Consider the following 56785-nt stretch of genomic DNA (forward strand, 5'->3'; position numbering starts at 1 on the left):
GGCGCGGCCGTGGCCGCGGGTGCTGCCACGGCGGCGGGCACGGTGGAACCCGACTACGACGACGGACCGCCCACCCAGGCCTTCACCCCGCCGCAGGTGCAGCGGCAGTCGGTGCGTGCCACGTTCGCCGAGCAGGCGACGCCCGGCGCGAGCCCGCCCGGCACGCCGCCCCCGGCCACACCGACGAGGGCCAGCGCGTTCGGCCCGGTGGGTGGTACGCGCCCCCCGGTGGTCCCCGCCGCGCAGCCCCCGGCACCGGTCATCCAGGAGCCCGTCTTCCAGGCACCGGCCGCGCCGCCGATGCCGCCCGTCGCCGTGCCGCCGCCGGTCTCTGCGTCCGCGCAGCCCGCCCCGCCCACGTTCGCGCCCGCGTCCTTCGCTCCCATGGGCGCCGGGCCCACGGACGACGACCTGCACTGGGAGGACTTCGGCGCCGGCGAGCCCGCCGCCCCCGCCCGCCGGTCCGACCCGACGCCACTCGTGCTGGGCGCCGTGGTCGTCGTCGTGCTCATCGGGCTCTTCCTGGCCTTCCGCGCACTGTTCGCCGGGAGCGAGGCCGAAGACGTCCCTGCCGCGCAGACCACCTCGCAGGCACCGTCATCGACCCCGGAGGAGACGACCTCCACACCGGGCACGACCCCCACCGCACCGGCTCCCACGGCGGGCGGCACCCCCGTCATCGCCTCCATCCAGTCCATCGACCCGGCCGACAACGACGGCGAGCACCCGGAGGCCGTGGACCTCGCCCGTGATGGTGACCCGTCCAGCGTCTGGTACACGATGACGTACAAGCGGGCCGACTTCGGAGGGCTCAAGCCGGGCGTCGCACTGGTGCTCTCCCTGCAGGAGCAGGCCACCGTGTCGTCCGTGAAGCTGCAGATCAACGGCGCGGGCGGGCACGTTCAGGTGCGGCAGACCGACGCCGCCAACCCCTCGGGCGGCACCCTGCTGGCCGAGGGCGCCCTGGGCCCGGAGACCGTGCTGACGTTCGACCAGCCTGTCGACACCGACACGATCGTGCTGTGGTTCGACGGCCTGGCCACCGCACCCGACGGGGCGTACCGCATCGAGCTGGCGGAGATCACCCTGTCCTGACGCCGACCGACCGCGGCGCCCCGTGCGCGGCCGCCGGTCGGCGCGGCAGAGCGGACCGGAAGTACGGAACAGATCCGGCCTAGGATCCGTTGTGCCGTCCGCACCACCCACCGACCCGAGGGAACCCCTGTGAGCGAGCAGTCCACCACCGTGCACGAGCTGGTGATCGTCGGGTCGGGTCCGGCCGGGTACACCGCGGCGATCTACGCGGGGCGTGCGGGTCTGGCGCCGGTGGTGGTGGCCGGGTCGGTGACCGCCGGTGGGGCGTTGATGAACACCACCGAGGTGGAGAACTTCCCGGGGTTCCCTGACGGGATCCAGGGGCCGGAGCTGATGGAGAACCTGCAGAAGCAGGCCGAGCGGTTCGGTGCGCAGATCCTGTGGGACGACGTGACCTCGCTCGAGCTGACCGGTGAGGTCAAGACGATCGTCACCGGTGGTGGCGAGCGGTTCTTGGCACGGGCGGTGATCCTGGCGACGGGGTCGGCGTACCGCGAGCTGGGTCTGCCCGACGAGCACCGCCTGTCGGGGCGGGGGGTGTCGTGGTGCGCGACGTGTGACGGGTTCTTCTTCCGTGACCAGCACATCGTGGTCGTCGGCGGAGGCGACTCGGCGGTCGAGGAGGCCACGTTCCTGACCCGGTTCGGCTCGAAGGTGACCATGGTGCACCGTCGTGACCAGCTGCGGGCCTCGAAGATCATGGCCGACCGGGCCGCCGCGGACCCGAAGATCGAGTTCGCGTGGAACAGCGAGGTCGTGGGCATCTCCGGCACCGAGAAGGTCACCGGTGTGACGCTGCGCGACACCCTGACGGGTGAGACGCGTGAGGTGGAGGCCGGTGCGGTGTTCGTCGCGATCGGTCACGTGCCGCGCTCGGAGCTGCTGGTCGGGCAGGTCGACCTGGACGAGAACGGGTACGTGAAGGTTCTCGGGCGCACCACGGCCACGAACCTGCCCGGGGTGTTCGCCTGCGGTGACCTGGTCGACCACTCCTACCGGCAGGCCATCACCGCCGCCGGCACCGGCTGCTCCGCCGCCCTGGACGCCCAGCACCACCTCGCCGGACTCACCCCCCTCGACTGACGCACCGCTCACCCCGCACCGCTCACGTCCCGAGGAGGACTCCATGCTCGACGTCACCGACAGCACGTTCCGCACCGAGGTGCTCGAGTCGGACGTGCCCGTGCTCGTCGACTTCTGGGCCGAGTGGTGCGGCCCGTGCCGGCTGGTGGCGCCGGTGCTCGAGGAGCTCGCCGGGCAGTACGCGGGTCGCGTGAAGATCGTGAAGCTCGACACCGAGAGCAACCCGCAGGTCACCGCGGACTACGGGGTCGTCTCGATCCCCACGCTGAACATCTACGCCGGTGGCGAGCTCGTCCGCTCGGTCATCGGCGCGCGACCCAAGTCGGTCATCGCGGAGGAGATCGAGGGCGCGCTCGCCGAGCTCTGACCGGACGCTCGGACCTGCGCCTGCCGGGGAACACTCCGTGGAAGCGCGACCGGGCAGCCCGCGCACCGTGCCAGACTGAAGGGCATGTCAGAGCAGCAGCCGCCCGTGCGCACGACGTCGGGCCACCACCCCACGTCCTCCGCCGCGGCCGGCACGCGGCTCGACCCCTGGCTCGGCGCCTACGCCGACCGCACCCATGCGATGCGGTCCTCCGAGATCCGGGCCCTGTTCGCCGTCGCGAACCGCCCGGAGGTCGTCTCCCTCGCCGGCGGCATGCCGTTCCTCGAGGGGCTGCCCCTCGACGACCTGGCCGACCTGGCCGCCCGGACCGTGGCGTCCCGCGGGCTCACCGCCCTGCAGTACGGCTCCGGCCAGGGCGACGAGGGTCTGCGCGAGCAGATCCTCGACCTCATGCGGCTCGAGGGCATCGAGGCGCACCCGGACGATGTCGTCGTCACGACCGGCTCCCAACAGGCGCTCGACCTCGTGACCAGGATCTTCGTCGACCCGGGCGACGTCGTGGTGGCCGAGGCACCGTCCTACGTCGGTGCCCTGGGTGTGTTCCGGGCGTACGAGGCCGAGGTCGTGCATGTCCCGATCGACGCCGACGGGCTCGTACCCGAGCTGCTCGACGAGACCCTCACCGCGCTGGCGCGTGCGGGCCGGCGGGTCAAGCTCCTCTACACCGTGCCGAACTTCCACAACCCGGCCGGCGTGTCGATCTCCCTCGAACGGCGCCCCCGCATCCTGGAGATCGCCGCCCGGCACGGTGTGCTCGTGCTCGAGGACAACCCGTACGGGCTCCTCGGGTTCGACGGCGAACCGCTCCCGGCCATGCGGTCGATGAGCGAGGACGGTGTGGTCTACCTCGGTTCGTTCTCCAAGACCTTCGCCCCCGGCTACCGGGTCGGTTGGGCTGTCGCCCCGCACGCCGTCCGCGAGAAGCTGGTCCTGGCCAGCGAGTCCGCCATCCTGTGCCCGTCGAACGCCTCACAGCTGGCCATCAGCGCCTACCTGCAGAACTTCGACTGGCGTGGGCAGATCAAGGCCTACCGGGAGCAGTACCGCGAGCGGCGCGACGCCATGGTCGGCGCCCTGGCCGAGCACATGCCCGATGCCACGTGGACCGTGCCCGACGGCGGCTTCTACACCTGGGTCCGGCTCCCCGACGGGCTCGACGCGAAGGACATGCTGCCGCGCGCCGTGACCGCGCGGGTCGCGTACGTGCCGGGTACGGCCTTCTACTTCGACGGGTCGGGCGCCGATCACATGCGTCTGTCGTTCTGCTTCCCCACACCTGAGCGGATCCGGGAAGGGGTGCGGCGTCTGGCCGGTGTGGTGCGCGGCGAGCGCGAGCTCGTCGAGCTGTTCGGCACGAGTGCTGGCGTGGCACGGGAGTCGGTGCAGGCACCCGGTCCGGACCTCGCGTGACCCTCTCCCCTCGGGTCGCCGTGCTGGCCGGTGGCCTCTCCCACGAGCGGGACGTGTCGTTGCGTTCGGGTCGTCGCGTCGCCGAGGCGCTGCGGTCCGCGGGTGTCGAGGTCACCGTGCACGACGTCGACTCCGACCTCGTCCCCGCGCTGACCCAGCTGCGACCCGATCTGGTGTGGCCGCTGCTGCACGGGGCGAGCGGTGAGGACGGGTCGGTCCGTGACGTGGTGCGGTTGCTGGGCCTGCCGGTGCTGGGCACGGACCCGCGGGCCAGTCGGGTGGCTTGGAGCAAGCCGATCTCCAAGACGGTGGTGGCGCGGGCCGGCGTCCGGACGCCGGACTTCGTGACCCTCCCCCAGTCCCTGTTCCACGAGCTGGGCGCCGACCAGGTGCTCGAGCTGCTCGATGCGCGGCTCGGGCTGCCGCTGATGGTCAAGCCGTCGCGCGGAGGCTCGGCACTCGGCGTGAGCCTCGTGACGGCGCACGACGAGCTGCCGCGGGCGATGGTCGACTGCTTCTCGTACTCGGACACGGCACTGGTCGAACGAGCAGTCGTCGGGACCGAGGTCGGTGTCAGCGTCATCGACATCGGTGGCGGTCCGGTCGCCCTGCCGGCGGTGGAGATCGTGACCGACGGCCCGTACGACTACGACGCCCGCTACAACCCGGGTCGCACCGAGTACTTCGCGCCCCCGCGGCTCCCGGAGGACCTGGGGCGTCGCGTCGGCGAGGTCGCCGTCGCCGCGCACCGGGCCCTGGGTCTGGCGCGTGTCTCGCGCACCGATCTGATCGTGGACGAGTCCGGCGAGGTGTGGTTCCTGGAGGTCAACACGGCCCCCGGGATGACCGAGACGTCGCTGTTTCCCCAGGCAGCAGAGGCCGCTGGGCACAACCTTGGCGAGTTGTACCGATCGCTGGTGCTGGCTTCTCTGAACGCTTGATCAGCGACTGGCCGACCGATCAGAACCGCCTGAAAACGCCTCAAGTCGGGCAGGCGGGCACGACGAGCGGCAGACCGCCCGGCCATGTCACCGGCGCAGCAGACCCGGGTCCTCGGGCGCCAGGCTCTCGAGGATGCGGTTGAGGTCCTGGACCGACGCGAACTCCACCGTCAGCCGGCCGCGGGACTTGCCGAGCGTCACCTTGACCCGCGTCTCGAACCGGTCCGACAGTCGAGAGGCCAGGTCGTCCAGCGCCTCGTTGCGCACACCCGCGCGCGGCGGGGTACGACGGGCCGGGGACTCCGCATCGCCACCGAGCGAGACGATCTCCTCGACGGCACGAACCGACAGGCCTTCCGCGACGATCCGCTGCGCGAGCCGCTCGATCGCCGCACCGTCACCCAGACCCAGCAGGGCCCGCGCGTGACCGGCCGAGAGCACACCGGCCGCGACCCGGCGCTGCACCAGCGGCGGCAGCTTGAGCAGACGCAGCGTGTTCGAGATCTGCGGGCGCGAACGGCTGATCCGGGATGCCAGCTCCTCGTGCGTGCACCCGAAGTCGTCCAGCAGCTGCTGGTAGGCAGCCGCCTCCTCGAGCGGGTTCAGCTGCGCACGGTGCAGGTTCTCCAGCAGCGCATCGCGCAGCAGGTCGCCGTCCTCCGTCTCGCGCACGATCGCCGGGATCGTGTCGAGCCCGGCGGCCTGCGTCGCGCGCCACCGCCGCTCCCCCATGATCAGCTCGAAGCCGTCACCGACGTCGCGGACCACGATGGGCTGCAGAACGCCGATCTCACGGATCGACCCCACGAGCTCCTCGAGCGCGTCCTCGTCGAAGACCGTCCGCGGCTGGCGAGGGTTGGGGCGGATCTGGTCGACCGGGAGCTCGGCGAACCGTGCACCGGGGACCGGCAGCAGGCCGCCGTCGTCAGTCGCCACGGCCCCGTCGGTGACGGCCGGCGTCGGCTGCTCCCCCGCACGCGACTCGGAGACGGTGGTCGATGCGGCACCGTCGCCGGGCGTTGTCGCACCGTCCTCGCCGGCACCGCTCGCGGCACCGACGCGCTCGATCGTCGCCGTCGCCGCGGAAGCCGACGGCTCACCGAAGAACACGTCTGCGGGTCGATCACCGGTCGGTCGCTGGCCGTCGAGCCCCTGGGGGATCAGCGCACCGAGCCCCCGGCCGAGGCCGCGTCGCTTCTCGCTCACTGCTCCTCCTGCGTCACTGTCGCGGCGACCACGGGCTGCCCGTACGCCGGTGTCTCGCCGATGTTCGTGTCTTCAGTCGTGCCGACCCCGCGCTCCGCCAGCTCACGCGCGGCTTCCAGGTACGCGAGTGCGCCGGACGATCCGGGATCGTAGGTCATGACCGTCTGCCCATAGCTCGGCGCCTCCGAGATGCGGACGGACCGCGGCACCGTGGTGCGCAACGTCCGCTCCGGGAAGTGCGTGCGGACCTCGGTGGCGACCTGCTGCGCCAGGTTGGTCCGGGCGTCGTACATGGTCAGCAGGATCGTGGAGACGTGCAGATCCGGGTTCAGGTGCGCCTGGATCAGCTGGATGGTCTTGAGCAGCTGGCTCAGACCCTCAAGGGCGTAGTACTCGCACTGAATCGGGATGAGCACCTCGCGTGCGACCACGAACGCGTTCACCGTCAGCAGCCCAAGGCTGGGCGGGCAGTCGACCAGCACGTAGTCGATGCGTTCCTGGCCCGAGTCGATCCGCTGCTGCAGGTACGCGTCCAGTGCGTTCCGCAGGCGCGTCTCGCGCGCCACCATCGAGACGAGCTCGATCTCCGCGCCGGACAGGTCGATGGTCGCCGGCAGGCACCACAGGTTCGGGATGTCGGCGCTCTGCTGCACCGCGTCGGCCATCGGTGCGCTCTCGACGAGCACCTCGTAGATGGACGGGGTGCCCGCTCGGTGGTCGATGCCCAGTGCGGTCGATGCGTTGCCCTGCGGGTCGTTGTCGAGCACGAGGACGTTCAGTCCTGCCTGTGCGAGCGCCGCCGCCATGTTCACGGTGGTCGTCGTCTTGCCGACGCCACCCTTCTGGTTGGCCACCGTGATCACGCGCGTCTGATCGGGGCGCGGGAAGCGACGGCCACGCAGCTCGATGCGGCGACGCGCGTCCTGCTGCAGCTGGGCCATCAGCGGGGTGTCGTCGTCGACGGAGGGGAGGCTCTGGACGAGCGCGGCGCGGCGCTGCTCATCCGGGTCGAGAGTGTTCACCGTGCTCTGGGCTCCGTCGTGATCGTCTGTCCGTGGTGTCGGCAGGAGGGTGCTGTCCGGTGGGTGCGCACCGGGGGCGTGATCAGCCTCGTCGTGGGTGCTGCTGTTCCCGCTGCCATGCAAGAGGTTGCTCATCTGTGTGCCGGTGCCGCCTACCGACGGTGCATCCTCCCACGCGCCGACACCGCTTCCTTGGGTCATCGGGGCGGGAGGCGCGCCTGTTTCACGTGAAACGGCGCTCTCTACGGCCGAGGTCTCGGTGTTCCCTCCGTCGATCTCAGGAGAGGGCTCGTCGTGGTTCACGCGGTGGCCACCCAGGCCTGAGGCATCTTCCGTCGGTGACACGAGCACCTCGGAGGACACAGGCGGCAACGCCATGATCGACGGCGGTGGGTCAGCGACGGGCGGCCACGGACTGGCTGTCGTCTGCACCGCTGGCCGCTGGGCCTCCTCGGCTGCGCGGCGCCGCTTCCGTCCGAACATCTCAGGCGGCCTTCCGCACGGCCCGCACCACGCGCGTCTCCTCGACACCAGGGATCGTCGGAGCCGCGAGGACCTCGACGCTCTCGACCCGCTGCTTACGCGCCGCCTTCAAGCCGGCCTCGATCTCTTCCTCGGCACGACCACCCTTGAGAGCCACCAGCACTCCCCTGGGGCGCAGGAGTGGCATCGACCAGGCGTAGAGCTTGTCCATCGCAGCCACCGCACGGGCCGTCACCGCATCCGCGACGATCTCTCCGTGCACCTCTTCCGCCCGCGCGCGACGCACGACCACGTTGTCGAGCTGCAGAGCAGTGGCGACCTCACCAAGCCAGTCGGTCCGTCGTTCCATCGGCTCGAGCAGCACGACCTCCGCCTCGGGGCGCATCGCCGCGACCACGATCCCCGGCAGGCCTGCCCCGCTACCGAGGTCGACGATCCGACCGACCACGGGGAGGAACTGCACCACCGCCGCCGAGTTCAGGAGATGGCGTGACCACAGGCGGTCCAGCTCTCGTGGCCCGATGAGCCCGCGCAGCACGCCTTCACGGACCAAGAGGTCATGGAAGCCCTGCACCGCCGGCCACGCGTCGCCGAAGTAGTCCGCGACCCGCGGATCGCCCTGCCACGGATCGTCCTGGGGATCCGGGTGGGTGTCCGCAACCACGGGCTCTCCTGCCTGTTCCACGTGAAACATGTCGTCATGGGGTCCGTAGCCGCGCCCGACCCCTGCTGTCCGTCGACACGACCCGTCATGGACGGCCGCGACGCCCCACCGTACCGCGCGACGAGTCACTCCCCGCGAGTCCCACACCGGGCGCGGGTATCGACTCCACGCTGCACGGATGGCACGGCAAGGCAGAGGCGAGGCTTCGCGCCCACGCTCCACCACATCGACCCTCTGTCCGTCGATGCCTGGTGCGAGTCCAGCGGTCCCGACCTGGTGCGTGACGTGCGGCCCACCCTTCGACCCTGTCCCCCCGGCGGCCTCACCCGAGGCTCTCGAACACACCGCACACGTCCCCGCGCGTGCCACGGACGCCCGTTTCACGTGAAACACAGCGCGCCGACGGGCGAGCCCGCCGGAGGCGAGTCGTGCACATCGACACCTGGCGCGCCGGCAACCGGTGGGGTGCACCGTTCTCTCCTCCCCGGTGCCATCTGTCATCGCTCGGACGACTGACCGGTCCGGTCGACGATGGGCGACGGCGGTGCGCGACAGCCCGGATGGGGCGCCAGACAGTCCGGCTCAGCAGACATGCGCTCAGCCCCGAGGAGCACCGAGATGTGCCGACGCGACGCCCGACCGCGACGAGTGCACCCGTGTCCGCAGGCGGTGGTCAATTCCCTCCCGAGGTGTGCGGCGTAGTTCCGCTCGTACCACCACGCCCGTCTCCCGTCGTCGGCCGCCCCATCCGCAGGCTCGTCTGCCCCTCGATCCCACAGTCGGATGCGACCCGACAAGGAACCACTCACCACCCATGGACCCCGGTCGGCGCATCTCGTCCTGACCCGTGACCGCGCGCGGGTTTCACGTGAAACACATCGCGTGACAAGCCCTCACGCGCGCCCGCTCGCGCCGACCCAGCCGATGCGCGGACGAGAGCCCCACGAGCCGACCAGCCACCGCCCCCGCGACAACGTGCGGGGGCGGTGGCTGGGGGCATCGCGTCGGGAAGCGCTGGCGCCCGCCAGGCGCCCGTACACGCCCACTGCGCACGGGCGAGTCCTCGACGTCCCGCCACCGTCGCGCATCGCCGCGGATCGCCCGTCAACACAGCGCACATGGTTCCGGCTCGACCGTCGCACTCCACCTCGTGCCCGCCGGCCCGCCGCCGACGGAGTTCCTGACGTCGTCGGTCGGCGAGAGGCGCCGTCGGCTCCCCGCACGCGATACCCACGGGGGCGTCGCCAGGTGCCGGCACCCGGGTTTCACGTGAAACACGTGCCGCTCGCACGCCCGTCGGACTCCGCTTCGCGCCAGGTTCAGAGCCATGCGACGGAGCCGCCGTGATGGTGCCGTGGACCATCGCCCTGGCTGAGCCCGGCCGACCGACCTCAAGGAGGTGCCCGAGCGGCACACACGCCCACTCCCCCAGCCGCGACCGATCGCCTCGCAACGGATCCCCAGGCGGCCACTCCCCACCCGCACCCGCACGAGGCGACCGACCACCACACCCACCGCGGCCACGCAAGGCAGCCAGGAACCCTGGAGCTTGTATGGCCACGCTGCGCTGTGGGCAGGTCACCCCGGACTGTGACCGCACCCGGAGTCGCCGTCGCTCTGCTTCGACACGCGACCGGGCATCGGTCGGTCTCGCCCGGAGGCGTCGGGTACGAGACCGCCACCGACCCGACGGATCGCCTCCGCCCGGCAGGCCACGGCACACGCCCAGGCGGACCCGGCGACGGACGATGTGAGGACTGCGGGCGGGGAATCGACTCGCCCGAGCTCGCCACCGGTCACAGCCCGCTGCCGAGCGTCCACCGGAGTCGAATCCCGGTGCCCGGGTGCGCGACCGGGCGCGGTAGGTCCCCTCCTCGTCGAGAGGCCCTGGCGGACCTTCGAGTTCCATGGTCGCGCGCCGCGTACCGAGACAGCCCCTCAGCCCGTGGTCCCCACGTGCGATCCCCTGGTCGATGGTCCAGTACTCGCCGATCCCCCACATGGAAGAGCCCCGTTTCACGTGAAACAGCCTCTACGACGAACGGCGGGCCAGCCCCGAGGGCCGCCCGCCGTTCGTCACCGCTGTTGTCATCACGACAAGCGGATCACCACATGCCGTGACGGCTCCTCGCCATCCGAGTCACTCACGAGCCCGGCGGCCGCCACGGTGTCGTGCACGACCTTCCGCTCGAAGGGATTCATCGGCGGCAGAGCCATGGGCGCGCCGGTCGACCGGACGGTAGCGATCGCCTCGTCGGCGATCACGACGAGCTCGGCGCGACGTGCAGCACGGTAGCCCGCGACGTCAAGCATCAACCGGCTCCGCTCTCCCGTCTTGGCCTGCACGGCCAGGCGGGTCAGCTCCTGCAGCGCGTCGAGGACGTCACCGTCTCGCCCCGCCAGCTTGCGCAGGGACCGGTCGGACGGGTCCTCCGAGACGATCTCCACGGCCGCGCGGCCGTGGTCGACGTCGATCTCGATGTCACCGTCGAGGTCCGCGATGTCGAGGAGCTCCTCGAGGTAGTCGGCGGCGATCTCGCCCTCCTCCTCGAGTCGCTTCGTCGACTCGGAGGGGGCGTCCGGCTGGGTCGATGTCATGGTTCTCCCTCTCAGGGCGCCGTCGGCGCTACTTCTTCGGCTTGGGCGACTTCGTCGGGCTCTTCTTCGGTCCCGAGTCGTCGCCGTCCGTGGGTGCTGTGGTGGCGTCCGGGCTCGCGCCCGTGCCGGTGGAGCCGTTCTCCGTGCTGGCGTCAGCGGTCGCGCCGGCTGCGGTGGTCGTGGTCCTGGGCTTCGCCCGGTCCTTGCGCTTGGGCTGCTCACGCTGCCCGGGGCGCGGCTTCTCCTCGATGACCGCACGGGGTGCCTCGTCGATGGTGATCCCCTTGGCCGCCGCGCGGTGCGCCTTCCGCGCCTTCATGGCCGCCTCAGCCTGTGAACCCGGAGCGGGCATCCGACGGATCGTGTAGAACTGCTGACCCATCGACCACAGGTTGGTGGTGGTCCAGTAGACGAGCACACCGATCGGGAAGTTGATGCCGGAGATCGCGAAGATCAGCGGCAGCATGTAGAGCATGACCTTCTGCTGCTGAGCCATCGGCCCTTCGAGAGCCGAGGGCGGCATGTTCTTCATGGTCAGCTGGCGCTGCGTGGTGAACGTCGTGATCGTCATCGCCAGGATCAGCACGATCGTCACGATGCGCACGTGCATGGCCGTCGTGCCGTCGAAGGTGGTCGACGCCTGCGTGAAGGTGCCCGACAGGGGCGCGCCCCACAACGTGGCGGACTCGAACTGCTGCGCCAGCTCCTGCGTCAGGGCGCCGATCTCACCGTTGCCCCGCGTGAAGGTCCCGTCGGCCACCATCGGCACCGAGTTCAGCACCCGGAACAGTGCGAAGAAGATGGGCGACTGCAGCAGGATCGGCAGGCACGAGGAGAACGGGTTGGTCCCGTGCTTCTTGTACAGCTCCATCGTCTCGCGGCTCATCGCCTCACGGGAGGCGGGGTCCGTCTTGTTCTTGTACTTCTTCTGGATCGCCTGCATCTCCGGCGCGAGCAGCTGCATCCCCCGGGACGCCTTGATCTGCTTGAAGAACAGCGGGATCAGGACGATCCGCATGACGATCACCAGGCCGATGATCGACGCCGTCCACGCCGCCCCCGAACCGGAGTCGAGCCCCAGTGCGGTGAACAGCTTGTGGAACTGGACCATGATCCAGGCCACGACGAGCATGATCGGCCAGAGCAGGCCGTCGAACCACGACATGTGGCAGAGCTCCTAAGACGCAGGGTCAGTGCGCGGACGGTGCGACGTCACGATGACGGTGCAGGTGAGGGATGGGCGTGCGTGCCGGTGGAACGTCGTCGACGCCGCCGGGGTTCCAGGGGTGGCAGCGCAGCAGGCGCCGACCGGCGAGCCAGCTGCCCCGCAGCACACCGTGCCGGGTGACGGCGATGACCGCGTACTGCGAGCAGGACGGGTAGAACCGGCAGGTCGGTGGCGTCATCGGTGAGATGAAGCGCTGGTAGAGCCGAAGCAGCAGGAGCACGCCCCGAGCCGGAAGCCGGACGACCTGGTGGAGCGCCGACGTGGCCGTCATGGGTCAGGCACCGACCGTGCGCTGCCGAGCACGGCGACGCGCACCTGCCAGAGCGGAGTCGAGGTCGTGGCCCAGTCGCGCGTACGTGCACGACGCCGAGGCCGGCAGTGCACGCACGACCACACCTGTCCCCTGGGGCAGCTCGCCGAGACGGTCACGGACGAGGTTGCGCAGGCGCCTCTTGACGAGATTCCGCGTCACCGCGTTGCCGACGGCCTTGGACACGACAAAACCGACCACGGGCCCGGGGGCGTCGTGATCGGTCTGTGTCGTCAGGTGCACCACGAGGGTGTCCCGCCCGCTGCGCACACCGCGACGGACCGCCTGCTCGAAATCGGCAGCACGGACCATCCGGTGCGCAGAGGGCAGCACCGACGGTGGCGTCAGGCGGAGAGCTCCGCGCGGCCCTTGCGGCGGCGCGCAGCGAGGATCGCGCGGCCCGCGCGGGTGCGCATCCGCAGGCGGAAGCCGTGCGTCTTGGCGCGGCGCCGGTTGTTCGGCTGGAACGTGCGCTTGGTCACGAGATACTCCACGTGCTCCGGAGGAACGATCGCGCACGTGTCGTGCACGACCAGGTCTGGCTGCCAGGCTCGACTGCTCCCAATGAGACACGCGCTAGGCGTGCGGCGTCTGGGCGCGCCAGCAGGAGCCATCAGTAAGGCTGCACCACGGTACGCGGAGCGCCTCCGAGGGTCAAATGAGGAGGCAAACGGGCACCTTCTCATCTCACCCGCCGGCCACGCGAACGACGCGCCAGCGCCGCCTGCCGCCGCTCACCCGGTCGGGCGCTCGTCGTGGATCGGTGAGCGCGGTAGCGTCGGTCGACGTCACCCCGCACCGTCGCGGAGCTCCCGTCGCTGCCCTGTTGATCACGGTGCGACGAGCCTGGTGACGACGGGTCGCGGACGGCGTGCGGATCGGGCCGCGTGGGCGGTCGGTATGCGGCAGATCCGGCACGAGACGTTCCGCACACAGGTGTGGACAAGTGTGTGGACAACCGTCGTCCGTGCGAGACTCGGCGACCTCGAACCCGATCAGGCTGAGGTAGGACGTGTCACAGGACGAAGAGCTCGCACGAGTCTGGGGCCACGTGGTCGCGACGTTCGAGGCGAGCCCGGACATCACTCCCCGTCAGCTGGCCTTCGTCCGTCTCGCCCACCCTCTCGGTCTGCTCGACGGCACCATGCTGCTGGCCGTCGGCAACGACCTGACCAAGGAGTACCTCGAGACGCGTGTGCGCGCCGAGGTCGTCGAGGCCTTGAGCGAGGCCCTCGGCCGTGAGGCACGGTTCGCGATCACCGTCGACTCCGAGGTCGCGGTCGACGCTCCCCCGCAGCTGCGTGTCGCCCCGCCCGCCGTGGACCACCGTGACGCGGACGGTGACGACACACGTGAGCCGTCCCACCGGCTGACCGACGACCGTGAGCCGCGCTCGACGGGACCCCGTCCTGTGCCCGACGCGGAGCCGAGCAGGCTTCCGGTCCCTCGTCGCCAGATGTCCGAACCTGCGCGGCTCAACCCGAAGTACCTGTTCGAGACGTTCGTCATCGGCTCCTCCAACCGGTTCGCGCACGCCGCTGCGGTGGCCGTGGCGGAGGCGCCGGCCAAGGCCTACAACCCGCTGTTCATCTACGGCGACTCGGGTCTGGGAAAGACGCACCTGCTGCACGCCATCGGTCACTACGCGCAGAACCTCTACCCGAGCGTGCGCGTGCGGTACGTGAACTCCGAGGAGTTCACCAACGACTTCATCAACTCGATCGGTGAGGGCAAGGCCGGCGCGTTCCAGCGTCGCTACCGCGAGGTCGACGTCCTGCTCATCGACGACATCCAGTTCCTGCAGGGCAAGGAACAGACGATGGAGGAGTTCTTCCACACGTTCAACACCCTGCACAACGCGAACAAGCAGGTCGTGATCACCTCCGACCTGCCGCCCAAGCAGCTGAACGGCTTCGAGGACCGGATGCGTTCGCGGTTCGAGTGGGGTCTCATCACGGACGTGCAGCCGCCGGACCTGGAGACCCGCATCGCGATCCTGCGCAAGAAGGCCGCCAGTGAGCGGTTGCAGGCCCCGGACGACGTGCTGGAGTACATCGCCTCGAAGATCTCGACGAACATCCGTGAGCTCGAGGGTGCGCTGATCCGGGTGACGGCGTTCGCGAACCTCAACCGGCAGCAGGTCGACCTGTCGCTGGCGGAGATCGTGCTCAAGGACCTGATCACCGACGACCAGACGGCCGAGATCACCGCGACGCAGGTCATCGGCCAGACGGCGGCGTACTTCGGCCTGTCGATCGATGACCTGTGCGGTTCTTCTCGATCGCGCGTGCTGGTGACCGCTCGGCAGATCGCCATGTACCTGTGCCGTGAGCTGACCGACCTGTCGCTGCCGAAGATCGGCCAGGCGTTCGGCGGACGTGACCACACGACTGTCATGCACGCCAACCGGAAGATCCGCGAGCTGATGGCCGAGCGCCGGTCCATCTACAACCAGGTGACCGAGCTGACCAACCGCATCAAGCTGCAGAACCGCAGCTGACGCGTCCCGCTCGGGGACTGGTGGGGGAGCCGTCCCCAGGGTTATCCACATCGTCCCCCACAGCCTGTGGATTGCTGTGTGGACGTTGAGTCATCCGCTGACTTCACAGTGCGTTCACCCAGGTCACACCGCATCGCAGCCACCCACAACGCTCTGACCTGGGCGAACGCCTCAGCCGACCGAAATCACCACGATTCGGACATCTCGCGGGTGTCGCGCAACGCTCATCGACACGTCATCCACGGCGCCTTGACCGGGACGTTCAGGGAACGAGTGAGACATGCATGGGACGAATGTTCACACCTGTGCACGAACCTGTGGACGACGGTGGAGGACTGCCCTCCAGATGTGGATGGAGACCCCCGTGTCGGTGGACGACGCCCACGGTCCCGCGGGGCGTCCACGCGCATCCACCGGAGGGCCGCCCTCACGCACAGCTCAGGTCCACACCGGATCTGGTCGATGACCTGCGCAGAAGCCACTTCTCCACAGTGTCCACAGCTGTGACGACGACGACGAGACTTCTACCCGGGAGAGATCCACACACCGGCGTCAGGGTGCGACTGCTGCGCCACGAAGCCCGATCGACACACCCACGACGCCGCTTCGGCATCTCGGTGTCCCGCGTCGTACCTCTCGCGTAATGTTCGGCTGATGCCTGCGACGGCACAGACGTGTCGTCCCCACCGGGCAGCACGCACGGGGCCGCACACGGGGCGCCGGTGCGCACCTGTGGGCCCGGCGACGCCGGTCCAGGTCCGTTTCGATGAGAGGTGTGGCATGAGGTTCCGGGTCGATCGTGACGTTCTGGCCGACGCCGTCACGTGGACGGCCCGCAGCCTGCCCACGCGTCCCCCGGTTCCCGTGCTCGCCGGTGTGCGGATCGAGGCCGACTCCACCGGCACGATCCAGCTCTCGAGCTTCGACTACGAGGTCTCCGCACGCTCGCAGATCCCCGCGGACGTCTCGGAGCCGGGCACGGTCCTGGTCTCCGGTCGTCTGCTCGCCGAGATCTCCCGCGCGTTGCCGGCCAAGCCGGTCGACGTCGTGCTCGAGGGGACCAAGGTCGTCGTGACCTGTGGCGCGAGCCGCTTCACGCTCCTGACGATGCCGGTCGAGGACTACCCGAGCCTGCCGGCGATGCCGGCGGTCGCAGGGACCGTCGACGGCGACGAGCTCACGCACGCGGTGGCCCAGGTGTCGGTCGCCGCGAGCCGTGACGACACGCTGCCGTTGCTGACGGGTGTCCGGGTCGAGATCGAGGGCGAGAAGATCACGCTGCTGGCCACCGACCGGTACCGGCTCGCACTGCGTGAGCTGACGTGGTCGCCGGCATCCCCGGACATCTCCACGGTCGCACTGGTCCGTGCCCGCACGCTGACGGACGCCGCGAAGTCGTTGGGCACCGCCGGCTCGGTCAGCATCGGCCTGTCCGCGGGCACCGGCGTGGACCTGATCGGCTTCGAGGCCGGCGGGCGGCAGACCACGAGCCTGCTCGTCGACGGCGACTACCCGGCCGTGCGACGGCTGTTCCCGGACGAGACGCCGATCCACGCTGTCGTCAACACCCAGCTGCTGGCCGACGCGGCCAAGCGTGTGGCCCTCGTCGCGGAGCGCAACACACCGATCCGCCTGTCGTTCAGCGACGGCCAGGTGGTGCTCGATGCCGGGCAGGGCGACGACGCGCAGGCCTCCGAGGCGCTCGAGGCGGTCCTGGTCGGCGAGGAGATCTCGGTGGCGTTCAACCCACACTTCCTGCTCGACGGCCTGAGCGCGCTGACCACGCCGTTCGTCCGTCTGTCGTTCACGCACCCCAACAAGCCGGTGGAGTTCACCGGGCAGGGGTCGCTCGAGGGCGAGGACCTCGCCGAGTACCGGTACCTGCTGGTCCCGATCCGTTTCGCGAGCTGACCTCAGGTCTCTGACGCACGTCCGCACGCCGCTCGGGGAGGGTGGTTCTCATGCACATCGGTCTGGTGGGTCTGGGCAAGATGGGCGCCAACATGCGCGCCCGGCTGCGCGCCGCAGGTGTCGAGGTGACCGGGTTCGACCGCAACCCCGATGTCACGGACGTGCCGTCGCTGGAGGCGCTCGTGGAGGCGCTGCCGGCGGGTGAGCGCCTGGTGTGGGTGATGGTCCCCTCGGGGGCGATCACGGACCAGGTGGTGCGTGAGCTGGCGGGCCTGCTGGCACCCGGTGACCTGGTCATCGACGGCGGGAACTCCTACTACCAGGACGACGCCCCGCACGCCGAGCTGCTCGCCGAGCACGGTGTCGGGTTCCTGGATGCCGGGGTGTCGGGCGGGGTCTGGGGCCTGCAGAACGGCTACGGGCTGATGGTCGGCGGCGACGCGGAGCTCGTGGAGCGCGCCATGCCGGTCTTCGACGCTCTCCGTCCTGAGGGTCCCCGCGAGGAGGGCTTCGTCCACGCCGGTGCGGTCGGCGCGGGCCACTTCGCCAAGATGGTGCACAACGGCATCGAGTACGGCCTGATGCAGGCCTACGCCGAGGGTTTCGAGCTGCTGGCCGCGAAGGACCTGGTCACGGACGTGCACGGCACGTTCAAGGCGTGGTCGCGCGGCACGGTCGTGCGGTCGTGGCTGCTGGACCTGCTCGTGCAGGCTCTCGAGGAGGACCCGCAGCTGGCGGCGATCGACGACTGGGTCGAGGACTCCGGCGAGGGCCGGTGGACTGTGGACGAGGCGATCGACCTGGCGGTGCCGGCCCCGGTGATCTCGGCCGCGCTGTTCGCCCGGTTCGCCTCGCGTCAGGGCGAGTCCCCGGCCATGAAGGCCGTGGCGGCCCTGCGTCAGCAGTTCGGCGGTCACGCCGTGCGCCCGGCACCCTGAGCCGGGCTCCGAACCCGCCGTCGCCGACCTGATGTATGTCGCGCACCTCTCGCTGACCGACTTCCGCTCCTACGCGCAAGTCGAGCTCCCGCTCGACCCCGGGATCACGGCGCTGGTCGGTCCGAACGGGCAGGGCAAGACGAACCTGGTCGAGGCGATCGGGTACGTGGCGACGTTGGGCAGCCACCGGGTGCCCTCCGACGCGGCGCTGGTGCGTCAGGGTGCGTCGCGGGCCGTGGTGCGCACCCGTGTGGTGCGTGAGCTGGACCCCGGTCAGCCGCGGACGACGACGATCGAGGTCGAGGTCACCCCGGGCAAGGCGAACCGGGCGCGTGTGAACGGTGGCTCCCCGGGGCGTGCCCGGGACGTGTTGGGGATCCTGCGGACGGTGCTGTTCGCCCCGGAGGACCTGTCGTTGGTGAAGGGCGACCCTGGGGAGCGGCGCCGGTTCCTGGACGACCTCGCGGTGCAGCTGACGCCGCGACTGGTGGGCATCGTCTCCGACTACGAGCGGGTGCTGCGTCAGCGCTCGGCCCTGCTGAAGTCCGCGGGCGCGGCGGTGCGGGGCTCGCGCGGTGGTGCGGACCTGCGCACCCTGGACGTGTGGGACACCAAGCTCGCCCAGACGGGCGCACAGCTGATCGTGGCGCGGCGGGCACTGGTCGACGCGTTGCAGCCGCACGTGGGTCACGCGTACGAGCAGGTCAGTGCTGGTCAGGGTGCGGCGTCGATCGCGTACCGGGCGTCGTTGGATGCGGTGCTGGCCGGTGAGGACCTCGAGGGTGCTCCGGCACCTGCGGGTGACCAGGCCCGTCCGTCGGCCGAGCTGGTCGAGGCGCAGCTCTTGGAGGCGATGGGTCGCCTGCGGCCGAAGGAGATCGAGCGCGGTGTGTGCCTGGTGGGTCCGCACCGCGACGAGCTGGTGCTCACCCTCGGCGGCCTGCCTGCCAAGGGGTACGCGAGCCACGGCGAGTCGTGGTCGTTCGCGCTGGCGTTGCGTCTCGCGTCGTACGCGCTGCTCTCCGGTGACGCACCGGCTGGTGGCGAGGGGCTGTGGGTGGCCGACTGGGGTCCCGACGGTGAGCCCGTGCTGATCCTCGACGACGTGTTCGCCGAGCTCGACTCGCGCCGACGGGACCGCCTGGCCGAGCTGGTGGCGCCTGCCCGCCAGGTGCTGATCACCGCGGCGGTGGCCGAGGACGTGCCTGCACCGCTCGCCGGCGCTCGTGTCGACGTCATGGGCGGTGAGGTCTCCCGTGTCCTCTGAGCCTTCCGGCGGATCTGGCGGGCCCGGCGGACCCGCGGACCCGGAGGCCTCGCTGCTGCCGGCGCCTCCGGTACCGGTCCCGGACGGCGTGCCGGTCTCGGCGCTCGTCGATCTGACCCCGCCGGAGCAGGTGGCGCGCGCGGCGCTGAACCGGGCGAAGGCCGCGGCCAGGGCCCGGGGGCTTCGCCCGGGTGAGGCTCCTCGTCGTCGGTCGGCCCTCGAGGTGCAGACGGGGACGTCCGGCGCCGGTCCGCGCGACCCGCAGCTGGTCGCCTCGACGCTGAACCATCTGCTCGACCTCAACGGGATGCGCACGCAGGTGCAGGTCGGCGGGGTGATGGGTCGCTGGGCGCAGATCGTGGACGGCCCGGTGGCCGAGCACTCGGAGCCGGTGAGCTTCGAGGCGGGCGTGCTGACGCTTCGTGCCGACTCGACCGGCTGGGCGACCCAGCTGAAGATCTTGACGCCGAGCCTGCTGCGTCTGATCGCCGAGGAGGTGGGCGAGGGTGTCGTGCTGGAGGTGACCGTGCTGGGCCCGGGGGGCAAGGGCTTCGGTCGGGGGCCGCGGTCGGCCAAAGGTGGTCGCGGGGTCCGGGACACGTTCGGCTGATCGGCTGCCTGCCAGCCCGTGGGAACGCTCCGTCGACGTCGGGCCGATGAGCCCGGTCCCGAGCCATCCAGACGGTAGACTGGACAGGTCATTCCTGGCGCATCTGTGCCGGTACAGAGACACGAACTCCAGCGTCATGGAGTGATCCGCCCCCCAAAGGGTCAGGCGGGCCTCTCCGTCGCGTGCGAGACCTTGAGGAGCACCACCGCCCGTGGCCGAACAGAGCAGCACCGACTCGACGCAGCAGACCACGGCACAGGCGAAGAGCAACGGCGGGTACGACGCCAGCGCGATCACCGTCCTCGAGGGCCTCGAGGCGGTGCGCAAGCGTCCCGGCATGTACATCGGCTCGACCGGTGCCCGTGGTCTGCACCACCTGGTGTACGAGGTCGTCGACAACTCCGTCGACGAGGCGCTGGCCGGCTACTGCGACCACATCGAGGTCGTGCTGCAGGCCGACGGCGGCGTGCGCGTGACCGACAACGGCCGTGGCATCCCCGTCGCGATCCACCCCACCGAGGGCCGTCCGACGGTCGAGGTCGTCATGACGATCCTGCACGCCGGCGGCAAGTTCGGCGGTGCCGGGTACGCGGTCTCCGGTGGCTTGCACGGTGTGGGCATCTCGGTCGTGAACGCGCTGTCCACGCGTGTGGAGACCGTCGTCCGCCGCGACGGCTACCGGTGGCAGCAGAACTTCGCCGACGGCGGCAAGCCGGCCGGCGAGCTGCAGCAGGGCGAGGCCACGCAGGAGACGGGCACGCAGCAGACGTTCTGGGCGGACCCGTCGATCTTCGAGACCGTCGACTACGACTTCGAGACGCTGCGCAGCCGGTTCCAGCAGATGGCGTTCCTGAACAAGGGTCTGCAGATCTCGCTCACCGACGAGCGCCCGGCCCACACCGGGACCGACGACGAGGTCACGGACAGCGAGTCGGGCACCGAGAACGAGTCCGCCGAGCCGGCCGCGACCGTGCGTCAGGTGACGTACCGGTACGACGGCGGCCTGGTCGACTACGTCAAGCACCTGAACTCGGCGAAGAAGGTCGAGCTGGTGCACCCCGAGGTGATCGACTTCGAGGCCGAGGACACCGAGAAGCGCATCTCCGTCGAGATCGCCATGCAGTGGACCGCGGCGTACTCCGAGTCGGTGCACACGTACGCCAACACCATCTCGACGACCGAGGGCGGCACGCACGAGGAGGGCTTCCGTGCGGCGATGACCTCGCTGATCAACCGCTACGCGCGCGAGAAGGGCATCCTCAAGGAGAAGGAGGACAACCTCACGGGTGACGACATCCGCGAGGGCCTGACCGCCGTCATCTCCGTCAAGCTCGGCGAGCCGCAGTTCGAGGGTCAGACCAAGACCAAGCTCGGCAACACCGAGGCCAAGACCTTCGTGCAGCGCGTGGTGAACGAGCAGCTGGGCGACTGGCTGGACTCGCACCCGGGCGAGGCCAAGGACGTCATCCGCAAGTCGATCCAGGCCGCGGCAGCGCGCATGGCAGCCCGCAAGGCGCGTGAGGCGACCCGACGCAAGGGTCTGCTGGAGTCGGGCGGCATGCCCGGCAAGCTCAAGGACTGCCAGTCGAACCGTCCCGCCGAGTGCGAGGTCTTCATCGTCGAGGGTGACTCGGCCGGTGGTTCCGCGGTCCGTGGGCGCAACCCGCGCACGCAGGCGATCCTGCCGATCCGCGGCAAGATCCTCAACGTCGAGCGGGCGCGGCTGGACAAGGCCCTGGGCAACCAGGAGGTGCAGGCGCTGATCACGGCGTTCGGCACGGGCATCGGCGAGGACTTCGACGTCGCCAAGCTGCGGTACCACAAGATCGTGCTGATGGCTGATGCCGACGTCGACGGCCAGCACATCCGCACGCTGCTGCTGACGCTGCTGTTCCGCTACATGCCGGACCTGATCACCGGCGGGTACGTGTACCTGGCGCAGCCGCCGCTGTACCGCATCAAGTGGTCGAACGCCGAGCACGACTACGTGTACTCCGACCGTGAGCGCGACGCGTTCGTGGCCGAGGGTCAGGCCAAGGGCAAGCGCCTGCCGAAGGACAACTCGATCCAGCGGTACAAGGGTCTGGGCGAGATGGACTACTCCGAGCTGTGGGAGACCACGATGTCGCCGGAGCACCGCACGCTGCTGCAGGTCACGTTGGACGAGGCCGCTGCGGCCGACGAGATCTTCTCGGTGCTGATGGGTGAGGACGTGGAGTCGCGTCGCTCGTTCATCCAGCGCAACGCCAAGGACGTGCGGTTCCTCGACATCTGACGTGGGGACGACCCCGACGCCCCCACGACCGAAGGACTTGAGAAGCAATGACTGAGAACGACATCGAGCACGGCCGCATCGACCAGATCGACCTGCAGCTGGAGATGCAGCGCTCGTACCTGGACTACGCGATGTCCGTCATCGTGGGGCGTGCGCTGCCCGACGTGCGTGACGGCCTCAAGCCGGTGCACCGCCGTGTGCTGTACGCGATGTACGACGGCGGCTATCGCCCCGACCGGCAGTTCTCCAAGTGCAGCCGTGTCGTCGGCGACGTCATGGGCAAGTACCACCCGCACGGTGACACGGCGATCTACGACGCCCTGGTCCGCCTGGTGCAGGACTGGTCGCTGCGGTACCCGCTGGTGGCCGGCCAGGGGAACTTCGGCTCCCCCGGTGACGACCCGGCGGCCGCCCCGCGGTACACCGAGTGCAAGATGGCCCCGCTCGCCATGGAGATGGTGCGCGACATCGACGAGGACACCGTCGACTTCCAGGACAACTACGACGGCCGCACGCAGGAGCCCGTCGTGCTGCCCAGCCGGTTCCCGAACCTGCTGGTCAACGGCTCGGCCGGTATCGCGGTCGGCATGGCGACGAACATCCCGCCGCACAACCTGCGTGAGGTCGCCGACGGCGTCCAGTGGTACCTGGAGCACCCGGAGGCCACGAAGGAGGAGCTGCTCGAGGCCCTCCTGGTCCGCATCAAGGGCCCGGACTTCCCCACGGCCGCCACGATCCTGGGTCACAAGGCCATCGAGGACGCGTACCGCACGGGCCGTGGCTCGATCACCATGCGTGCGGTCGTCGAGGTCGAGGAGATCCAGGGCCGCATCTGCCTGGTGGTCACCGAGCTGCCGTACCAGGTGAACCCGGACACCCTGGCGAAGAAGATCGCCGACCTGGTCCGCGAAAACCGCGTCACCGGCATCGCCGACATCCGCGACGAGACCTCGGGCCGCACCGGCCAGCGCCTGGTCATCGTGCTCAAGCGCGACGCCGTGGCGAAGGTCGTGCTGAACAACCTGTACAAGCACACGCAGCTGCAGGACACGTTCGGCGCGAACATGCTCGCCCTGGTCGACGGAGTGCCGCGCACGCTGAGCATCGACGCGTTCGTGCGCCACTGGACCACGCACCAGCTCGACGTGATCGTCCGCCGCACGCAGTACCGCCTGCGCAAGGCGGAGGAGGAGATCCACGTCTACCGCGGGTACCTCAAGGCGCTCGACGCGCTCGACGAGGTCATCGCCCTCATCCGTCGTTCCCCCGACGTCGACGAGGCGCGCAGCGGTCTGATGGCCCTGCTCGAGGTCGACGAGATCCAGGCGAACGCGATCCTCAACCTGCAGCTGCGCCGGCTGGCCGCGCTGCAGCGTCAGGAGATCATGGAGCGTCACGACGCGCTCCAGCAGCTGATCGTGGGTTACCGCGCGATCCTCGACTCCCCCGTGCGGCAGCGCGAGATCGTCAGCGAGGAGCTGCAGGTCGTCGTCGACAAGTACGGCGACGAGCGCCGCACGCGGATCCTGCCGTTCGACGGCGAGGTGTCGATCGAGGACCTCATCGCCGAGGAGGAGATGGTCGTCACCATCACCCGTGGCGGCTACGTGAAGCGCACCCGGTCGGACAACTACCGGGCGCAGAAGCGCGGCGGCAAGGGCGTGCGTGGTGCGCAGCTGCGCGAGGACGACATCGTCGACCACTTCTTCGTCACCACGACGCACCACTGGCTGCTGTTCTTCACGAACCTCGGCCGCGTGTACCGGGCCAAGGCCTACGAGCTGCCCGAGGGTGGCCGTGACGCCAAGGGTCAGCACGTGGCGAACCTGCTGGCGTTCCAGCCGGGCGAGCAGATCGCCCAGGTGCTCGACCTGCGCGACTACGACGCCGCAGAGCACCTGGTGCTGGCCACCAAGCGTGGTCTGGTGAAGAAGACCCGCCTGTCGGAGTACGACTCGAACCGCACGGGTGGCGTCATCGCCATCAACCTGCGCGAGGACGAGGACGGCCGCCCCGACGAGCTGGTCTCGGCGCGCCTGGCCGACTCCACCGACGACCTGATCCTGGTGTCCCGCAAGGGCCAGTCGGTGCGGTTCACCGCCTCCGACGAGACGCTGCGGCCGATGGGACGGGCCACCTCGGGCGTCACGGGCATGAAGTTCCGCGGCGAGGACGAGCTGCTGGCGATGGACCGGGTCCGGGAGGACGCGTTCCTGTTCACCGTGACGCAGGGGGGTATCGCCAAGCGCACGGCCCTCACGGTCGAGAACTACCGCCAGCAGGGGCGCGGTGGCCTGGGCATCAAGGTCGCGAACCTGCCCGAGGCCAACGGTGACCTGGTCGGCGCCCTGGTGGTCGACCCTGAGGACGAGGTGCTCGTCATCATGGAGCGCGGCAAGGTCGTCCGCTCGGCCGTGGCCGAGGTCAACGCGACCGGTCGCACCACGCAGGGCGTCATCTTCGCCAAGCCCGATGCGCAGGACCGGATCATCGCGGTCGCCCGCAACACTGAGCGACACCTGGCGGACGATGCGGGTACGGTGGGCGCCGAGAATGCCTCCGGATCCGACGATCAGGACACGTCGGACGACCCGGGGGCCACGCGTCCCGCCGCTGACGTGCCGGCTGACGCGGGCACCGCCGCCGAGACCACCCCGGAGGATGCATGACCGACGCCGTCCCGCCCTCGATCCCACCCCGCAAGCGACCGACTCCCGCCGCAGGCGGGCGCTCGGCCGCCTCCGGTGACTGGCAGACCGGGGGCACGGCGTCGTCCGCCCGTGCCGACTCCCCCGTGGTGACGGCGCAGGCACCGCGCGCGCCGAAGGTCGACCGCACCGAGGCACCCGTGGCCGAGGCCCCTGCGGAGGTCGCGCCGGCGCGCCGCATCGACGACGTCCCCGCTCCCGCACCGGGTCCCGACGGCTCACCCGCGGGTGGCGCCGACGAGCCGCCCTCGCCCCTGCTGGCCGCCGTCGACTCGGTGTCCGCCTGGGCCAAGAAGGCCGCCGGTGGCACGTCGGCCGCGATAGCCTCGCTCACCCGTCCCCGTCCGAAGGACACCCCGATGACCACGACGTCCTCTGCCGCCGGTGCTGCTGCGCCGTCCGCGACGACCCGTCCGGCCGGCTCGAGCGGCGAGAGCTCCCGCCCGGCGACGGCCGGTCAGCCCGTGGTGGGTCCGCACGGGGCACCGCGTCGCGTGCGGTTGTCGATCTCGCGCGTGGACCCGTGGTCGGTGATGAAGCTGTCGTTCCTGCTGTCCGTGGCGATCGGCATCATGATCGTCGTGGCTGCGGCGGTCGTGTGGTTCACGCTGGACGGTCTCCAGGTGTTCGCCAAGGCCGACGACCTGGTGACGCAGATCGTCGGCACCGAGAGCGAGGTCGACATCCTGCAGTACGTCGAGTTCAGCAAGATCCTCTCGGGGGCCACACTGGTCGCGGTCATCGACGTGTTCCTGCTGACCGCCCTGTCCACGATCGGGGCGTTCTTGTACAACATCGTCGCCGCGCTGGTCGGCGGTGTGCACGTCACGATGACCGACGAGTGACCGACGAGTGACGGTCGGCTGATCGGTTTGGGCGCGGCGGCGGTGCTGCGGTAGTCTCCAACGGCACGCCCGCGCGCAGCGGATGTCGCACGGGCCTATAGCTCAGACGGTTAGAGCGCTTCCCTGATAAGGAAGAGGTCACAGGTTCAAGTCCTGTTAGGCCCACTCCCTACCCGTGGGGGACTGATGAAGAAGCTCCTGCTCCTGGCGGCTGCGGCCGCCGTCGGTTACGTCGTGTACCAGCGGTACGTGCAGGACCGCGACGAGCGCGACCTGTGGTCCGAGGTCACCGACACGTTCGAGTGAGCCGGCCGGCCCTTCGTGGGTCGACAGGGATCACCACCCGTGGCACTTCTGGTGCTGCACGGGGCCATGGCGCAATTGGTAGCGCACCTGCTTTGCAAGCAGGGGGTTAGGGGTTCGAGTCCCCTTGGCTCCACCACGCGTCGAGCGTCCGTCAGGGACCTCGACCGCCTGCGTCACCCGAGCGTGAGTTCGGTGCATCCGGGGTGCGGCTCACCCGTCGCCCGCCCCTGTTGCCGGCGTGTGTGAGCGCGACCACCATGGACGGTAGAGGCGCAGGGCTGCGCCTCTACCGGGGGGCTGTCGGATGACGCAGGTGAGCACGCAACGGCTCAGCGCGGGGATCCTCAACGGACACCTGCTGAGCGACCAGGCGCTGCACCGGCTCGCGCCCCTCGTGGGTGAGATCACCCACTTCCACACCGCCATCGACGACCGAGGGTTCGCCGCGCGCTGGGCGCGTACGGCGCCCGACGCCCCCCTGCGCGACGGCGGGCGGGCGTACGACGTGCGTCATGCCGTCATCGAGTGCGCGCGCCGTCAGATCCTGGTGCTCGCGACGCCGCAGCCCGACCAGCCGGCTCGGTTCCTGGCCGGGGCAGCCCAGGGCGCGGCCATGGCGACCGACCTGGGCGTCCCCGGGATCGCGATCCAGGTCATGCGCGACCGTGACGTCCCCGGCGACGTCGCGTGGATGACGCAGTCGGGCCGCATGTCCGGCTATGGCGTGCTCTTCGCCGTCGGCTTCGCGCAGGCCCACCGGAGCTCAGCGACGCTTGTCGAGCCGACCACCGGCATCAGCGAGCTGAAGACACCGGAGGCGTTGGAGCGAGCCTTCGACCTGGCCGCGTCCGCAGGGGTCGAGCTTGGTGTGCGCAGCGAGGTCGACCCCCTCGAGCACGTCCTGCAGGGGTCGTACTCGATCGCGATCACCCCGGTGCTCGACGTGCCGGGCGGCCGGGCCCTGCTGCGTCCGGGTGAGCTGCCGCTGAGCAGCGTCGCCTCGGGGAACCCTGGCGCCGTGGTCCGGCTGCTCGAGGAGTTCCCCGGTGACGTCGTCGCGGTCCTCGACGGGGTCGAGCTGCTCGACGGGCGCGCGGAGGCGGCACGGATCGCGTCGGCGGTGATGCTCGCGGTGGTAGCGGCCGGAGGGCTCGGGCTGGCTGCCGCTCCTCGGGCCAGTGCAGCGCCGTTCGCCTCCGCGGGCGCCGCCTCGAGCGTGAGCGCGACCGTCACGGCCCCCGACGGTCTTCTCGCGCACGACGGCGCGAACCTGGAGGTCGTCAGCCCGACGGACACCGCACGACTGGCGTCCACGGGTTCAGAGACGGGCGTCCTCGTGGCGTTGTCGGCGGCGATGATCGCGGCCGGTGGTGCGTTGGCGGCGACCGGCCACCCCCGTCGGGAGAACGGTGGGGACTGACCGGGGCACGCGGTGAACGGGGTCGCGAGGGTGGCGACAGTCGGCGTGCGGTACTGCGGAGGAAGCGTCGGTCAGGCCCCCGAGGTGCGGCTGATGACGTCGGCGAGCATCTCGGGGGTGTAGACCTCGCTGTCGTCGACGGGGCCGTCCTCGAGGGTGGACCACTGCCAGTGCGGGGCGAGGAGCTTGCCGTCGATGCCCAGGCGCAGGTCGAGCAGGCCGGCGTACTGGTAGCCGAAGCGCTGCTGCAGGGCGCGGGCGCGCTTGAACTCGGCACCGTCGGGGCTGATCCGGTCGGTCGCGAGCTCGAGCAGCAGCAGGTTGTGCTCGGGGCCCAGGTTGCCGCGGTGGTGCACGATCAGGTCGGGGATGCCGCGACCCTCGACGTCCTCCAGGGCGACGACGGCCTCGAGGTCCATGGCGGAACGGTTGTACTCGCAGTCGATGTCCCAGGACCGCTCGATCATGGGGCGCAGGTGCCATCCCAGGTGGAACGCGACACCGCGCTCGGTGGGTCGGCTCGTGCCCGAGGTCGTCGACAGCAGGCTCCACTCGTCGACGATCGTCGTGGTGAGCGCGATCCGGATCCGGTTCTTCAGTGACGCGAGCTGCATGTGCGCACGGTACCGGCTTTGGAGGACCGATAGAACGTCCTTGACCACTCCATGGTCAACGCAGCGCGGACGACCTGGTCAGCGGCCCGAGCCGGGGTGCGGTGCGGAGGAGCGGTGAAGGTCGGTGCGTTCGCGCCCGCACGAGCCTGTGACCTGGGAGGCTCGAGGACGGGCCGGTGGGTCGACCGGGCTCGTCGTGCGCGGTGCGCCGCGACGGGACGACACAGCAGAGCCAGGGGGCACGATGACGCGGGACGTTCACGGGGTGCGGGACGGACGCACGGCGACGACGGTGCGCCTGCGCAGGACCGCCGCTCTGCTCGTCGTGCTCGGTCTCGGGACGGTCGGGCTCACGGCGTGCTCGGCGGACCGTCCGGGGCCCGAGAAGGCGGCACAGGCGTTGGCCGACGGCCTCGAGTCGGGTGACCTCGGCTCCGTCGTGTTCGCCACGGACTCCCCTGACGTCGCCACGGTCACCCAGGTGCGGGCCGACACGTTCGCCCCGCTGGCTCCGTGGTCGCCGACCGTGGAGGCCGGTGCTCCGGTGATCGACGAGCAGGACGAGGACGTCGCCTCGGTGGTCATGGACTACGTGTGGGACGTCGGCTCGGGCACGTGGACGTACTCCACGACCGCCCGCCTGGCACGCGACGCCGAGGACGTGTGGCGGGTGACGTGGCGGCCGTCGCTGCTGGTGCCGGACCTGGTCGACGGCGAGACGCTGTCGGTCGAGCGGGTGCAGGCCGAACGGGCCACGGTGCTGGGTGCGGGTGGGTCCGCGATCGTCGAGCCGCGGGCTGTGGTGCGGGTCGGGGTCGACAAGACCCACGTCGACGCCACCGGGCAGGATGCCGCGGCGCGTGAGCTGGCCGCCGCGCTCGAGATCGACCCGGACGAGTACGCCGCCCGGGTGGCGGCGGCGGGCGAGAAGGCCTTCGTCGAGGCGATCGTGGTGCGTGAGGGTGACCCGGCGTACGACACGACCGCGCTGGGTGCGATCGACGGCGTCAACCTGGTGAAGGACACGCTCCCCCTGGCCCCCACGCGCCTGTTCGCCCGTCCGGTGCTCGGCACGGTGGGTGAGGCGACGGCCGAGCTGGTCGAGCAGTCGGACGGTGCGCTGGTGGCGGGCGACCGCACGGGTCTGGGCGGGCTGCAGCGGCAGTACGACGCCCAGCTGCGCGGCCTGCCCGGCCTGACGATCCGCGCGACATCGGCGGACGGCGCCGCGGTGCGGGACTTGTTCCACGTGGAACCAACGCCCGGCACGGCGCTCGAGACGACTCTCGTGGTGGACCTGCAGACGACGGCCGAGCAGGTGCTCGCCGAGGTGGCGCCGGCGTCGGCGATCGTCGCGCTGCGGCCCTCGACCGGTGAGGTGCTCGCCGTCGCCTCCGGAACCGGCGGCGAGGGCATGTCGACCGCCACGCTCGGGCAGTACGCCCCGGGGTCGACGTTCAAGGTGGTCTCCACGCTGGCCCTGCTGCGCGCCGGCCTGACGCCCACCAGCACGGTGACCTGCCCGACGTCCGTCACGGTCGACGGGCGGGCGTTCCAGAACTTCCCCGGCTACCCCACGGCGCACAACGGCGACATCCCGCTCAGCACGGCGTTCGCGAACTCCTGCAACACGGCCTTCATCGGGGCGCGGGACCAGGCCCCGCAGGAGGCTCTCGTCGAGGCCGCCGCCTCCCTCGGGCTCGTGCCGGAGGCGTCGCTCGGGTTCGCGTCGTTCCTCGGTGCGGTCCCCGCCGACGCGGATGGCACCGCGCACGCCGCCTCGATGATCGGGCAAGGTCAGGTGCTCGCCTCGCCGTTGGGCATGGCGACCGTGGCGGCCTCGGTCGCTGCCGGCCACCAGGTGGTCCCGGTCCTGGTGCGTCCGGCGGCCACGGGGGGCACGGACGAGGCCGAGGAGTCCCCCGCGGCGACCTCCGCGGCGACACCGCTCACCGATGCGGAGGCCGAGTCGCTGCGCACGCTCATGCGCGCCGTCGTCACCGAGGGCGGGGCGACGTTCCTGCAGGATGTGCCCGGCGAGCCGGTGGGCGCCAAGACCGGCACGGCGCAGACCGGGTCGGGCGAGGACATGCACAACCACGCCTGGATGATCGCGGTGCAGGGCGACCTCGCGGTCGCGGTGTTCGTCGAGACCGGTGACTTCGGCTCGACGACCGCTGGTCCGCTCATGGAGGCCTTCCTGACGTCGGCAGCCGCCCAGGCGCTCTGACCGCAGCAGAGCCCCGGCCGGCTGACCAGGGCAGTCGTGGACAGGAAACCGCTGGGCGGTGTCGGACGGCCCTCCTAGAGTGGTGCGACGTGACCCCACCCGTGATCGCGGCCTCCGGCCTGACCAAGCGCTTCGGTGAGCTGGTCGCCGTCGACGGCATCGACTTCGAGGTCGCCCCCGGTGAGGCCTTCGGCCTGCTCGGGCCCAACGGCGCCGGCAAGTCCACGACCATGCGCATGGTCGGCGCGGTCTCCTCGCGCAGCGGCGGCACGCTGCAGGTGCTCGGCCTGGACCCCGAGACGCACGGACCGGAGATCCGCTCCCGGCTCGGTGTGGTGCCGCAGGAGGACAACCTCGACACCGAGCTGAAGGTGCGCGACAACCTCATCGTCTACGGGCGGTACTTCGGCCTGCCGCGTGCCCTGTGCGCGCAGCGCGCCGACGAGCTGCTGCAGTTCGCGCAGCTGGAGGACAAGCGTGCCGCCAAGGTCGACGACCTGTCCGGCGGCATGAAGCGTCGGCTGACGATCGCGCGGGCACTCATCAACGAACCGCGCATCCTCATGCTCGACGAGCCGACCACCGGCCTGGACCCGCAGGCGCGGCACGTGCTGTGGGACCGGTTGTTCCGGCTCAAGGAGCGCGGCACCACGCTGGTGCTGACCACCCACTACATGGACGAGGCCGAGCAGCTGTGCGACCGGCTCGTGGTGGTCGACCACGGCAGGATCATGGCCGAGGGCAGCCCGGCGCAGCTGATCCGTGAGCACTCCTCGCGCGAGGTCGTCGAGCTGCGGTTCGGCTCCGACCGCAACGCCGACGCCGCGACCCGGCTGGGCGACCTGGCCGTCCGCGTCGAGGTGCTGCCCGACCGGGTGCTGCTGTACGCCGACGACGGCGAGGCGGTGCTCGAGCAGGTCGCCCACCGGGGGCTGCACCCGACGACCAGCCTGGTACGACGCTCGAGCCTGGAGGACGTGTTCCTCCGGCTGACCGGGCGGAGTCTGATCGAGTGAGCGCCACGAGCCCCCAGGCCCTCGAGGAGGCCGTCGCCGCCGCGGCCCGACCCCGCCGGTTCGGCGCGCTCTACGTGGCCGAGCACCGGCTGCGGGCCATGCGGGCGTACGGCTGGACGATCGTCATCGGCAGCGTCGGCAACCCGCTGCTGTACCTGCTGGGCATCGGCCTGGGCCTGGCGGCGTTCCTCGACCAGCCGGTCGCGTCCGGCCCGCACGGCACGGTCGACTACGTGGTGTTCGTGGCACCCGCGCTGCTGGCCACGGCTGCGGTGTCGGTGGCGAGCGAGGAGTTCACGTACGCCGTCATGGAGGGCTTCAAGTGGCGGCGGACCTTCTGGGGCATCAACGCCTCGCCGGTGTCCCCCGCCCAGGTCGCAGAGGGTCAGGTGATCGCCGTCGGCGCCCGGATGCTCTTCACCACGGTGGTGTACGCGGCGCTCGCGCTCGCGCTCGGCGGTGTGCCGAATGTCTCGGCGGCGCTCGTGCTGCCGTTCGTCGGGCTGCTGTCGGGCATGGCGTTCGGCCTGCCGCTGATGGCCTACGCCGCAGGGTTGAAGGACGACTCCGGGCAGTTCGCCATGGTGCAGCGCTTCGTGTTCACCCCGATGTTCCTGTTCTCGGGCACGTTCTACCCGATCACCACCCTGCCGGCCTGGCTGCAGTGGATCGGTTGGGTCTCGCCGCTGTGGCACGGCTCCGAGCTCGGCCGGGCGGTCAGCTACGGGACCACCGAGCCGAGCTGGCAGGTGGCGCTGCACGTGCTGGTGCTCGTGGCGATGGCGGCCGCTGGTGGGATCCTCGCCCGGCGCGCGTTCGTGAGGAGGTTGCGCGGATGAGGGCCGGGGTCGGCTCGCTGTACGCGGGCAACGCGCGGGTCGTGGTCGTCCGTGGCCTCATGGCGGCACGGTCGTCGACGTGGACCGTGGTCGTCTCGGGGTTCTTCGAGCCGGTGTTCTTCCTCATCGCCATGGGCGTGGGGCTGGGCACCTACATCGGTGACGTGACGCTGGCCGACGGCCGGGCGATCTCGTACGCCGCCTACATCGCCCCTGCGCTGCTGGCCGTGTCGGCGATGAACGGTGCCGTGTACGACTCCACCTGGAACGTCTTCTTCAAGATGCACTTCGGCAAGCTCTACCAGTCGATGCTGTCGACATCCCTGGGCCCGCTCGACGTCGCGTTCGGCGAGATCTGCTACGCGCTGCTGCGCGGCGGGGTGTACGCCATCGGGTTCCTGACCGTCATGCAGGTCATGGGGCTGAACCTGGCCTGGACAGCGGTGCTGTCCATCCCGGCGGTGCTGCTGGTCGCGTTCGCGTTCGCCGCGGTGGGCATGGCCGTCACCAGCTACATGAAGACCTTCCAGCAGATGGACTGGATCAACTTCGTGATGCTGCCGATGTTCCTGTTCTCGGCCACCTTCTACCCCCTGAGCGTGTACCCGCAGGCGGTGCAGTGGCTGATCCAGGCGTTGCCGCTGTGGCATGCCGTCGAGCTGGTGCGCGGTCTGACCACCGGGCTGCTGGACGCCGCGATGCTGGGGCACGTGGCCTACTTCGTGGTGATGATCGCCGCGGGCGTGGTGCTCACGACGCGGCGGCTGCGAGCCCTGTTCCTCGACTGAACGCACGAGGACCCGGCGAGCTCGGGGCTCAGCCGGGTCCTCGGCGTCCGTGTCGCTGCGGCAGGCTCCGTCAGGCGTCCGTGCCCTCGGTGGGCTTCTTCGGGGCCGCGCGTCGGGTGGCCTTCTTCGCGACGTCGACCGTGGTGTCACGGGCCTCGGCGACCTTCTCGGTCAGGTCCTTGGCGGCACCGGTGACCTTCTCCGTCAGGTCGTCGGCGGCCTCGGCCACCTTGCCGGCCGCCTGGCGGCTCTTGGCGACCGTGGCCCCGGCGACCTCACCGACCGTCTCGGCGGCCTGCGCCGCCACGTCGGTGAGCTCCTCCTTGGCCTCGTGGGCGCGGGCGCGGAACGTCTCGGTGACCTCGGGTGCCGTGGGCTCCCACGGCTCGGCCCACGGGTCGACGGTCGACCGGTTCTTGTTCCACGCGGCGACAGCCGCACCGATGGCGGCCACCGCCGTCACCGCCCAGAAGATCTTGGCCCCGGTGTGCTTGCGCGGCTTCGCCTGCGCAGCGGCTTCCGTGACGGCGGCCGAGGCGGCTGCCGCAGCGGCGTCGGCCGCGTCCGCGGCGCGGTCCGCGGCCGCGTTGACGGCGTGCACCAGCTTGGGCAGCAGCTCGTCGACCAGCTTGTCGTGCGCGGTGCCGATGGCGGGGGTGGCACGCTCGGCTGCCTTCTCCACCCGGGGCGCCGCGGCGATGACGCTCTCCTTGTACAGGTGCTCGACGCGCGGCAGCAGCCAGTCGACGAACGCCTCGACCTTCGGCGCGGTCCAGTCCTTGGCGTGACCGGCGGCCTCGGCCGCCTGCGCGGCAGCCACGCCGGCGGTGGCGCGGGTCTGGCCGGCGACCTCGGCGATCGTCGCGCCCAGGTCGGCCGCCTGGGCCTTGAGGGTCTCGGTGTCGACGTCGATCGACGGACGGCGCAGGTGCAAGGTCATGTCCACTCCCGGTGATCGGTGGCCTGACCTCCCACTCTGCCACCGTGGGCGGCGGACCGCAGCGCTGCGCGCCGTGCGTCGCTCGTGGTCCGCCGCGGGCGAACACGGGCGCGGGTCCTGCTCCGGGGAGCCGTGGAACACTGGGTGCATGTTCGCGATCATGCACACGACCGCCGGGGACATCCGGATCGAGCTGTACCCGAACCACGCGCCGCGCACCGTCGAGAACTTCGTCGGCCTGGCCACCGGCTCGAAGGCCTGGAAGGACCCGCAGACGGGCGCCGAGCGCACCGACCCGCTGTACAAGGACATCGTGTTCCACCGTGTGATCGACGGGTTCATGGTCCAGGGCGGCGACCCGCTGGGTACGGGTCGTGGAGGCCCGGGCTACCAGTTCGACGACGAGATCCACCCCGAGCTGACGTTCTCGGAGCCCTACCTGCTGGCGATGGCCAACGCGGGCCTGCGCCGTGACCCGATCACCGGCAAGCCGGCGGGCACGAACGGTTCGCAGTTCTTCATCTCGGTGGCGGCCACGCCGTGGCTGAACGGCAAGCACACGATCTTCGGTGCGGTGGCCGATGACGCCAGCCGTGCCGTGGTCGACGCGATCGCGACGGCACCCACGCGCCCCGGTGACCGTCCCGTGCAGGACATCGTCCTGCAGTCGGTGACCATCGAGGACTGAGTCCGCACCCCCTGCGAAGGACCGACGAGAACGATCGCCTGCCGATGACGAGCGACCAGCCGGTCCAGCCGTCCATGCCGTCCGCGGCGCCCGTGTGCCCACGTCACCCCGACCGGGTCTCGTACGTGCGGTGCCAGCGCTGCGGGCGGCCGACGTGCCCCGACTGCCAGCGTCAGGCGGCCGTCGGGGTGCAGTGCGTCGACTGCGTGGCCGAGGCGGCGCGGGCTGCCCCGGCCACGCGGACGGTGTTCGGCGGCCGGGTACGCCACGAGCGCCCGGTCGTGACGATGGCGATCATCGTGCTGTGCGTGGGTTCGTACGCGTTGCAGTACCTGGTGCCGGGGTGGACGACACGGTGGATGTTCGTGCCGGCGTTCGGCGCACGCGAGCCGTGGACGTTCCTCACGGCGGCGTTCCTGCACTCCCCCGGCCAGATCACGCACATCGTGTTCAACATGATCGCGTTGTGGATGGTCGGGCCGTGGCTCGAGCTGGCGTTGGGCCGGGCGCGGTACATCACGTTGTACCTGCTGAGCGCGATCGGTGGATCGGTCGGTGCGCTGGTGCTGGCCACGGCCACGAGCGGCTGGATGGTCGGGCTCGTGGGCGCCTCGGGTGCGGTCTTCGGCCTGTTCGGCGCGGTGCTCGTGGTGCTGCGTCGGCTCGGGCGTGATGCCGGGGGCATCATCGGCATCCTGGTCGTGAACGCGGTGCTCGGGTTCGTGCTGCCGGGGATCTCGTGGCAGGCGCACCTGGGTGGTCTGGTGACCGGGGCGCTGCTGGGTGCCGCCTACGCGTACGCGCCTCGCGGGCGGCAGAAGGCCGTCAGCATCGCCGCGAGCCTCGGCGTCGCAGGAGCCCTCCTGCTGCTGTCCGTGCTGGCGCTGGGTTCCGTCGGCCTGCTGTGACCGCTCCTGAGCCGTCCTGACGAACGATTCAGGCCTGCCGGCCACGTCCCCAGCGTTGCCCACACCTGTGGAATAACACCCGTGTAGTTATCCACAGAGTTGTGCACTGCTGGGGATGGGGACGCCGTCCGGAGCGGGAAGCGGCGCTACCCGACGCGGTTCGGCTCATCCCCACCTGGGGACGAACCCGTGGAGAACTTCGTCGCCCGACGCCGCACAGCCACGTGCGGGACCGTGCGAGATGGTGCCGGCGTCAGCGCCAGCGCGTGGTCATCCCGAACCCGGCGATGATCAGCACGAAGCCGATCGCCAGGTTCCACTGCTCGATCCCGGGCACCGGGTACCGCGCGCTCGACAGGTACGTCACCACGATCCACGCCAGGCCTAGCAGCATCAGACCCAGCATCACGGGCACGAACCACACCGGGTTGGGCTTCGGTGCGGCGGCCTTGCCCGGGGGCGGGGTGTACGAGGCCTTCTTGCGCGACTTGGACTCAGGCACGTCCGGTGACTCCTGTCCGGTGAGGGTGGGGCGAGCGTCCCGCCCAGGCTCTGACGGTCCCACGAAGGGCACGACGTGACCTAGCGTAGTGGGGACCACACCTGTCGAAGGGATCCGCGTGAACGACCACCCGCACCGGGCGCGACGAGGAGTGCGCCGCGGCACCTGGGCGGTCGCCGTGGTCCTGGCGTTGTCGGGCGCGCTCTTCGCCGCGAATGCCTCCCTGGCGCACCGCAGCTCGACCGACCGCCACCCGCAGGACCTGCGTGAGCTGGCCCTCAAGGAGGCAGACCGGGTCACCTCGCTCGCCTCCCAGGTCGACGACCTGCGCGCGCAGGTCGACGCGCTCACCGCCGAGGCGAATGCCGCCGCGGGATCGCCGCAGACGTCGCCGGCCCCGGGGTACGTGGTGGCAGGCGGTGCGGTGCCCGTCCGCGGCGCGGGCATCGTCGTCACCCTGGACGACGCCCCTGCGGACGCCCTCAGCAACAGCGGTGCCCGGCCCGACGACCTGGTCGTCCACCAGCAGGACATGCAGACCGTGATGAACGCCCTGTGGGCCGGCGGCGCGGAGGCGATGGCCCTCATGGACCAGCGGGTCATCTCGACCAGCGCGTTCTGGTGCTCGGGCAACGTGCTGCGGCTGCACGGTCTGGCCTACTCCCCGCCGTTCACCGTCTCCGCGATCGGCGACCCCGAGCGGCTGCTCGCCGCACTGGACAAGTCGGTCGAGGTCGGGATCTACCTCGAGTACGTCGACGCGTACGGCCTGGGCTGGGACGTCAAGGAGAAGGACAACCTCGAGCTGCCCGCGTTCACCGGGGCCACCGACCTGACGTGGGCCACCGTGCCCGAGGGTGTCGAGGTGATGCCCGGCGCCGAACCGGCCACCACGACCCTGAACTCGCCGTCCGAGCCCACGGCCGCCGGTACCGCCGACGCGGAGCCGTCCGACGGATCTGACGGGAGTGACGGGTGACCACCGCGGCACCCCCCCGGCACAGCCGCGGGCACGCCCCGTCGAGCGCGTCCACCATGGCCTACGGGGCCGTCGGGGTGATCGGTGAGCTGCTCATCACCGCCGGAGTCGTGCTGCTGGCATTCCTCGCCTGGCAGCTGTGGTGGACGGATGTGCAGGGCAACCGTGCCCAGGCCGCCGTGGTCGAGGACCTCGGGTGGGAGGCGCCCACCACCGTGGCCACGGCCGCACCGACCGCCCCCGCCGAGGACACCGAACCGCCGGTCATGGTCGAACCCGACCTGGCGACCACGTTCGCCACGTTGCAGGTGCCGCGCTGGTCCGGCGAACCGGAACGGCCGATCAGCCAGGGCATCGAGAAGGCCACCGTGCTGGACGTGCTCGGCATCGGGCACTACCCCGGCACGGCCATGCCCGGCGGTGTCGGCAACTTCGCCGTGGCCGGCCACCGGGCCACGTACGGCAAGCCGTTCAACCGGATCCAGGAGCTGCAGGTCGGCGACGCGCTCGTCGTGCGCACGCAGGACACCTGGTACGTGTACCGGGTCACCTCGACCGAGGTCGTCACCCCGCAGGACGTCCGTGTGATCGCGCCAGTTCCCGACGACCCGGCAGCGACGCCCACCGAACGCCTGATCACCCTGACCACGTGCCACCCGATGTTCTCGGCGCGCGAGCGGTACGTGGTGCACGGCGTGCTGGACCACTGGTCGCCCGTCGCGGACGGCACACCGGCCGAGCTCACCGGAGGCGCATGATGTACGGATGGCTGTGGCGGCACCTACCAGGTCCGGCCGGCGTGCGCGTCGCGATCCTGACCGTCGCCGCGTTCGCGCTGCTGGCGGTGTGCTTCACCTGGGTGTTCCCTGCCGTGGCGCCCTTCATGCCCTTCAACGACACGACTGTGGGTGAGTGACGTGACGCGGATCCTCGTGGTCGACAACTACGACTCGTTCGTCTACACGATCGTCGGCTACCTGAACCAGCTCGGCGCCGAGACGGTCGTGGTGCGCAACGACGCGGTGCCGCCCCTGGCCGAGCGCACCGGCTACGACGGTGTGCTGGTCTCCCCCGGCCCGGGGACACCCGCCGACGCGGGGGCGAGCCTGCAGGTGATCCGGGACTGCGCGGCCACCGGTACGCCGATGCTGGGGGTGTGCCTGGGCCACCAGGCCCTCGGGGAGGTGTTCGGTGGCACCGTCACGCACGCCCCTGAGCTCATGCACGGCAAGACGAGCCCCGTCACGCACGACGGCTTGGGTGTCCTGGCGGGACTGCCCTCACCGTTCACCGCGACGCGTTACCACTCGCTGGCCGTGGTCGACGGGACGATCTCCGACGAGCTGGTCGTCACGGCGCGCGCCAACGGGATCATCATGGGCCTGCAGCACCGGTCGCTGCCTCTGCACGGGGTGCAGTTCCACCCCGAGTCGGTGCTGACCGAGGGCGGGCACCGGCTGCTGGCCAACTGGCTCGCGGTGTGCGGCGACGAGCAGGCCGTGGGCCGCTCGGAGGGGCTGCACCCGCTCGTGCGCGTGTGAGCGGCCCCCAGGCTGGTTGATCGACGACGAAGGGCCCGACCCGAGCAGCTGCTCCGGTCGGGCCCTTTCGGCTGCGCGGCGACGGGCGTCAGCCGCCCGAGTTTCCCGTGGGCTGATCGGCCGGCTGTGTCCCGTCGGAGACGTACAGGACGATGAGCTGATCCGGCTCGACCTCCGTTCCACCGGACGGGTCCGAGTACACGACCAGGTCCTTTCGCAGGCTAGACGGCACGTTCTGGCGCTGGACGTTCTGAAGCCCGGCGGCGTTGAGGGTGCGGACGGCGTCGTCGTACGTCATGTTGGGCAGGTTGCTCGGGACCGTGAGCGCCGCGCGCGCCTTGGCGATCTCCAGGTTCACGGTGGTGCCCTGCTCGAGCAGGCCGCTGCGGTCCTGGGTGATGACCGTTCCTGCAGGCTCGTCCGACTCGACCTCGGTGGTGTTCCCGACGAGCTTGAGGTCGTTCAGGCGGGCGAGTGCGGCGTCGCGCGTCGCACCGAGCAGCGACTCGAGCTCCACGTTGCCGGTGGACACCGAGAGCTTGACGGTCGAGCCGGCAGCGACGGGTGTCTGCGCCGCAGGGGTCGTGGCGGTCACCTCGCCGCGCTCGTAGGCCGGGTTGTTGTCCTGCTCCTGCACCGGGTCGACGACCAGGCCCCTGTCGGTGAGGGTCTTGGTCGCCTGGTCCGCGGTCTGACCGGCCACGTCGGGCACGGTCACCGTGTCCGGGCCGGCGGAGACGACGTAGGAGACCGTCGAACCCTCCTCGGCCTGCTCTCCGGCCGCGGGGTCGGTGCTGATGACGGAGCCCTCGGGCACCTCGGTGGAGGCCGCCTGGGTGCGCTTGGTCTGGAACCCGGCCTCGGTCAACGCGCTCACGGCGTCGGCCTCGACCATGTTCACCACGTCGGGCACGGGCTTGGTCACCGGTTCCTCCGGGCCGCTGTCCATGTTCATCAGGATCGCGATGATGCCGCCCACGGCGAGCAGGGCGACGCCGATGAGTGTCCACAGCAGCCACGGGCGCTTGTTCGGCTCGTCGGGCTCGTCGGGACCGCTGGGCAGCACACCACCCGTCGTGCCCCAGGGAGAGACGGTCGGAGGCAGTGTCTGGGTCGGCACGGGGGCCATGCCCGGCGCGGTCATGACCTGGGTCGCATCGGCGCCGTACGGTGCCGACGCCGCGACGACGGCGCCCACGGCACCGACGGCCGGGGCGGACACCGGACCGCCGCGCAGCACGGCCTCGAGGTCGGCGCGGAACTCCGCAGCCGTCGAGTACCGGTGGTCGCGCTCCTTGGCCAGGGCCTTCAGCGTGATGCGGTCGAGGGTGTCGGGGACGTCCTGCGCGAGCGAGCTCGGCGTCGGGGCGGCCTCCCGCACGTGCTGGTACGCGACGGCCACCGGCGAGTCGCCCATGAACGGCGGGCGGCCCGTGAGCAGCTCGAACAGCAGGCAGCCGGTGGAGTACAGGTCGGAGCGGGCGTCGACGGTCTCGCCGCGCGCCTGCTCGGGCGACAGGTACTGCGCGGTGCCGATCACGGCCTGCGTCTGCGTCATGCCGGCCTGGGAGTCGGCCACGGCGCGCGCGATGCCGAAGTCCATGACCTTGACGGCACCCGTGGGCGTCAGCATGACGTTGGCGGGCTTGATGTCGCGGTGCACGATGCCCGCGTGGTGGGAGTACTCGAGCGCCGAGAGGACACCGACGGTGATCTCGACGGCCTCCTCGATCGGCACGGCCTGGCCGTCGCGCAGGATGCCGCGGACGGTGTGCCCCTCGACGTACTCCATGACGATGAACGGCACGTGGGCGACGTTGCCGCTGGCCTCGGTGAACGTGTCCTCGCCGGTGTCGTACACGGCCACGATCGCCGGGTGGTTCAGCGAGGCCGCCGCCTGGGCCTCACGGCGGAACCGCGCCTGGAAGGACGGGTCACGGGCCAGGTCCGACCGCAGGATCTTGATGGCGACGGTCCGACCGAGACGGTTGTCATGGCCGATGTGCACCTCGGCCATGCCGCCGCGGCCGATGAGCTCACCGACCGCGTAGCGTCCGGCGAGGATCCGCGATCCGCTGTCCACCACTAGGCGTCCTTCACTTCCGTCGGTGCGAGAGAACTGCGAGTCCCTGTCGGGTCCGCGCCGGTGCCGATGGGCACGTGCACGCTGATCATTCCATCGTGCAGGCCGCCCTGAGAGTAGTCGCTCGCGTCGTGATCGACTTGGGACATGGTGACAGGTGCGGCCGGGGGGCCGGACTGCGCTCCGCTGACGGTGTTGGCCAGGGCTGCGCCGAGCAGGGCGACCACCAGCAGCACCGCGGCGACCAGGGGCCAGGCCAGGTGTCGGGGCAGCCGTCCCCACCACCCGAACAGCCCTTGCGCCCCGGCCCGCACCCGGGCGGGGACGCCGTCGTCGGGGCGCAGGTCACGCCGAGGCGGGTAGGACGGCGGCACCAGGCCGCGGACCGGCTGCTGGGGGCGGCGGGCGAAGTTGTCCTGCGGGCGCACCGGTGTGGAGACGAGCACCGGGACACCGCTCGGCGGCGTGCGGGGCACCAGCCGGTCGAACATGTCGGCCAGCTCGGCACCGGACTGCGGGCGCTGCGCCGGGTCCTTCGACAGCAGGCGCAGCACCAGCTCGGCGACCCGGCGGTCGACCGACGCGGGCAGCGGCGGCACCGGGTTGTTCACGTGCGCGACGGCGATGTCGACGGCCGTCGGCCCGGTGAACGGCCGGTTCCCGGCGAGCGCCTCGTACGCCACGATGCCCAGGGAGTACAGGTCGGACAGGCGGGTGGCGGCCTTGCCGACGGCCTGCTCGGGTGACAGGTACTGCGCGGTGCCCATGACCATGCCGGTCGCCGTCATGGTGATCTGGTTCTGGGCGAGCGAGACGCCGAAGTCGGTGATCTTCACCTTGCCGCCGCGGCCGATGAGGATGTTGCCGGGCTTCACGTCGCGGTGCACGACCCCGGCCTGGTGGGCGGCGTGCAGGGCGCGGGCGGTCTGCGCCAGCACGGGCAGCAGGCGGCGGATCGGCAGGACGGGCTCGCGTTCGAGCAGGTCGGACAGGGGTTCGCCGACGACGAGCTCCATGACCAGGTAGCCGGAACCCTCGACCTCGCCGTAGTCGAACAGCTGGGCGATGTTGGGGTGCGACAGCGACGCGGAGTTGCGGGCCTCGGTGCGGAACCGCTCGAGGAACCCGGGATCGCCCGCGAACTCCTCCTTGAGCACCTTGACGGCCACGTCGCGGGCGAGGGCCTCGTCGTACGCCGACCACACCTCGCCCATGCCGCCGACGGCGATCGGTCGGACCAGTCGGTAGCGGCCGCCCAGCGCGACCCCGGGTTCTGCCCTCATGAGCCCAGCACCGCCTGCATGACGGCCTTCGCGATGGGTGCGGCGATCTTCCCGCCGGTGGCCTCGGAGCCGACGGACCCGCCGTGCTCGACGAGCACCGCGACGGCCACCTGCGGGTTGTCGGCCGGGGCGAACCCGGTGAACCACGCGTGCGGCGCCTCGTCCGTGCTGGTCTGCGCGGTACCGGTCTTGCCGGCGACCTGCACGCCGCTGATCTGCGCGGCGGTCCCGGACCCGTTCTGCACGACGCCGACCATCATCGAGGTCAGGGTGGTGGCGGTACCGGGCGACACCGCGGTCGACAGCTCGGTCGGGGTGGTCTCGTCGACCACGGTCAGGTCGGCCGAACGCACCGCCTGCACCGTGTACGGGGTCATGAGCACCCCGCCGTTCGCGATCGCGGCCGACACCATGGCCATCTGCAGGGGTGTGGCGGCCACGCTGTACTGGCCGATGGACGACTGCGCGGTCTGCGGGGCGTCGAGCTCGTCGGGGAACACGCTCTCGGCCACCAGCATCGGGATGGTCAGGTCGCTCATCCCGAACCCGAACCGCTCGGCCTGCGTGCGCAGGGCGTCGTCGCCGAGGTCCATCCCGAGCTGGGCGAAGGCCGTGTTGCACGAGATGCGCAGCGCGTCCGCGAGGGTGATCGGGTCGGCGCCGCAGCCGCCGCCGCCGAAGTTGCCCAGCGTGGCCGACGTCAACGGCAGGTCGAGCTCGACGGGCGCCGGCAGCGTCGAGTCGGCCGTGTACTGCCCGGACTCGAGGGCTGCCGCGGCGGTGACCAGCTTGAACGTGGATCCGGGCGGGTAGATCTCGCTGATCGCGTTGCTGACCAGCGGGTCGCCGTCGGCCGCGAGCAGCTCCTGGTACGCGGCGTTGGCGGCCGTCGTGTCGTGCGTGGCCAGCACGGTCGGGTCGAAACCGGGGGTCGACACCAGCGCGAGGATCTTGCCGGTCGACGGCTCGATGGCCACCACGGCGCCCTGCTGGTCCCCCAGTCCGTCCCGGGCGGCCTGCTGCGCGGCCGGCAGGATCGTCGTCTCGACCGCGGCGCCCTCGGGGCTGCGTCCGGTGAGCACGTCGCGCAGGCGTGTGAAGAACAGCTGGTCGGACCGGCCCGTGAGCTGGTCGTTCGCGTACTTCTCCAGCGCGGACCGGCCGTTGACGATCGAGTAGTAGCCGGTCAGGGCCGAGTAGAGCTCACCGTTGGCGTAGGTGCGCTGGTAGCCGAACGCGTCGTCGACCTCGACCGAGGACGCGACCGCCTCGCCTGCCACCACGATCGGGCCACGAGCGTTGCCGTACTCGCGGTACAGCGTGCGGACGTTGCGCGGGTCGTTGTTGAGCGAGTCGGCCTGCACGTACTGCACCCACGTGGTGCCGACCATGAGCGCGAGGAACATGGCGAGCGCGACGCTCGCCAGACGCCGCAGCGGCGTGTTCATCGCGGCACTCCTTCGATTCGTTCGGTGGGCTGGTCGTCACCCTCGCCGCCGACCTCGCGGTCGCCGTGCGCGGTCTCGTCACCGAGGACGATCGGCTCACCGGATGCCGGTGTGAAGGGACGGACCAGGGGAGCCGGACGGCGGGCCTCGTCGGAGATGCGCAGCAGCAGCGCCACGATCACCCAGTTGGCCAGCAGGGACGACCCACCGTAGGCCAGGAAAGGCGTGGTCAGACCGGTCAACGGGATGATGCGGGTCACCCCGCCGACCACCACGAAGCACTGGAACGCGACCACGAACGCCAGTCCGCCGGCGAGCAGCTTGCCGAAGCCGTCGCGGACGCCGATGGCGGTGCGCATGCCACGCTCGGTGAGGATCGCGTACAGCACCAGGATGGCCAGCAGGCCCGTCAGGCCGAGCTCCTCGCCGAGCGAGGCGACGATGAAGTCCGACTCGGCGTACGGCACCAGGTCCGGTCGGCCCTCACCCCAGCCGGTGCCGAACAGTCCACCGCTGGCCAGGCCGTACAGCCCGCGGACCAGCTGCCCGGACCCGCCGGGGTACCGCTCGAAGATCTCGGGGTCGAGCGCGTGCAGCCACACGTCGAACCGCGCCCCCACGTGCGGGAACGCGGTCGCGGCGGCCAGGGCCCCGCCGCCGAACAGCACCAGGCCGATGACGACCCAGCTGGTGCGTTCGGTGGCCAGGTACAGCATCGCGACGAACAGGCCGAAGAACAGCAGCGACGTGCCCAGGTCGCGGGCGAATACCAGCACCGCGAGCGAGACCGCCCACACCACGATGATCGGCCCGAGGTCACGGGCGCGCGGCAGCTGCAGCCCGGCCACACGCGGACCGGCCAGCGCGAGGGTGTCCCGGTGCGTCACCAGGTACCCGGCGAAGAAGATCGCCAGGACGATCTTGGCCAGCTCGGCCGGCTGCAGGCCCACCCCGCCGACACGCACCCAGATGCGCGCACCGTTGATGGTCTGCCCGATGCCCGGGGCGAGCGGCAGGACGACCAGCACGAGACCGACGATCATGGCCGTGTACGTGTAGCGCCGCAGCGTGCGGTGGTCGCGCAGCAGGATCAGCACGACGGCCGCGAGGACCATCGACAGCGCCGTCCAGGCCAGCTGCTTGCCGGCGAACTCCACCTCGCTGCCCCGTGCGGCACGCGCCAGGTCGATCCGGTAGATCATCGCCAGGCCGATGCCGTTGAGCGCGACCGTGACCGGCAGGATCACCGGGTCCGCGTAGGGCGCCCGCCACCGCAGCACCAGGTGCATGCCGAAGCCGAGCGCCACCAGGCCGCCGCCGTACCCGAGCACGTCGGCCGGGACGGAGCCCTGCGTGCCGAGCCCGACCATGGCGTACGCACCGATGCCGATGGCCAGCGCGAGGCCCAGGAGCCACAGCTCGGTCCCCCGACCGGCACGCAGACGGTGCGGCTGCACGGTTGCCATCACGTGGCCGCCAGGACCGTCGTCACGAGCCTCACCCGTTCGCCTCGGCGTCGGCGGCGAGGGTGGTGATCATGTCGCGGGCGGCATCGAGCGAGGCCACCTGGATGGTCCCCTCGACACGGTCGCGCAGGTACGCGGACAGGTCGTCGACGGTCACGTCGGACCCCTCGACGACCTGCGACAACGTCAACGGGCCCAGGTTCTGCGGCAGCCCACGGAACACCGCCACCTGGTCGCCGTCGACACCGACGAAGTACTGGGTCTGCGTCCACCGGTACGCGCCGTACCCACCGCCGATCAGCACGAGGACGACGGTGAGCCACACGAACGCGGTGCGGACAGGGTGCCGGCGCGGCACCTCGTCGACCATCGCGTCGGCCGGGGGTGCCACGGTGACGGGGTTCTCCCCTGCGGTGTCGTCGAGCGCGGCGGCCTCGGCGCCCTGCTGCGTCAGACGGGCCGCACGCGCCGCAGGCCCGTCGGCGGCGGCGGACGGGGCGTGGCGTGACACCGCGGCCGCACCGACCACGGCGGCGGCGGTCGTCGGGCCCGCACCGTCGGCGACGGCGTCCAGCTCGACGATGTCCGCGACGACCACCGTGACGTTGTCGCCGCCCCCGGCACGCAGTGCCAGCTGCACCAGCAGGTCGGCGCACGCGTCGACGTCGGGGACACCCGCCATGGTCTGCTCGATGGTGTCGTGGCTGACGAACCCGGACAGGCCGTCGGAGCACAGCAGCCAGCGGTCACCGGGCCGTGCCTCGCGCACGGACAGATCGGGGGTGATCTCGGTGTCGTAGGCGCCCAGCACGCGCATGACGACGGACCGCTGCGGGTGGTGCTCGGCCTCCTCGGGCGTGATCTTGCCCGTGTCGACCAGGTGCTGCACGAACGTGTGGTCGGCGGTGACCTGCGTGAGCTCGCCGTCGCGCAGCAGGTACCCGCGCGAGTCGCCCAGGTGCATCATCGCCAGCTTGTTGCCCGCCCGCAGGATCGCCGTGACGGTGGTGCCCATACCGGCCAGCTCGGGCTCGGACTCGGTGCGGGCCACCAGCTCGTCGTGCGCGAGCGCCAGGGCCTCCTCGAGCTCGTCGAGTGCGTCGTCCGGGCCGTGGGACTCGCCGTCCAGCGGTGCGAACGCGGCCACAGCCATGGAGGACGCGACATCACCGCCCGCGTGCCCACCCATGCCGTCCGCGACCATCAGAAGGTGCGGCCCGGCGTAGGCCGAGTCCTGGTTGTTGGCGCGCACGAGTCCCACATCGGACCGTGCTGCGTACCGCAGCGCGACTGTCACCGGTTACCTCTGCAGCTCGAGGACGCTCTGACCCACGCGGACCGGTGTACCGGTCGGGACGGGTGTCGGGGCCTCGACGCGCTGGTCCGCCACATATGTCCCGTTCGTGGACCCGAGGTCCTCGACGAACCACTGGCCGCCCTGCGGGAAGATCCGCGCGTGCCGCGACGAGGAGTAGTCGTCGTCCAGCACCAGCGTGCAGCTCGGGGCCCGTCCGATCAGCACGGCGGACGCGCCCAGCGGGAGCGTGGTGCCACGCAGGGGCCCTTCGGTGACGACGAGCCGCGACGGACCGGAGCCGGCACGGGTCCGCCGGGAGACCCGTTCGGGTGCGGCCGGTGCCGTGGCGGGTGCCGCTCCCCCGGCCTGCGGGGTCGGCTGCGTGGAGGTGGCCGCTGCGGGCGCCGGTGTACGCCCGGGCACCTTCCGCCGGGTGATCTGCGTGCCGTACAGGTCTCGGCGCAGCACGCCGATCGCCGACAGCACCAGAAGCCACAGCAGTGCCAGGTAGCCCAACCGCAGCAGGGTGACCGTCAGCTCACTCATCGGCCGCGGTCACCCCTCCTGGTCCGGCTCGCTGCCCGTCCAGAACAGGATGCGGGTACGGCCGATGGTCAGCGTGTTGCCGTCGAGCAGGGTCGCCGCGGGCACCTGGTGACCCTCGACGAACAGTCCGTTCGTCGAGCCGAGGTCCGAGGCGATGACGCCCTGCGGTGTCACCCGGATCTCCAGGTGTAACCGGGAGACGCCCGGGTCGTCCACGATGATGTCCGCCTCAGAGCCGCGCCCGATGACGGTGCGCTCCCCCGTGAGCAGGTACCGCTGACCGTCGATGTCGACCAGCGGGTGGCGGGCCGAGGGTGCCGTGGACGTGGCCGGGGCCACCGCACCGCGCACCGTGGCCGACTCCACCTCGAACCGGCCGGCCTCCAGCTCGGGCTCCTCCGTGAAGGACACCGTCACCGGGCCCACGAACGCGTAGTGCTGGCTGGTGGCGTGCTCCGTGACGATCGCCGCGAGCTCGTCCGCCATCGCCTCCGCACCCCACGACTCGACCTGGTCGTAGTCGGCGGTCGACAGCGTCAGGGTGAACTCGTTGGGGACCAACGTGCGGTCACGACCCACGATGGCGGCACGGTCGTCGACCTCGCGCCGCAGGGCGCTGGCCAGGTCAACGGGCTTGAGCTCGCTGCGGAAGGCCTTGGCGAAGGCGTTGTTGACGACGCGCTCGACGCTGTTCTCGAACTTGTCGAGGATGCCCATGCCCACCTCCCTCTTCCGCACGGTCGTGCGTCGATGGTATCCACCGGACCAGGTGGGCGGGCCCACGGCCGCGCCGTTCACCCGATCTGTCCTGGTCCGGGCGGTGCTGGGGTCGCCTCGAGGCCGATTCTGGACCTGCCCGCCGGTCGTGCTAACGTTCATCACCGCGCGCGAGTGGCGGAACGGCAGACGCGCTGGCTTCAGGTGCCAGTGTCCGAAAGGGCGTGCGGGTTCAAATCCCGCCTCGCGCACAGAGGGTTGGTCATCACGACAGCCCAGGCAGTTCGGGAAACCCCCGGTCAGGTTCACTGACCGGGGGTTCTCTGCTTCTGGCGTTCGCTCAGGCTCGGGGACGTCCTCGACCATCTCGCGGATCACGCCCGGTATGCGTCCAGCAACGCCACATCTGCTCTGGTCGCCACCCACACGGCGACCAGAGCAAGCCCTGTGAAGCCTGCGATCAGGAGGCCGCCCCGACGGACGGGACGGACCGCGCCCGCAAGGCCAGCAGCCAGGACCACCGCGGCCGCCACCATGAGAACCGCCTCGGCCGTGCGCGAGGCGCGCTGCGATGCGGCTGTGAGCTGCTGCACGCGCGCGATGTTCTCGAGCGGGGGAACCTCGAGGAAGGTCCACTGCGCGAGGGAGTAGTAGAGATGCGTCCACCAGAGCAGGACGAGCGAGCCGATCGCCGCCAACGGAGCGGCCCAGCGTCGCGCTCGGCGACGCGGGGAGACCAAGCTCGTCATGTTCGGGACGCTAACGGTCGGTGGACCCCCGTCGTCGTGTCACTGGTGTGGGTTCGGCACAGATCTGGCGCTTCGCCGTTGCGGGGGGGGGGGTGAGGGGTCCAGGTCCTGGAGGATCAGGAGCGACCAAGCAACCCGATCCATCTCGAGGACCTCGACGCGTCACACGCTGCGGGGTGCACGACTCACGCCCAACCCCGGGCAGCGTCTCTGACCGGGGGTTTCTGCGTTCCAGGCGAGATCGGCGGCCTGGAGGCCCCACTGGTCGAGATGTCAGCGGACGGGCCGGTGCTCTCCCCAACCGACGAACGCGGCGAGGGCGATGAGCGCGATGCCTAGTGCGAGCGTGATGCCGCCCAGGACGTACCAGGCGGCCGCCAGCGCGGTCGCCTGCGAGTCGGCCTCGGCCAGGGCCATGATGGAGGGAATCATCAGGCCGCCGGCCTGCTGGATGAACCCCACCGCGGAGTGCTTGGCCAGCGTTTCGGACACGTCCTCGATGCCGTCGGCAGGTGGCCGGGCCTCGCGCATCTTCCGGTGCCATGGCTCCTCCCGCAGGACGAGACCGGCGGTGGTGCAGAACTCGGCGAGGGGCCCCCGGTCGGTCGAGCGGAAGAACCGCCACCACCAGATCGACCCGTGGGGCTTCCCGGCGGCGTCGACGAGGTCCACGCGGAGCGGGCTGCCGTTCATCACGACGACGCGCGCGGCGACGACGGCGTCCGGTCCCGTGCGCGGCCAGGAGCGGGTGGCGTGCGCCCAGGTGGTGACACCGATCCGCTCGTGGTCGGCCCACAGGCGGGTGCGCGCCGCCAACCCACGCGGCGTGCTCCAGGGCACCGCCTGGCCCGGGATGACCTCGACGGTCTGCGGGGGCGCAGGGTGCGGGACCAGCACGGCGGTGACCCCGACAGGCAGTGCCGGCCGCCGCAGGAACCGCACGTGCTCGAGAACAAGGCCCCCCAGAGCGACCGCCGCACACAGCAGCGTGAGCGCCGCGATCAAGGCGGTGGCTGTTCCCAGCATCACGGCCGCCGCCCACGGGACGGCGACAATCCCTGCGACCCCACCGCCCAGGGCCGTGAGGTGCGGCCCGGACGTGAGGGTCGGTTCGATGCCGGGCAGCCAGGGTCCAGGGACCCGTCGACGAGGTGCGCTCACTCCAAGTCCTCCTCGGGGCCGACCGACGAGGCGACGGTGTCGAACAGGTCGAGCAGGGCGGCGGCGACCTGGACCATCGGCGAGGAGAACGTGAGCTGCACGACGTGGCCGCCGTCGCCGGCGTCGAGCCAGTAGTCGACGACCATCATGGTGATCTCGGACGCCCCGAGGTCGACGTCGCCCGCGCGGCGGGCCAACCGCCGGACGACCGGCCCGAACTGCCCGGCGGCGACGTCCAGGGAGTCCGGCCGGGCCTCGCCGTCCGCAGTCAGACCGTCGACCAGCGCCTGCAGGCCCGGCTCGTCGAGCGTCAGGCCGGGCACGCGGTACACGACCATCGTGGCCGGCACGGGCACACCGTCGACCGTCATCAGCGAGATGGCCATGAGGGTGCCGCCCGCGGCGGCGGCCTGCTCGGCGGCACCGGTCAGCTGGGTGCGCAGCGAGGCTCGCAGCGGAGCGTCCTGGTCGCGGCGGCCCACCTGCTCGTCCACCAGCGCACCGACCGAGCGGCGCAGCGCGTCGCCCGTGCCGAGCGGGATCACCCACCATGACGCCGGAACCAGCAGGGTCAGGCCCGCCGTGGTGGCTCGACGACCGTCCCCCGAGTCGTGCGACGTCACTGAGCCTGGCCGAGTGTCACGGACAGGCGGTTGGCCATGTCCACGCTCTCATCCGCCATTGCCTGGGCGAACGCCGCGACCGGCGTGAGGAACAGCATCTGGATCACCTCGGACGAGCCGGGAGGGAAGATCGTCCACTCGATCTCGTTGGTGACCAGCTTGGTCTTGCGGTCTGCCCTTGCGCGCGTGACGATCACCGCCGGGCCGACCACGACCTCGGCCGGTGCTGTGTCGTAGTGGAAGACCTTGTACTGGCGGTCGCGCGGCGGCTTGCGGACCATCTTGAGGTAGTCCTCTGCGGTGGTCGCCCCGACGACCAACTCCATCGCCATGTTCGCGTGCACCTCGCCGCTCGCGCGATCAGGTACCCACACGCCGAACTGCAGCCCGATACCGGGAAGACCCGCCGCACCTGAGTCGATCGCCAGGACGGTCGCGCGAACGCGGTCCCGCGCGATCGGGTTGTCGGCGAGCTTCTCAGCGACGGCGTCGGCCGCGGCCGCGCCCCCACCGGGCGCCCAGCCCCCCCACGTCTCGGTGACACCGAGGGACCACCCGATGATCTGGTCGTTCACGCAGACGCCTCTTTCTCTCATGGGGGCTCCCGAGCGTCCGCTGCCTGGGGTGCCCTGCTGCCGACCCAGCCCACGGCCGCGCCTCGCACCGGTCGCGCCCAGCCTGCCATGGCCTGGCGGCACCGCCGCTCAGCGCAGGCCGAGCTTCTCCGCGGGCGAGGGCCCCAGGCCGACCAACTCACCGATGCTGACCCACGGGCTGGCGATCGATGCAGGGGTGTCGCTGCCCGTGATCCAGTCGACGGTGGCCGAGACGCCGAACGTCGCGTCATACGCGCCGAGCCCGACGAAGCCACCGGAGGTGGCGTAGAGACCGTTGGCAGCGCCCACGGCGTCGCGGGTCGTCTGTGCCACTCTCATGAGGTCCGGCGAGACGTCACTGAGGTGCGACGCGCCGGTCACGAGTCCCTGGTCGGCCTGCAGTGCGCCGACCATCGCCCGCGCATCGCCCCAGGACGAAGCCATCGTCGACCCACCCGTGCTGAATGCGGTGCGCCACGCGACACCGTCGAGGCCGAGGGTGCGCAGAGCGGTCACGTCACCCCAGACGGCCTGGGGCTTGAGAGACGCCCACACCTCGGGCCTGCGCAGCGCCCCCAGCATCGATGTGGAAGCCTGTTGCGCCAAGGGCCGCGCCTGGACACGCGTGAGCGCACCGGCCACGTCCCCGGCGAGAGCGGAGATGGTAGAGCCCGAGCTTCCCCTCGGCAGACCTTGTGCGGCACGGCTCGCGATCGACGTCGCGGCCTGACGGCCCGCGTCGAGCCGGGCGACGCCCTGGGCCCCGGTGCTGGCGGTGCGTGCGGCGGTGCTCAGCACGCGGCCTGCACCGAACGTGGCCAGGGCGAACACGTCCCAGCCGATGTCCGCCCACGAACCCTCGCCGTTGGCCTTGAGGACGATGTCGGCGACGAGCTTGACGGCCGTGGCGATCGCGGCGACCGCCGCCAGGGCCTGACCGAGCACCGGCACCCAGCACAGCACCAGCGCGAGGATGCCCGCGACGCCCGCCACGATGCCGGCGATCTTGGAGACGGCGTTGAACACCGCCGACCCCCAGTTCTCCCACCAGCCGTCATTGAGGCCGTCGTTGCCGGTGGAACCGTTGATCGCGTCGATCGCGCGTTGAGCGGCCTGGTCTCGCAGGGTCGTCGCGGCGTTGAGGGCGTCGCGAGCCCGCTGCAGCGCGTGCTCGGCGGCGCTGCGGTCGGAGCGGGCGTCGGACAGGGCTCGGCGCAGCGTGGCGAGCTCGGCCGGGGTGGCGTCCTCGGGTGCGTCGTCCACCGCGAGGGTGGCGCTGCGCACCTGACCGTCGGCGGAGGTGAGGGCGGCGTCGGCGTTCTGCGCGTCGTACAGCGCCTGCTCCGAGTCGGTCTGCGCGGTGGCCAGCGACGGGGCGTAGTCGAGAAGTGCCTGGGCGGTCGTCAGGTAGCGGCCGTGGGCGGCGTCGATCGTCTCGGCGACCTCGCCGGCCTTGGTGGCGACCTCGCGCACGGCGTCGGAGTCCTGGCCGTCGAGGGCGGCGATCTCCCGCAGGCGGCGGGCCGCGGTGGAGATCGCGTCGGCGACGGTCTGGTAGCGCTCGCCTGCGCGCTGCACGGCGACCGGGTCGCCGGGGACCGGGTCGGTCCACTCCAGCGGGTACCAGGAGTACGGGCGGCTCATGACTGCCCCGTGAGGGCGCGGGCGAACTCGGCGTCGAGGTCCTCGAACCCGTCACCGATCCCGGTGCAGGCGTCGGCCAGGCCGGCGATGGACTCGACCATCTTGCCGCGGCGGTCGTCCCACCCGTGGGCGAAGTCCCGCAGGCAGTCCGCCAGACCCGCGTGCCCGACGTGCGAGGCGACGTCGTCGCTGTTGGCGTTCGCCCCGTCGAACTCGCTCGCGACCGTCCGCAGAGACGTCCCCGCCTCTCGCAGCGCGGCGGTGTCCACCGTCAACCGGTCACTCATCGTTCCCTCACCTGGTCGAGCCGTTGCAGAGATGACGGCGCCGGGTCGCAGGTGCGGACCCGGCGCCGTGCGGGGTGTGTCAGCCGCGCAGGCCGGAGGCGAGCTGGGTGTCGGCGTCCTCGAGGGTGGTGGCGGCGGTGCGCAGGTACTGGCCGAGGTTGGTCAGGGCGGCGACGGTGTCGGTGGCGCCCTGGGTGAACTGGCGGTAGGACTCGCCGAAGGCGACGGAGGCCTGGTCGGTGACGAAGCCGGAGGAGATCAGCGACTCGATGAAGGACTTCAGCTCGTTGAGCTTGGCCGTGATCTCGTCCTGGCCGGAGGTCAGACGCGTGGCCGCGTCCCGCATCTCCTGGTAGGACACATTCAGGTTCGACACCGCTGACCTCCTGCACGACGTGCGGGGCCGACAGCGGCCCCATGACAGCCGAAACCCTAGCCTGACCTGCGCCCGGATCGTCGAGGTTGTCCGATTCTCCACCCGTTCGGCCGCCGCCCGACCGAGTGGTGAGGCGACCCTCAGGCCGTCGGCAGGTCGAGCCGGTAGAAGACGCTGAGCGGATCGGGCCGGTAGTCACCGAACGGCGGGCAGGGCACGAAACCGGCCCGCTCGTACAGCCTGCGGGCCGCCGCGAAGTAGTCCTCGGCACCTGTCTCCAGGTGCAGGGTCCGGTACCCGCGATCGCCGGCGACGGTGAGCACGTGCGCCAGCATCGTGGCCCCGACACCGCGTCCCCGGGCGGCCGTGGCCGTGCGCATCGACTTCAGCTCGCCCCCCGCGGCCGACAGCTCCTTGAGCGCCGCGCACCCGAGCAGCTCCCCGGCGGCACCGCGGGCGGTCCAGAACGTGAGGCCGGGTGCGGCCAGGGCCGACGGGTCGAGCGCATGCACGGACTCCGCGGGAGTCGTCGCGTACATGTCGGCCAGGTGCTCGTCGAGCAGGGCCAGCACGTCCGGCCGGTGCGGGTCGTCCGGCACGACGGTGACGGGGGGTGCGCTCGGGTCGCTCACGGTCACGCTCCACGGTGGGGGGCTCCCATGCTGCCACCGCGCCGGGCGGCGGACCGGCGGTGGCCGTCAGGCGAACGCGTTGTGACCGGCGTGAACGTTGGCCGAACGCCGATCCAAGTCTCGCGCCGGAGGCTCCCCAGGCGCCCGTGGCCCGCTTAGCGTCGTCGCGGCCGGGCACCCGGAGGGGCCATCGGATCGCGAAGAGGAACGTATGTCGACCACCGTCCTGAGCCCACCCGTCGAGGGTGGGGTGCCACGCAGCCGCACCGCTCGGCCCACCGTGACGACCGACGGACCACCGCCGGCTCGCGTGCGGTCCGGTCGGCACTGGCGGCGCCGCCGGGACCTGCTGGCGTTCGTCGCCCTGGCCGGCCCGAACCTCGTCCTGCTCGGGGTGTTCGTCTACCGGCCGCTGGTGGAGAGCCTCTACCTGTCGACCATGCAGTGGAACCTCGGCTCCCCCGTGGCCCGGTTCGTCGGGCTGGGCAACTACGTGGAGTGGTTCACCGACCCGGGCACCGCGCAGGTCCTGGCCACGACGGGGGTCTTCACGCTGGCCACGGTCGGCGGGGCGCTCGTGCTGGGGCTCGGGCTGGCACTCATGCTCAACACGCGGGTCCGGGTGCGCGGGCTGGCCAGGACGGTGGCGTTCGCGCCGTACGTGCTGTCCGGGTACGCGGTGGGGATCCTGTGGCTGTTCATGTTCGACCCGCGCTACGGGCTGGTGTCCGAGCTGCTGCGGACAGTCGGGCTGGCCTCGCCCGCCTGGTACACGGCCGAACCGTGGCCGCTGGTGATGATCGTGCTGGTCTACCTGTGGAAGAACCTCGGCTACGTCGCCCTGATCTACCTGGCCGGTCTGCAGGCGATCCCCCAGGACCTGCGGGACGCCGCCGCACTCGACGGCGCCACGTCGGCGCGGACGCTGCGCTCGATCGTGCTTCCCCTGCTCACGCCCACCACGTTCTTCCTGCTGGTGACGATGACGCTCAGCTCGTTGCAGTCGTTCGACATCATCAAGGCGATGACGCAGGGCGGACCGCTCGGCAGCACGACCACGCTGATGTACCAGATCTACCAGGAGGGCTTCGTCAACGGCCGCGCCGGGTACGCCTCGGCCGGCGCGACGATCCTGTTCGTCCTGCTGCTCGTGGTGACGGTCGTCCAGCTGCGGTTCGTCGAGCGGAAGGTGCACTACGCATGAGCGCCACGACCGAACGGGCATCGACCGACCTCGTCCCGACCTCGCGCACGACCCCCCGCGCCCGCCTGCTCGACGCGACGTCCGTCGTCTCGCTGCTCGCCGCCACGGCCGTGCTCGGGGCACCGCTGCTGTGGATGGTCCTGGCCAGCCTCAAGCAGCCCGACGAGCTCTACCGGCTGCCGCTGCAGTGGCTGCCCGACGCGTTCGACCTGGCCAACTACACGCAGGCCGCGCGGACCATCCCGCTGGGTCGGCTGTTCGTCAACAGCGTGGTGCTGACGGTCGTCGGCTCGGGGCTCAAGGTCGTCCTCGGGCTGTGCTGCGCGTACGCGCTGGTGTTCCTCGAGGTGCCGTTCCGGCGGGTGGCGTTCGTGCTGGTCATCGCCGCGCTGATGATCCCGTCGCAGATCACGATCATCCCCAACTACACGTTCGTCGCCGCCCTCGGCTGGCTGAACACCTACCAGGGGATCCTCGTGCCCGGGTTGGCCAGCGCGTTCGGCACGTTCCTGTTCCGGCAGCACTTCCTGTCGCTGCCACGCTCGGTGCTCGAGGCCGCCGAGCTCGACGGTGCGGGGCACTGGCGGCGGCTGTGGCGCGTCGTGGTGCCGATGTCCGCCCCGACGATCGCCGCGGTGGCGCTCGTGTCGGTGGTGACCGAGTGGAACGACTACCTGTGGCCGTTCCTGGTGGTCGACGACGCCGACAAGATGACGCTCCCCGTCGGCCTGACGCTCCTGCAGAACATCGACGGGATGAGCAACTGGGGGGTGCTGCTCGCCGCGACCGTGGTGGTCACGCTGCCGGTGCTCGTCGTGTTCCTGGTGCTGCAGCGCCGGCTGGTGGCGGGGCTGACCGCCGGAGCTGTCACCGGCTGAGCGCCCCCTGCGCGTCCTACCGCCGCGCCCCTGCCCGACCGGACGACCACTCGTCCCCCACGTTCCGCATGCCCTCATCCCGCACGTCCACACAAGGAGACACCGTGTCCCGTCATGCCTCTCCCCGCCGCCGACCGGCCCTGGCGCTCGGCGCGATCCTCGCCGCCGGCGCGCTGACCCTCACCGCCTGCACCGCCCCGAGCGTCGGCGCCGAGAACGACTCGAGCGCCCCCGCCGAGGACGGCGTCGACTGGTCGACGATCACGCCGGCGTCCGAGATCACGTGGTGGAGCAACCACCCGGGCGCCTCGCAGGAGGTCGAGAAGGAGCTCATCGCGCGGTTCGAGAAGGAGCACCCCGAGATCTCGGTGGAGCTGGTCACCGCGGGCGCCAACTACGACGAGGTCGCCCAGCGGTTCCAGGCCGCCTCGCAGACCGACGAGCTGCCCGACCTGGTCATCGCCTCGGACGTCTGGTGGTTCCGGTACCACCTGAACGACCAGATCATGCCGCTCGACGACGTCTTCGATCACCTGGACGCCGACGTCGAGGACTTCAACCCGGCCCTGTACGGCGACTACGAGTACGACGGCGCGCACTGGGCCGCCCCGTACGCCCGCTCGACTCCGCTCTTCTACTACAACAAGGACAAGTGGGCGGCCGCCGGCCTGCCCGACCGTGGCCCAGAGACGTGGGCCGAGCTGGCCGACTGGAGTGCCGCGCTCGACGCGCAGGTCCCCGCCGACAGCGCCCCGCTGGGTCTGGCGCTCGGCACGTCGTGGTCGGCCTGGTGGTTCCAGAACATGATCTGGGGCCAGGGCGGCCAGTACTCCGACCAGTGGACGACCACCCTCGACACCCCCGAGGCCATCGCGGCCGGCGAGTTCGTGTCGGACCTGTTCCACGAGTCGGGTATCGCGACGGTGTCGGAGGACGCCGCCGCCGACTTCTCCACCGGGGTGGTCGCCGCGACCGTCGGCTCGACCGGGTCGCTCAAGGGCATCCTCGACGCGGCGTCGTTCGAGGTGGGCACGGCGTACCTGCCGGACGGCCCCCAGGGCGGCGGGACGCCCACGGGCGGCACCGGCCTGGCCATCCCGTCGTCGAAGACGCCCGAGGAGCAACTCGCCGCGGCGATCTTCCTGGAGTTCCTGACCAGCACGGACAGCACCGCGTACTTCTCGCAGAACACCGGCTACATGCCGGTGCGCACCTCGGCGGTCGAGTCCGACGAGATGGCCGCCGTGTACGAGTCGACCCCGCAGTTCCGTACAGCTGTCGACCAGCTGGCCGAGCGCGCCAAGTCCCAGGACTGGATCCGGGTGTTCGTGCCCGGCGCCGACCAGATCCTCACCGAGGCGATCGAGAAGATCGTGCTCGCCGACGAGGACCCGGCCACGGCGTTCGCCACCATCGCACCGCAGCTCGAGACGGCCTACCGTGAGAACGTGGAGCCGTACCTGTGACCGTCGTCATCGCGCACCGCGGCAACTCCGCGGTCGCCCCGCAGAACACCCTCGCGGCCTTCGAGGCCGCGTGGCG

56 protein-coding genes and 3 tRNA genes (2 of these 59 only partly in view) are annotated in these 56785 nt (G+C 71.0%); 32 read left to right on the top strand and 27 right to left on the bottom strand.

The window, feature by feature from the left end:
* The 5 genes from ACTHAM_RS01315 to ACTHAM_RS01335 all read left to right on the top strand — a co-directional run.
* Positions 1-1095 carry the 3' portion of a protein kinase family protein gene (locus tag ACTHAM_RS01315; RefSeq protein WP_440683959.1) on the top strand. Its footprint begins 831 nt before the window's first position, so only the last 1095 of its 1926 coding nucleotides appear in the window; the start codon falls outside the window, past its left edge; its stop codon occupies positions 1093-1095.
* Positions 1096-1224: 129 nt separating this feature from the next.
* Positions 1225-2178 (top strand): thioredoxin-disulfide reductase, encoded by a 954-nt coding sequence (gene trxB, locus ACTHAM_RS01320; RefSeq protein ID WP_440683960.1) that lies wholly within the window; start codon positions 1225-1227, stop codon positions 2176-2178.
* A gap of 43 nt (positions 2179-2221) precedes the next feature.
* Complete coding sequence (trxA, locus tag ACTHAM_RS01325) at positions 2222-2545, top strand: thioredoxin (protein WP_440683961.1); 324 nt, start codon at positions 2222-2224, stop codon at positions 2543-2545.
* An 84-nt stretch (positions 2546-2629) separates the two neighbouring features.
* On the top strand, positions 2630-3976 hold the full coding sequence (locus tag ACTHAM_RS01330) for a PLP-dependent aminotransferase family protein (protein WP_440683962.1): 1347 nt from the start codon (positions 2630-2632) through the stop codon (positions 3974-3976).
* Positions 3973-4917 carry a D-alanine--D-alanine ligase family protein gene (locus ACTHAM_RS01335; RefSeq protein WP_440683963.1) on the top strand — a complete coding sequence of 315 codons (945 nt, stop codon included), beginning with the start codon at positions 3973-3975 and terminating at the stop codon, positions 4915-4917. The genes ACTHAM_RS01330 and ACTHAM_RS01335 overlap by 4 nt, the downstream gene beginning before the upstream one ends.
* 87 nt (positions 4918-5004) lie before the next feature.
* Here ACTHAM_RS01335 and ACTHAM_RS01340 read toward each other — a convergent pair whose 3' ends face one another.
* The 8 genes from ACTHAM_RS01340 to rpmH form a co-directional block, all read right to left on the bottom strand.
* Positions 5005-6123 carry a ParB/RepB/Spo0J family partition protein gene (locus ACTHAM_RS01340; RefSeq protein WP_440683964.1) on the bottom strand — a complete coding sequence of 373 codons (1119 nt, stop codon included), beginning with the start codon at positions 6121-6123 and terminating at the stop codon, positions 5005-5007.
* Positions 6120-7448, bottom strand: a complete 1329-nt coding sequence (locus ACTHAM_RS01345) for a ParA family protein (protein WP_440683965.1) — start codon at positions 7446-7448, stop codon at positions 6120-6122. The genes ACTHAM_RS01340 and ACTHAM_RS01345 overlap by 4 nt, the downstream gene beginning before the upstream one ends.
* A gap of 181 nt (positions 7449-7629) precedes the next feature.
* Positions 7630-8439, bottom strand: a complete 810-nt coding sequence (gene rsmG / locus ACTHAM_RS01350; RefSeq protein WP_440683966.1) for a 16S rRNA (guanine(527)-N(7))-methyltransferase RsmG — start codon at positions 8437-8439, stop codon at positions 7630-7632.
* A gap of 1944 nt (positions 8440-10383) precedes the next feature.
* The gene (locus tag ACTHAM_RS01355) at positions 10384-10890 is read right to left on the bottom strand and encodes a Jag family protein (protein WP_440683967.1); all 507 of its coding nucleotides are present in this window, start codon (positions 10888-10890) and stop codon (positions 10384-10386) included.
* A 28-nt stretch (positions 10891-10918) separates the two neighbouring features.
* A complete protein-coding gene (yidC, locus tag ACTHAM_RS01360) occupies positions 10919-12055 on the bottom strand; it encodes a membrane protein insertase YidC (protein WP_440683968.1) in 1137 nt (378 codons plus the stop codon).
* A gap of 25 nt (positions 12056-12080) precedes the next feature.
* Positions 12081-12389 carry a membrane protein insertion efficiency factor YidD gene (gene yidD, locus ACTHAM_RS01365; protein WP_440683969.1) on the bottom strand — a complete coding sequence of 103 codons (309 nt, stop codon included), beginning with the start codon at positions 12387-12389 and terminating at the stop codon, positions 12081-12083.
* Between the two features lie 3 nt (positions 12390-12392).
* Positions 12393-12761, bottom strand: coding sequence for a ribonuclease P protein component (gene rnpA, locus ACTHAM_RS01370; protein WP_440683970.1), 369 nt, complete (start codon positions 12759-12761; stop codon positions 12393-12395).
* 11 nt (positions 12762-12772) lie between these two features.
* Entirely contained in the window at positions 12773-12910 is a 138-nt protein-coding gene (rpmH, locus tag ACTHAM_RS01375) for a 50S ribosomal protein L34 (protein WP_043601468.1), read from the bottom strand.
* Positions 12911-13440: 530 nt separating this feature from the next.
* On the opposite strand from rpmH, the gene dnaA reads away from it, so the two are divergent.
* The 12 genes from dnaA to ACTHAM_RS01435 all read left to right on the top strand — a co-directional run bounded on the left by dnaA (position 13441) and on the right by ACTHAM_RS01435 (position 27208).
* Entirely contained in the window at positions 13441-14928 is a 1488-nt protein-coding gene (gene dnaA / locus ACTHAM_RS01380) for a chromosomal replication initiator protein DnaA (RefSeq protein ID WP_440683971.1), read from the top strand.
* Between the two features lie 780 nt (positions 14929-15708).
* Positions 15709-16839 (top strand): DNA polymerase III subunit beta, encoded by a 1131-nt coding sequence (dnaN, locus tag ACTHAM_RS01385; protein WP_440683972.1) that lies wholly within the window; start codon positions 15709-15711, stop codon positions 16837-16839.
* A 50-nt stretch (positions 16840-16889) separates the two neighbouring features.
* Complete coding sequence (gene gnd / locus ACTHAM_RS01390) at positions 16890-17777, top strand: phosphogluconate dehydrogenase (NAD(+)-dependent, decarboxylating) (RefSeq protein ID WP_440683973.1); 888 nt, start codon at positions 16890-16892, stop codon at positions 17775-17777.
* 31 nt (positions 17778-17808) lie between these two features.
* A complete protein-coding gene (gene recF / locus ACTHAM_RS01395) occupies positions 17809-19044 on the top strand; it encodes a DNA replication/repair protein RecF (protein WP_440683974.1) in 1236 nt (411 codons plus the stop codon).
* Positions 19034-19654 (top strand): DUF721 domain-containing protein, encoded by a 621-nt coding sequence (locus tag ACTHAM_RS01400; RefSeq protein WP_440683975.1) that lies wholly within the window; start codon positions 19034-19036, stop codon positions 19652-19654. The genes recF and ACTHAM_RS01400 overlap by 11 nt, the downstream gene beginning before the upstream one ends.
* Positions 19655-19865: 211 nt before the next feature.
* Positions 19866-21929, top strand: coding sequence for a DNA topoisomerase (ATP-hydrolyzing) subunit B (gene gyrB / locus ACTHAM_RS01405; RefSeq protein ID WP_440683976.1), 2064 nt, complete (start codon positions 19866-19868; stop codon positions 21927-21929).
* Positions 21930-21976: 47 nt separating this feature from the next.
* Positions 21977-24598: a DNA gyrase subunit A gene (gene gyrA / locus ACTHAM_RS01410; protein WP_440683977.1), complete on the top strand. Its 2622-nt coding sequence runs from the start codon at positions 21977-21979 to the stop codon at positions 24596-24598.
* Complete coding sequence (locus tag ACTHAM_RS01415; protein ID WP_440683978.1) at positions 24595-25482, top strand: DUF3566 domain-containing protein; 888 nt, start codon at positions 24595-24597, stop codon at positions 25480-25482. The genes gyrA and ACTHAM_RS01415 overlap by 4 nt, the downstream gene beginning before the upstream one ends.
* A 91-nt stretch (positions 25483-25573) precedes the next feature.
* Positions 25574-25647 (top strand) — tRNA-Ile (locus ACTHAM_RS01420).
* Positions 25648-25668: 21 nt separating this feature from the next.
* On the top strand, positions 25669-25788 hold the full coding sequence (locus ACTHAM_RS01425; protein WP_218866562.1) for a DLW-39 family protein: 120 nt from the start codon (positions 25669-25671) through the stop codon (positions 25786-25788).
* 60 nt (positions 25789-25848) lie between these two features.
* Positions 25849-25924 (top strand) — tRNA-Ala (locus ACTHAM_RS01430).
* Between the two features lie 177 nt (positions 25925-26101).
* A complete protein-coding gene (locus ACTHAM_RS01435) occupies positions 26102-27208 on the top strand; it encodes a hypothetical protein (protein ID WP_440683979.1) in 1107 nt (368 codons plus the stop codon).
* Between the two features lie 71 nt (positions 27209-27279).
* Here ACTHAM_RS01435 and ACTHAM_RS01440 read toward each other — a convergent pair whose 3' ends face one another.
* The gene (locus tag ACTHAM_RS01440; protein ID WP_440683980.1) at positions 27280-27822 is read right to left on the bottom strand and encodes a hypothetical protein; all 543 of its coding nucleotides are present in this window, start codon (positions 27820-27822) and stop codon (positions 27280-27282) included.
* Between the two features lie 244 nt (positions 27823-28066).
* Between ACTHAM_RS01440 and ACTHAM_RS01445 the strand changes: the two genes are divergently transcribed.
* From ACTHAM_RS01445 to ACTHAM_RS01460, 4 genes are all read left to right on the top strand, one after another.
* A complete protein-coding gene (locus tag ACTHAM_RS01445; RefSeq protein WP_440683981.1) occupies positions 28067-30052 on the top strand; it encodes a penicillin-binding transpeptidase domain-containing protein in 1986 nt (661 codons plus the stop codon).
* Between the two features lie 89 nt (positions 30053-30141).
* Positions 30142-31068 (top strand): ABC transporter ATP-binding protein, encoded by a 927-nt coding sequence (locus ACTHAM_RS01450; RefSeq protein ID WP_440683982.1) that lies wholly within the window; start codon positions 30142-30144, stop codon positions 31066-31068.
* Complete coding sequence (locus tag ACTHAM_RS01455; RefSeq protein ID WP_440683983.1) at positions 31065-31907, top strand: ABC transporter permease; 843 nt, start codon at positions 31065-31067, stop codon at positions 31905-31907. The genes ACTHAM_RS01450 and ACTHAM_RS01455 overlap by 4 nt, the downstream gene beginning before the upstream one ends.
* Positions 31904-32695 carry an ABC transporter permease gene (locus tag ACTHAM_RS01460; RefSeq protein ID WP_440683984.1) on the top strand — a complete coding sequence of 264 codons (792 nt, stop codon included), beginning with the start codon at positions 31904-31906 and terminating at the stop codon, positions 32693-32695. Before ACTHAM_RS01455 ends, ACTHAM_RS01460 begins: the two co-directional genes overlap by 4 nt.
* Positions 32696-32765: 70 nt before the next feature.
* Here the strand turns inward: ACTHAM_RS01460 and ACTHAM_RS01465 are convergent, their stop codons facing one another.
* Positions 32766-33635, bottom strand: coding sequence for a hypothetical protein (locus tag ACTHAM_RS01465; protein WP_440683985.1), 870 nt, complete (start codon positions 33633-33635; stop codon positions 32766-32768).
* A gap of 148 nt (positions 33636-33783) precedes the next feature.
* On the opposite strand from ACTHAM_RS01465, the gene ACTHAM_RS01470 reads away from it, so the two are divergent.
* Positions 33784-34323: a peptidylprolyl isomerase gene (locus ACTHAM_RS01470; RefSeq protein ID WP_440683986.1), complete on the top strand. Its 540-nt coding sequence runs from the start codon at positions 33784-33786 to the stop codon at positions 34321-34323.
* A gap of 172 nt (positions 34324-34495) precedes the next feature.
* Here ACTHAM_RS01470 and ACTHAM_RS01475 read toward each other — a convergent pair whose 3' ends face one another.
* Positions 34496-34621, bottom strand: a complete 126-nt coding sequence (locus ACTHAM_RS01475; RefSeq protein ID WP_440683987.1) for a hypothetical protein — start codon at positions 34619-34621, stop codon at positions 34496-34498.
* On the opposite strand from ACTHAM_RS01475, the gene ACTHAM_RS01480 reads away from it, so the two are divergent.
* On the top strand, positions 34611-35231 hold the full coding sequence (locus ACTHAM_RS01480) for a rhomboid family intramembrane serine protease (RefSeq protein WP_440683988.1): 621 nt from the start codon (positions 34611-34613) through the stop codon (positions 35229-35231). The genes ACTHAM_RS01475 and ACTHAM_RS01480 overlap by 11 nt on opposite strands.
* Before the next feature lie 253 nt (positions 35232-35484).
* Here the strand turns inward: ACTHAM_RS01480 and ACTHAM_RS01485 are convergent, their stop codons facing one another.
* A complete protein-coding gene (locus ACTHAM_RS01485) occupies positions 35485-35733 on the bottom strand; it encodes a cell division protein CrgA (protein ID WP_440683989.1) in 249 nt (82 codons plus the stop codon).
* 118 nt (positions 35734-35851) lie between these two features.
* Between ACTHAM_RS01485 and ACTHAM_RS01490 the strand changes: the two genes are divergently transcribed.
* From ACTHAM_RS01490 to ACTHAM_RS01505, 4 genes are read left to right on the top strand one after another with little or no spacing between them, the layout of a single operon-like run.
* Positions 35852-36712, top strand: coding sequence for a DUF881 domain-containing protein (locus tag ACTHAM_RS01490; protein ID WP_440683990.1), 861 nt, complete (start codon positions 35852-35854; stop codon positions 36710-36712).
* Positions 36709-37470, top strand: a complete 762-nt coding sequence (locus ACTHAM_RS01495) for a class E sortase (protein ID WP_440683991.1) — start codon at positions 36709-36711, stop codon at positions 37468-37470. Before ACTHAM_RS01490 ends, ACTHAM_RS01495 begins: the two co-directional genes overlap by 4 nt.
* On the top strand, positions 37467-37628 hold the full coding sequence (locus ACTHAM_RS01500) for a hypothetical protein (protein ID WP_440683992.1): 162 nt from the start codon (positions 37467-37469) through the stop codon (positions 37626-37628). Before ACTHAM_RS01495 ends, ACTHAM_RS01500 begins: the two co-directional genes overlap by 4 nt.
* A gap of 1 nt (position 37629) precedes the next feature.
* Entirely contained in the window at positions 37630-38253 is a 624-nt protein-coding gene (locus ACTHAM_RS01505) for an aminodeoxychorismate/anthranilate synthase component II (protein ID WP_440684183.1), read from the top strand.
* Positions 38254-38341: 88 nt separating this feature from the next.
* Here the strand turns inward: ACTHAM_RS01505 and pknB are convergent, their stop codons facing one another.
* Genes pknB through ACTHAM_RS01540 form a run of 7 tightly spaced genes read right to left on the bottom strand, consistent with a single transcriptional unit; the run spans position 38342 to position 47093 of the window.
* Positions 38342-40339, bottom strand: a complete 1998-nt coding sequence (gene pknB / locus ACTHAM_RS01510; protein ID WP_440683993.1) for a Stk1 family PASTA domain-containing Ser/Thr kinase — start codon at positions 40337-40339, stop codon at positions 38342-38344.
* Positions 40339-41619, bottom strand: coding sequence for a serine/threonine-protein kinase (locus ACTHAM_RS01515; RefSeq protein WP_440683994.1), 1281 nt, complete (start codon positions 41617-41619; stop codon positions 40339-40341). The genes pknB and ACTHAM_RS01515 overlap by 1 nt, the downstream gene beginning before the upstream one ends.
* A complete protein-coding gene (locus ACTHAM_RS01520) occupies positions 41616-43067 on the bottom strand; it encodes a peptidoglycan D,D-transpeptidase FtsI family protein (RefSeq protein ID WP_440683995.1) in 1452 nt (483 codons plus the stop codon). Before ACTHAM_RS01520 ends, ACTHAM_RS01515 begins: the two co-directional genes overlap by 4 nt.
* Positions 43064-44533, bottom strand: a complete 1470-nt coding sequence (locus ACTHAM_RS01525) for an FtsW/RodA/SpoVE family cell cycle protein (RefSeq protein WP_440683996.1) — start codon at positions 44531-44533, stop codon at positions 43064-43066. The genes ACTHAM_RS01520 and ACTHAM_RS01525 overlap by 4 nt, the downstream gene beginning before the upstream one ends.
* Positions 44534-44564: 31 nt before the next feature.
* Positions 44565-45830, bottom strand: a complete 1266-nt coding sequence (locus tag ACTHAM_RS01530) for a Stp1/IreP family PP2C-type Ser/Thr phosphatase (protein ID WP_440683997.1) — start codon at positions 45828-45830, stop codon at positions 44565-44567.
* A gap of 3 nt (positions 45831-45833) precedes the next feature.
* On the bottom strand, positions 45834-46376 hold the full coding sequence (locus tag ACTHAM_RS01535; protein ID WP_440683998.1) for an FHA domain-containing protein FhaB/FipA: 543 nt from the start codon (positions 46374-46376) through the stop codon (positions 45834-45836).
* A 9-nt stretch (positions 46377-46385) separates the two neighbouring features.
* Positions 46386-47093, bottom strand: coding sequence for an FhaA domain-containing protein (locus ACTHAM_RS01540; RefSeq protein ID WP_440683999.1), 708 nt, complete (start codon positions 47091-47093; stop codon positions 46386-46388).
* A 168-nt stretch (positions 47094-47261) separates the two neighbouring features.
* Here ACTHAM_RS01540 and ACTHAM_RS01545 point away from each other — a divergent pair.
* Positions 47262-47344: transfer RNA gene (locus ACTHAM_RS01545), tRNA-Leu, on the top strand.
* A 123-nt stretch (positions 47345-47467) separates the two neighbouring features.
* Here the strand turns inward: ACTHAM_RS01545 and ACTHAM_RS01550 are convergent.
* The 8 genes from ACTHAM_RS01550 to ACTHAM_RS01585 form a co-directional block, all read right to left on the bottom strand.
* The gene (locus tag ACTHAM_RS01550) at positions 47468-47842 is read right to left on the bottom strand and encodes a hypothetical protein (protein ID WP_440684000.1); all 375 of its coding nucleotides are present in this window, start codon (positions 47840-47842) and stop codon (positions 47468-47470) included.
* Positions 47843-48115: 273 nt separating this feature from the next.
* Positions 48116-49003: a hypothetical protein gene (locus tag ACTHAM_RS01555; RefSeq protein WP_440684001.1), complete on the bottom strand. Its 888-nt coding sequence runs from the start codon at positions 49001-49003 to the stop codon at positions 48116-48118.
* Positions 49000-49626: a hypothetical protein gene (locus ACTHAM_RS01560; protein ID WP_440684002.1), complete on the bottom strand. Its 627-nt coding sequence runs from the start codon at positions 49624-49626 to the stop codon at positions 49000-49002. The genes ACTHAM_RS01555 and ACTHAM_RS01560 overlap by 4 nt, the downstream gene beginning before the upstream one ends.
* Positions 49623-50201, bottom strand: coding sequence for a hypothetical protein (locus tag ACTHAM_RS01565; RefSeq protein WP_440684003.1), 579 nt, complete (start codon positions 50199-50201; stop codon positions 49623-49625). Before ACTHAM_RS01565 ends, ACTHAM_RS01560 begins: the two co-directional genes overlap by 4 nt.
* Positions 50202-50330: 129 nt before the next feature.
* Positions 50331-51866 (bottom strand): hypothetical protein, encoded by a 1536-nt coding sequence (locus ACTHAM_RS01570; protein WP_440684004.1) that lies wholly within the window; start codon positions 51864-51866, stop codon positions 50331-50333.
* Entirely contained in the window at positions 51863-52153 is a 291-nt protein-coding gene (locus ACTHAM_RS01575) for a hypothetical protein (protein ID WP_440684005.1), read from the bottom strand. Before ACTHAM_RS01575 ends, ACTHAM_RS01570 begins: the two co-directional genes overlap by 4 nt.
* A gap of 79 nt (positions 52154-52232) precedes the next feature.
* Positions 52233-52529, bottom strand: a complete 297-nt coding sequence (locus ACTHAM_RS01580; protein WP_440684006.1) for a WXG100 family type VII secretion target — start codon at positions 52527-52529, stop codon at positions 52233-52235.
* Between the two features lie 140 nt (positions 52530-52669).
* Positions 52670-53161: a GNAT family N-acetyltransferase gene (locus tag ACTHAM_RS01585; RefSeq protein WP_440684007.1), complete on the bottom strand. Its 492-nt coding sequence runs from the start codon at positions 53159-53161 to the stop codon at positions 52670-52672.
* A 211-nt stretch (positions 53162-53372) separates the two neighbouring features.
* Here ACTHAM_RS01585 and ACTHAM_RS01590 point away from each other — a divergent pair, with 211 nt between their 5' ends.
* The 4 genes from ACTHAM_RS01590 to ACTHAM_RS01605 all read left to right on the top strand — a co-directional run.
* The gene (locus tag ACTHAM_RS01590; RefSeq protein ID WP_440684008.1) at positions 53373-54365 is read left to right on the top strand and encodes a carbohydrate ABC transporter permease; all 993 of its coding nucleotides are present in this window, start codon (positions 53373-53375) and stop codon (positions 54363-54365) included.
* Positions 54362-55243, top strand: a complete 882-nt coding sequence (locus tag ACTHAM_RS01595) for a carbohydrate ABC transporter permease (RefSeq protein ID WP_440684009.1) — start codon at positions 54362-54364, stop codon at positions 55241-55243. Before ACTHAM_RS01590 ends, ACTHAM_RS01595 begins: the two co-directional genes overlap by 4 nt.
* A 104-nt stretch (positions 55244-55347) precedes the next feature.
* Complete coding sequence (locus tag ACTHAM_RS01600; RefSeq protein WP_440684010.1) at positions 55348-56709, top strand: ABC transporter substrate-binding protein; 1362 nt, start codon at positions 55348-55350, stop codon at positions 56707-56709.
* Positions 56706-56785 carry the start of a glycerophosphodiester phosphodiesterase gene (locus ACTHAM_RS01605; RefSeq protein ID WP_440684011.1) on the top strand. Its footprint extends 682 nt past the window's final position, so the window shows 80 of its 762 coding nt (coding positions 1-80); it begins with the start codon at positions 56706-56708; its stop codon lies beyond the right edge, outside the window. The genes ACTHAM_RS01600 and ACTHAM_RS01605 overlap by 4 nt, the downstream gene beginning before the upstream one ends.

Origin of the sequence: Cellulomonas soli (assembly GCF_052036975.1) — a bacterium.
In the GTDB taxonomy this organism is placed as follows: Bacteria; Actinomycetota; Actinomycetes; order Actinomycetales; family Cellulomonadaceae; genus Cellulomonas; species Cellulomonas soli_A.

Excerpts from the sequence above, each read along its gene's own strand:
- trxA (WP_440683961.1), top strand. The coding sequence starts at position 2,222 with ATGCTCGACGTCACCGACAGCACGTTCCGCACCGAGGTGCTCGAGTCG.
- ACTHAM_RS01330 (WP_440683962.1), top strand. The coding sequence starts at position 2,630 with ATGTCAGAGCAGCAGCCGCCCGTGCGCACGACGTCGGGCCACCACCCC.
- ACTHAM_RS01355 (WP_440683967.1), bottom strand. The coding sequence starts at position 10,890 with ATGACATCGACCCAGCCGGACGCCCCCTCCGAGTCGACGAAGCGACTC.
- yidC (WP_440683968.1), bottom strand. The coding sequence starts at position 12,055 with ATGTCGTGGTTCGACGGCCTGCTCTGGCCGATCATGCTCGTCGTGGCC.
- yidD (WP_440683969.1), bottom strand. The coding sequence starts at position 12,389 with ATGACGGCCACGTCGGCGCTCCACCAGGTCGTCCGGCTTCCGGCTCGG.
- dnaN (WP_440683972.1), top strand. The coding sequence starts at position 15,709 with ATGAGGTTCCGGGTCGATCGTGACGTTCTGGCCGACGCCGTCACGTGG.
- gnd (WP_440683973.1), top strand. The coding sequence starts at position 16,890 with ATGCACATCGGTCTGGTGGGTCTGGGCAAGATGGGCGCCAACATGCGC.
- recF (WP_440683974.1), top strand. The coding sequence starts at position 17,809 with ATGTATGTCGCGCACCTCTCGCTGACCGACTTCCGCTCCTACGCGCAA.
- gyrA (WP_440683977.1), top strand. The coding sequence starts at position 21,977 with ATGACTGAGAACGACATCGAGCACGGCCGCATCGACCAGATCGACCTG.
- ACTHAM_RS01415 (WP_440683978.1), top strand. The coding sequence starts at position 24,595 with ATGACCGACGCCGTCCCGCCCTCGATCCCACCCCGCAAGCGACCGACT.
- ACTHAM_RS01425 (WP_218866562.1), top strand. The coding sequence starts at position 25,669 with ATGAAGAAGCTCCTGCTCCTGGCGGCTGCGGCCGCCGTCGGTTACGTC.
- ACTHAM_RS01440 (WP_440683980.1), bottom strand. The coding sequence starts at position 27,822 with ATGCAGCTCGCGTCACTGAAGAACCGGATCCGGATCGCGCTCACCACG.
- ACTHAM_RS01445 (WP_440683981.1), top strand. The coding sequence starts at position 28,067 with ATGACGCGGGACGTTCACGGGGTGCGGGACGGACGCACGGCGACGACG.
- ACTHAM_RS01460 (WP_440683984.1), top strand. The coding sequence starts at position 31,904 with ATGAGGGCCGGGGTCGGCTCGCTGTACGCGGGCAACGCGCGGGTCGTG.
- ACTHAM_RS01465 (WP_440683985.1), bottom strand. The coding sequence starts at position 33,635 with ATGACCTTGCACCTGCGCCGTCCGTCGATCGACGTCGACACCGAGACC.
- ACTHAM_RS01470 (WP_440683986.1), top strand. The coding sequence starts at position 33,784 with ATGTTCGCGATCATGCACACGACCGCCGGGGACATCCGGATCGAGCTG.
- ACTHAM_RS01480 (WP_440683988.1), top strand. The coding sequence starts at position 34,611 with ATGGCGATCATCGTGCTGTGCGTGGGTTCGTACGCGTTGCAGTACCTG.
- ACTHAM_RS01475 (WP_440683987.1), bottom strand. The coding sequence starts at position 34,621 with ATGATCGCCATCGTCACGACCGGGCGCTCGTGGCGTACCCGGCCGCCG.
- ACTHAM_RS01500 (WP_440683992.1), top strand. The coding sequence starts at position 37,467 with ATGATGTACGGATGGCTGTGGCGGCACCTACCAGGTCCGGCCGGCGTG.
- ACTHAM_RS01515 (WP_440683994.1), bottom strand. The coding sequence starts at position 41,619 with ATGAGGGCAGAACCCGGGGTCGCGCTGGGCGGCCGCTACCGACTGGTC.
- ACTHAM_RS01520 (WP_440683995.1), bottom strand. The coding sequence starts at position 43,067 with ATGAACACGCCGCTGCGGCGTCTGGCGAGCGTCGCGCTCGCCATGTTC.
- ACTHAM_RS01525 (WP_440683996.1), bottom strand. The coding sequence starts at position 44,533 with ATGGCAACCGTGCAGCCGCACCGTCTGCGTGCCGGTCGGGGGACCGAG.
- ACTHAM_RS01535 (WP_440683998.1), bottom strand. The coding sequence starts at position 46,376 with ATGAGTGAGCTGACGGTCACCCTGCTGCGGTTGGGCTACCTGGCACTG.
- ACTHAM_RS01540 (WP_440683999.1), bottom strand. The coding sequence starts at position 47,093 with ATGGGCATCCTCGACAAGTTCGAGAACAGCGTCGAGCGCGTCGTCAAC.
- ACTHAM_RS01550 (WP_440684000.1), bottom strand. The coding sequence starts at position 47,842 with ATGACGAGCTTGGTCTCCCCGCGTCGCCGAGCGCGACGCTGGGCCGCT.
- ACTHAM_RS01570 (WP_440684004.1), bottom strand. The coding sequence starts at position 51,866 with ATGAGCCGCCCGTACTCCTGGTACCCGCTGGAGTGGACCGACCCGGTC.
- ACTHAM_RS01575 (WP_440684005.1), bottom strand. The coding sequence starts at position 52,153 with ATGAGTGACCGGTTGACGGTGGACACCGCCGCGCTGCGAGAGGCGGGG.
- ACTHAM_RS01590 (WP_440684008.1), top strand. The coding sequence starts at position 53,373 with ATGTCGACCACCGTCCTGAGCCCACCCGTCGAGGGTGGGGTGCCACGC.
- ACTHAM_RS01595 (WP_440684009.1), top strand. The coding sequence starts at position 54,362 with ATGAGCGCCACGACCGAACGGGCATCGACCGACCTCGTCCCGACCTCG.